The organism is Pseudogemmobacter sp. W21_MBD1_M6, from assembly GCF_052119585.1.
Lineage (GTDB): Bacteria > Pseudomonadota > Alphaproteobacteria > Rhodobacterales > Rhodobacteraceae > JBGQOJ01.
On record NZ_JBGQOJ010000009.1, the window covers coordinates 57672 to 114613 of the forward strand.

At 58.4% G+C, this 56942-nt stretch carries 53 protein-coding genes (2 of these 53 cut by a window edge); 23 read left to right on the top strand and 30 right to left on the bottom strand.

The features are described from left to right. The 5 genes in view from ACEN2R_RS11095 to ACEN2R_RS11115 are tightly spaced (at most 9 nt apart) and all read right to left on the bottom strand, a layout consistent with a single transcriptional unit that may run on beyond the window. Positions 1-658, bottom strand: partial view of a type IV secretion system protein B4 gene (locus ACEN2R_RS11095; RefSeq protein ID WP_442042174.1) — the beginning only. It extends 1739 nt beyond the left edge of the window; only the first 658 of its 2397 coding nucleotides appear in the window; it begins with the start codon at positions 656-658; its stop codon lies beyond the left edge, outside the window. Then, on the bottom strand, positions 648-926 hold the full coding sequence (locus tag ACEN2R_RS11100) for a type IV secretion system protein VirB3 (RefSeq protein WP_442042176.1): 279 nt from the start codon (positions 924-926) through the stop codon (positions 648-650). Before ACEN2R_RS11100 ends, ACEN2R_RS11095 begins: the two co-directional genes overlap by 11 nt. A 9-nt stretch (positions 927-935) precedes the next feature. Beyond that, entirely contained in the window at positions 936-1250 is a 315-nt protein-coding gene (locus tag ACEN2R_RS11105) for a TrbC/VirB2 family protein (RefSeq protein ID WP_114293694.1), read from the bottom strand. After that, a complete protein-coding gene (locus ACEN2R_RS11110) occupies positions 1247-1930 on the bottom strand; it encodes a lytic transglycosylase domain-containing protein (RefSeq protein WP_442042281.1) in 684 nt (227 codons plus the stop codon). Before ACEN2R_RS11110 ends, ACEN2R_RS11105 begins: the two co-directional genes overlap by 4 nt. Beyond that, complete coding sequence (locus tag ACEN2R_RS11115) at positions 1923-2282, bottom strand: hypothetical protein (protein ID WP_090271406.1); 360 nt, start codon at positions 2280-2282, stop codon at positions 1923-1925. Before ACEN2R_RS11115 ends, ACEN2R_RS11110 begins: the two co-directional genes overlap by 8 nt. Positions 2283-2476: 194 nt before the next feature. Between ACEN2R_RS11115 and ACEN2R_RS11120 the strand changes: the two genes are divergently transcribed. Further along, positions 2477-2752: a hypothetical protein gene (locus ACEN2R_RS11120; RefSeq protein ID WP_442042178.1), complete on the top strand. Its 276-nt coding sequence runs from the start codon at positions 2477-2479 to the stop codon at positions 2750-2752. Between the two features lie 197 nt (positions 2753-2949). Here ACEN2R_RS11120 and ACEN2R_RS11125 read toward each other — a convergent pair whose 3' ends face one another. The 6 genes from ACEN2R_RS11125 to ACEN2R_RS11150 form a co-directional block, all read right to left on the bottom strand. Further along, on the bottom strand, positions 2950-5571 hold the full coding sequence (locus ACEN2R_RS11125) for a DEAD/DEAH box helicase (RefSeq protein WP_442042180.1): 2622 nt from the start codon (positions 5569-5571) through the stop codon (positions 2950-2952). Continuing rightward, entirely contained in the window at positions 5558-12970 is a 7413-nt protein-coding gene (locus ACEN2R_RS11130; protein WP_442042182.1) for a sacsin N-terminal ATP-binding-like domain-containing protein, read from the bottom strand. The genes ACEN2R_RS11125 and ACEN2R_RS11130 overlap by 14 nt, the downstream gene beginning before the upstream one ends. A gap of 516 nt (positions 12971-13486) precedes the next feature. After that, on the bottom strand, positions 13487-14794 hold the full coding sequence (locus ACEN2R_RS11135) for an McrC family protein (protein ID WP_442042184.1): 1308 nt from the start codon (positions 14792-14794) through the stop codon (positions 13487-13489). Further along, positions 14794-18045 (bottom strand): AAA family ATPase, encoded by a 3252-nt coding sequence (locus ACEN2R_RS11140; protein ID WP_442042186.1) that lies wholly within the window; start codon positions 18043-18045, stop codon positions 14794-14796. The genes ACEN2R_RS11135 and ACEN2R_RS11140 overlap by 1 nt, the downstream gene beginning before the upstream one ends. Continuing rightward, complete coding sequence (locus tag ACEN2R_RS11145) at positions 18042-21326, bottom strand: TM0106 family RecB-like putative nuclease (protein WP_442042188.1); 3285 nt, start codon at positions 21324-21326, stop codon at positions 18042-18044. Before ACEN2R_RS11145 ends, ACEN2R_RS11140 begins: the two co-directional genes overlap by 4 nt. Before the next feature lie 156 nt (positions 21327-21482). Next, positions 21483-21761 carry a hypothetical protein gene (locus tag ACEN2R_RS11150; RefSeq protein ID WP_442042190.1) on the bottom strand — a complete coding sequence of 93 codons (279 nt, stop codon included), beginning with the start codon at positions 21759-21761 and terminating at the stop codon, positions 21483-21485. A gap of 142 nt (positions 21762-21903) precedes the next feature. Between ACEN2R_RS11150 and ACEN2R_RS11155 the strand changes: the two genes are divergently transcribed. The 5 genes from ACEN2R_RS11155 (at position 21904) to ACEN2R_RS11175 (ending at position 26448) form a co-directional block, all read left to right on the top strand. Then, a complete protein-coding gene (locus ACEN2R_RS11155; protein WP_442042192.1) occupies positions 21904-22878 on the top strand; it encodes a helix-turn-helix transcriptional regulator in 975 nt (324 codons plus the stop codon). A 24-nt stretch (positions 22879-22902) separates the two neighbouring features. Further along, positions 22903-23568 carry a hypothetical protein gene (locus ACEN2R_RS11160; RefSeq protein WP_442042194.1) on the top strand — a complete coding sequence of 222 codons (666 nt, stop codon included), beginning with the start codon at positions 22903-22905 and terminating at the stop codon, positions 23566-23568. Between the two features lie 177 nt (positions 23569-23745). Next, entirely contained in the window at positions 23746-24402 is a 657-nt protein-coding gene (locus ACEN2R_RS11165) for a hypothetical protein (RefSeq protein ID WP_442042196.1), read from the top strand. A gap of 237 nt (positions 24403-24639) precedes the next feature. Beyond that, positions 24640-25482 carry a hypothetical protein gene (locus ACEN2R_RS11170; RefSeq protein ID WP_442042198.1) on the top strand — a complete coding sequence of 281 codons (843 nt, stop codon included), beginning with the start codon at positions 24640-24642 and terminating at the stop codon, positions 25480-25482. A gap of 300 nt (positions 25483-25782) precedes the next feature. After that, positions 25783-26448 (top strand): L,D-transpeptidase, encoded by a 666-nt coding sequence (locus tag ACEN2R_RS11175; RefSeq protein ID WP_442042200.1) that lies wholly within the window; start codon positions 25783-25785, stop codon positions 26446-26448. Between the two features lie 370 nt (positions 26449-26818). Here the strand turns inward: ACEN2R_RS11175 and ACEN2R_RS11180 are convergent, their stop codons facing one another. The 7 genes from ACEN2R_RS11180 to ACEN2R_RS11210 all read right to left on the bottom strand — a co-directional run bounded on the left by ACEN2R_RS11180 (position 26819) and on the right by ACEN2R_RS11210 (position 31305). Continuing rightward, positions 26819-27409 carry a L,D-transpeptidase gene (locus ACEN2R_RS11180; RefSeq protein WP_067293148.1) on the bottom strand — a complete coding sequence of 197 codons (591 nt, stop codon included), beginning with the start codon at positions 27407-27409 and terminating at the stop codon, positions 26819-26821. 108 nt (positions 27410-27517) lie between these two features. After that, the gene (locus tag ACEN2R_RS11185; RefSeq protein ID WP_024099351.1) at positions 27518-28075 is read right to left on the bottom strand and encodes a methyltransferase family protein; all 558 of its coding nucleotides are present in this window, start codon (positions 28073-28075) and stop codon (positions 27518-27520) included. Further along, on the bottom strand, positions 28068-28976 hold the full coding sequence (locus ACEN2R_RS11190; RefSeq protein WP_007121394.1) for a cation diffusion facilitator family transporter: 909 nt from the start codon (positions 28974-28976) through the stop codon (positions 28068-28070). Before ACEN2R_RS11190 ends, ACEN2R_RS11185 begins: the two co-directional genes overlap by 8 nt. Continuing rightward, positions 28966-29736: a transglutaminase-like domain-containing protein gene (locus ACEN2R_RS11195; protein ID WP_442042203.1), complete on the bottom strand. Its 771-nt coding sequence runs from the start codon at positions 29734-29736 to the stop codon at positions 28966-28968. The genes ACEN2R_RS11190 and ACEN2R_RS11195 overlap by 11 nt, the downstream gene beginning before the upstream one ends. Positions 29737-29822: 86 nt before the next feature. Continuing rightward, the gene (locus ACEN2R_RS11200; RefSeq protein WP_442042205.1) at positions 29823-30440 is read right to left on the bottom strand and encodes a cation transporter; all 618 of its coding nucleotides are present in this window, start codon (positions 30438-30440) and stop codon (positions 29823-29825) included. Positions 30441-30553: 113 nt separating this feature from the next. Beyond that, the gene (locus ACEN2R_RS11205; RefSeq protein ID WP_442042207.1) at positions 30554-30910 is read right to left on the bottom strand and encodes a YnfA family protein; all 357 of its coding nucleotides are present in this window, start codon (positions 30908-30910) and stop codon (positions 30554-30556) included. Further along, the gene (locus ACEN2R_RS11210) at positions 30877-31305 is read right to left on the bottom strand and encodes a MerR family transcriptional regulator (protein WP_442042209.1); all 429 of its coding nucleotides are present in this window, start codon (positions 31303-31305) and stop codon (positions 30877-30879) included. The genes ACEN2R_RS11205 and ACEN2R_RS11210 overlap by 34 nt, the downstream gene beginning before the upstream one ends. Before the next feature lie 178 nt (positions 31306-31483). Between ACEN2R_RS11210 and ACEN2R_RS11215 the strand changes: the two genes are divergently transcribed. The 11 genes from ACEN2R_RS11215 to ACEN2R_RS11265 all read left to right on the top strand — a co-directional run bounded on the left by ACEN2R_RS11215 (position 31484) and on the right by ACEN2R_RS11265 (position 39120). After that, the gene (locus ACEN2R_RS11215) at positions 31484-32092 is read left to right on the top strand and encodes an SCO family protein (protein WP_442042211.1); all 609 of its coding nucleotides are present in this window, start codon (positions 31484-31486) and stop codon (positions 32090-32092) included. After that, entirely contained in the window at positions 32089-32532 is a 444-nt protein-coding gene (locus ACEN2R_RS11220) for a disulfide bond formation protein B (protein WP_442042213.1), read from the top strand. Before ACEN2R_RS11215 ends, ACEN2R_RS11220 begins: the two co-directional genes overlap by 4 nt. Then, positions 32529-33191 (top strand): DsbA family protein, encoded by a 663-nt coding sequence (locus tag ACEN2R_RS11225; protein ID WP_442042215.1) that lies wholly within the window; start codon positions 32529-32531, stop codon positions 33189-33191. The genes ACEN2R_RS11220 and ACEN2R_RS11225 overlap by 4 nt, the downstream gene beginning before the upstream one ends. A 70-nt stretch (positions 33192-33261) precedes the next feature. Then, positions 33262-33693, top strand: a complete 432-nt coding sequence (locus ACEN2R_RS11230) for a copper chaperone PCu(A)C (RefSeq protein ID WP_442042283.1) — start codon at positions 33262-33264, stop codon at positions 33691-33693. Between the two features lie 8 nt (positions 33694-33701). Next, the gene (locus tag ACEN2R_RS11235) at positions 33702-34325 is read left to right on the top strand and encodes an SCO family protein (protein WP_442042217.1); all 624 of its coding nucleotides are present in this window, start codon (positions 33702-33704) and stop codon (positions 34323-34325) included. Next, the gene (locus ACEN2R_RS11240; RefSeq protein ID WP_442042219.1) at positions 34322-35671 is read left to right on the top strand and encodes a M23 family metallopeptidase; all 1350 of its coding nucleotides are present in this window, start codon (positions 34322-34324) and stop codon (positions 35669-35671) included. The genes ACEN2R_RS11235 and ACEN2R_RS11240 overlap by 4 nt, the downstream gene beginning before the upstream one ends. Before the next feature lie 20 nt (positions 35672-35691). Beyond that, positions 35692-36144 carry a DUF411 domain-containing protein gene (locus ACEN2R_RS11245; protein WP_442042221.1) on the top strand — a complete coding sequence of 151 codons (453 nt, stop codon included), beginning with the start codon at positions 35692-35694 and terminating at the stop codon, positions 36142-36144. Positions 36145-36154: 10 nt separating this feature from the next. Beyond that, positions 36155-36937 carry a ZIP family metal transporter gene (locus tag ACEN2R_RS11250; RefSeq protein WP_237280046.1) on the top strand — a complete coding sequence of 261 codons (783 nt, stop codon included), beginning with the start codon at positions 36155-36157 and terminating at the stop codon, positions 36935-36937. A 3-nt stretch (positions 36938-36940) separates the two neighbouring features. After that, positions 36941-37417 carry a signal peptidase II gene (lspA, locus tag ACEN2R_RS11255; RefSeq protein ID WP_442042223.1) on the top strand — a complete coding sequence of 159 codons (477 nt, stop codon included), beginning with the start codon at positions 36941-36943 and terminating at the stop codon, positions 37415-37417. A 45-nt stretch (positions 37418-37462) separates the two neighbouring features. Then, entirely contained in the window at positions 37463-38956 is a 1494-nt protein-coding gene (gene lnt, locus ACEN2R_RS11260; protein WP_442042225.1) for an apolipoprotein N-acyltransferase, read from the top strand. After that, positions 38956-39120: a hypothetical protein gene (locus tag ACEN2R_RS11265; protein WP_163026031.1), complete on the top strand. Its 165-nt coding sequence runs from the start codon at positions 38956-38958 to the stop codon at positions 39118-39120. Before lnt ends, ACEN2R_RS11265 begins: the two co-directional genes overlap by 1 nt. Before the next feature lie 25 nt (positions 39121-39145). Here ACEN2R_RS11265 and ACEN2R_RS11270 read toward each other — a convergent pair whose 3' ends face one another. After that, positions 39146-39646: a L,D-transpeptidase family protein gene (locus tag ACEN2R_RS11270; RefSeq protein WP_047998128.1), complete on the bottom strand. Its 501-nt coding sequence runs from the start codon at positions 39644-39646 to the stop codon at positions 39146-39148. 61 nt (positions 39647-39707) lie between these two features. After that, positions 39708-42059 (bottom strand): heavy metal translocating P-type ATPase, encoded by a 2352-nt coding sequence (locus ACEN2R_RS11275; RefSeq protein WP_442042227.1) that lies wholly within the window; start codon positions 42057-42059, stop codon positions 39708-39710. Between the two features lie 221 nt (positions 42060-42280). Here ACEN2R_RS11275 and ACEN2R_RS11280 point away from each other — a divergent pair, with 221 nt between their 5' ends. After that, entirely contained in the window at positions 42281-42895 is a 615-nt protein-coding gene (locus tag ACEN2R_RS11280) for an efflux RND transporter permease subunit (RefSeq protein WP_442042229.1), read from the top strand. Between the two features lie 50 nt (positions 42896-42945). On the opposite strand, the gene ACEN2R_RS11285 is transcribed toward ACEN2R_RS11280, so the two are convergent. From ACEN2R_RS11285 to ACEN2R_RS11330, 10 genes are all read right to left on the bottom strand, one after another. Continuing rightward, a complete protein-coding gene (locus tag ACEN2R_RS11285; protein ID WP_442042231.1) occupies positions 42946-44187 on the bottom strand; it encodes a sialidase family protein in 1242 nt (413 codons plus the stop codon). A 96-nt stretch (positions 44188-44283) separates the two neighbouring features. Then, positions 44284-44742, bottom strand: a complete 459-nt coding sequence (locus ACEN2R_RS11290; RefSeq protein WP_008282869.1) for a c-type cytochrome — start codon at positions 44740-44742, stop codon at positions 44284-44286. Beyond that, complete coding sequence (locus ACEN2R_RS11295) at positions 44739-46043, bottom strand: ABC transporter transmembrane domain-containing protein (protein WP_442042234.1); 1305 nt, start codon at positions 46041-46043, stop codon at positions 44739-44741. Before ACEN2R_RS11295 ends, ACEN2R_RS11290 begins: the two co-directional genes overlap by 4 nt. Positions 46044-46051: 8 nt before the next feature. Beyond that, positions 46052-46585, bottom strand: a complete 534-nt coding sequence (locus ACEN2R_RS11300; RefSeq protein ID WP_442042236.1) for a cupredoxin domain-containing protein — start codon at positions 46583-46585, stop codon at positions 46052-46054. A 107-nt stretch (positions 46586-46692) separates the two neighbouring features. After that, the gene (locus tag ACEN2R_RS11305) at positions 46693-47409 is read right to left on the bottom strand and encodes a copper-binding protein (protein WP_045685165.1); all 717 of its coding nucleotides are present in this window, start codon (positions 47407-47409) and stop codon (positions 46693-46695) included. 46 nt (positions 47410-47455) lie between these two features. Then, a complete protein-coding gene (locus tag ACEN2R_RS11310; protein ID WP_111550018.1) occupies positions 47456-48814 on the bottom strand; it encodes a multicopper oxidase family protein in 1359 nt (452 codons plus the stop codon). 11 nt (positions 48815-48825) lie between these two features. Continuing rightward, positions 48826-50289 carry a TolC family protein gene (locus ACEN2R_RS11315; RefSeq protein ID WP_045685159.1) on the bottom strand — a complete coding sequence of 488 codons (1464 nt, stop codon included), beginning with the start codon at positions 50287-50289 and terminating at the stop codon, positions 48826-48828. Beyond that, on the bottom strand, positions 50289-50510 hold the full coding sequence (locus tag ACEN2R_RS11320; protein WP_226892491.1) for a hypothetical protein: 222 nt from the start codon (positions 50508-50510) through the stop codon (positions 50289-50291). Before ACEN2R_RS11320 ends, ACEN2R_RS11315 begins: the two co-directional genes overlap by 1 nt. A gap of 73 nt (positions 50511-50583) precedes the next feature. Next, a complete protein-coding gene (locus ACEN2R_RS11325; RefSeq protein ID WP_350134633.1) occupies positions 50584-51006 on the bottom strand; it encodes a hypothetical protein in 423 nt (140 codons plus the stop codon). A 172-nt stretch (positions 51007-51178) separates the two neighbouring features. After that, complete coding sequence (locus tag ACEN2R_RS11330) at positions 51179-51388, bottom strand: heavy-metal-associated domain-containing protein (RefSeq protein WP_093734254.1); 210 nt, start codon at positions 51386-51388, stop codon at positions 51179-51181. Positions 51389-51526: 138 nt separating this feature from the next. Between ACEN2R_RS11330 and ACEN2R_RS11335 the strand changes: the two genes are divergently transcribed. The 5 genes from ACEN2R_RS11335 to ACEN2R_RS11355 all read left to right on the top strand — a co-directional run. Next, on the top strand, positions 51527-54034 hold the full coding sequence (locus tag ACEN2R_RS11335; RefSeq protein WP_442042240.1) for a heavy metal translocating P-type ATPase: 2508 nt from the start codon (positions 51527-51529) through the stop codon (positions 54032-54034). Between the two features lie 19 nt (positions 54035-54053). Next, positions 54054-54473, top strand: a complete 420-nt coding sequence (gene cueR / locus ACEN2R_RS11340) for a Cu(I)-responsive transcriptional regulator (RefSeq protein ID WP_007120891.1) — start codon at positions 54054-54056, stop codon at positions 54471-54473. A 107-nt stretch (positions 54474-54580) separates the two neighbouring features. Beyond that, positions 54581-55450 carry a DUF305 domain-containing protein gene (locus tag ACEN2R_RS11345; RefSeq protein ID WP_442042242.1) on the top strand — a complete coding sequence of 290 codons (870 nt, stop codon included), beginning with the start codon at positions 54581-54583 and terminating at the stop codon, positions 55448-55450. 22 nt (positions 55451-55472) lie between these two features. Next, positions 55473-56237: a MauE/DoxX family redox-associated membrane protein gene (locus ACEN2R_RS11350; RefSeq protein WP_442042244.1), complete on the top strand. Its 765-nt coding sequence runs from the start codon at positions 55473-55475 to the stop codon at positions 56235-56237. Positions 56238-56324: 87 nt separating this feature from the next. After that, positions 56325-56942, top strand: the 5' portion of a protein-coding gene (locus ACEN2R_RS11355; RefSeq protein WP_007121398.1) for a permease. Its footprint extends 492 nt past the window's final position; only the first 618 of its 1110 coding nucleotides appear in the window; it begins with the start codon at positions 56325-56327; its stop codon lies beyond the right edge, outside the window.

Here is a 56942-nt window from a genome sequence, read left to right on the forward strand (position 1 = left end):
TCACGCCAAGGGCCGAGCGCGGGAAGAGCGGATGCTCTTCGCCAGTGTTGAGTGATCCGAGAAAGCCTAGAAGCTCGCCGGTGCTCGCGGCCAGCAATCGGGGCTTAAGTTCGTCGAAGGACGACAGCAGAAACCCCACAACCTCGTCGAGCTTCCGGAGCCGGCGGGTCGTGTCGGCCGCGAGGCGCGCGCGCGACGCTCCCAGACCGAACGGCAGACGGCTGCCGGTATCGGGGCGCTTCAGGACCGTCAGGGTCAGGGTCTTGTCGCGTAAGCCTGAGCGGCCAAGATGCGCGCGCCAGCGTTGGTCGATGACGGTGGCGAACCCCTCGCCCGGGATGGGCGGCAAGGTCACATCGACCGCTTTCGAGACCTTGTGCAGGTAGAAGGAAAACGCCGTCCCGACCTGTGCGACGATCCCGGCCAGAAGCCCGCCGATCCGGTCAAGATAGGCGTCCTCGCTCGTTGTGCTGTTCACGCCCTCGAGCCGGATGCATTGCATCAACTCGTTGCCGCGCGTGCGGATCGTGCGGTCGGTGACGAGGCTGACGTAGGGCAGCATCGTCGAGAGCCGCTTCTCGCCCTTGACCCATGCGGGCAGCGCCGTCAGCGGATCAAGTGCGTCTGCATCCTGGCCTGCAATTCCATCACGGGGCATAGCTGTCGCCTCCGTGGAGCTTGCGGTTCTTTGTCGGCGGAGTTTCCTGCAACGTGGTCATCAAAACATCGAGGAAGTTCGGATCCCAGTCCGCGGCCTTCCAGAGCGCCGGCCAGGCCAGCCCCGCGAAGACGGCCACCACCCAGCTCTGCACCCAGAGGAACAGAAGCGTTGAGCCGAAGAGCCAGACCATGGCGTACATGATCGGCAGGCCCATCAGCTTGGGTGGCCTGAGAAGGCCGATGAATACGCGGGACTGGTCAGACATGGGATGAACTCAGGTCGTCCAGATCGCGGCTACGATGGTTGGGGCTGCGGCGATGCCCGCGATGGCCACAACCACCCAGAGCGCTTGGCGGAAATCGAGGATGCCAAAGAGCCAGGAGAGGAACACTCCGATGAGCGCCAGTGTGCCGATCACGATGCCCAAGGGACCGGTGATCGCATCGACGATGCCCTGCAGCAGCGTCTGCACAGGCGAGAGGTCGATGCTTTGGGCAAGTGCGGGGCCAGCCAGCACGATGAGGGCCATCGCGCCGAGCGCGACAAGGGCCCGCGTGCGGAGCACGCTTTGAAGGTTCTTGGACGTCATGAAAGATCTCCTCTGAGCCGATGAAACACGGCCGTCACACGGGCAACATGCCCTTGGGTTTCGCGAAAAGGGGGGATGCCGCCATGGCGCGTGACCGCCTCGGGGCCTGCGTTATATGCGGCAAGGGCTAATGATCCGTCGCCGAACTGGTCGAGCATCATCAAAAGGTAGCGCGCCGAGCCGTCGAGATTCTGCGCGATATCGTGGGGATCGACGCCAAGGTCGCTTGCTGTGCCCGGCATGAGCTGTCCGAGGCCGATGGCTCCAACAGGGCTTCGCGCTGCAGGGTTGTAGGCACTCTCGACTTCAATATTTGCGCGGTAGAAGAGCGCCCAGTCGGTGACTGACAGCCCCGCGCGACGCAGAGCGCCATGGCCTGCATATCGCAGGGCGGTGACCTCAATGGCTTGCAGGACATCAGGGGAAGCGCGAACGGCGCGCGGCGCCGGGATCGCCACCTCAGTGACTGCTTCGGGGCCACGTGGTTCTGCGAAGAGAAAAAGGCGATCTGTCGCCTCTTGGGTCTCGGAGAACGAGCGCAGGGTACTCGCGTCATCAGAGACGGAATTCAGTCGGCCATCCGGACCAACCGAGAAGATGAAACCGTCGGCCAGGGCCGGGGGTGCGGAACAAACACCTGTACCCAAAGCAACGACGAGCGCAAATGCGCGGTCAGCTATCCTTGACCGGGGCCGCTCCGTTTTGCGGCCCGGATGTATGACCGGGAGCGGCGTGACGCATCCGACCACCCTCTTCGAGCGGAATGCTGGCGGTTGTGCAGCCCATGTCAGCCAGGAAGCTGACAAGGCCAACAATGGTTTTGAAATCACGCAACTTGAGGACGCTTCGGCTGGTGACGAGCATTTTGTCATCACGTCCATCAGCCGAGACAGCGCGGATGACCCACGAGCCGTACCAGCTGTTATGGCGCTTCTCTGCTCCCTCTTTGCAGACCACCTCGATGAGGTAGCCTTCGGCGAGCAAGCCGCGCATTCCGTCTTCCGTAACCACATTCGGGGCTTCTTCTATCATGGCCTTCCCTTGGGTCCTTGTTCTGCTTGGATGCAGTATCAGGCCCACGGGGTCGCAACACCGTGAGCGATACAAAACAACATAAATGATAGCAAGACAATAATAACGACTTGACGAAGATCGCCTTGCTCCAATAACAGTGATAGCCGACAACATGGTGATCTTAAAGGCGGCAAAGGAGTTTTGCCCTGCACATGACTTGTGCGCGCAACATTCCCTTTCTGCTGTTGATCACTGCTTTCGTAGTGGCTGGTCAGGCGCATGCCTGCGTCCCGCCCGAGCGACCGTTCCTACCCCAGTCCCAAGACGACATGCGGACCTACGCTGATCTGATCCGGGAGGATTTCGAAACCTACATCGCTGATGTTCAAGACTATTTCCGTTGCGTCGATGAACAGCGCGCACGGACGTTCGTTGAGGCGAGGGAGGTGAGCGAGGAATACGGGCGCTTCCTCAATGCCTTACATTAGGTGTCGCCCTTAGCGTGACGTGCAACCAGTGGGCCTGTGGCTTGCCATCTGGCTCGATGTTGATCACACGGACTTGGTGGCCAGCGCCGATGGCTCGGGATTTCTTGACGTAGAGGAAATCAACAGTCGGGCCTTCTCCCGTCTGCATAAGAGCCTCGCGCGGTACTCCGCGTATTCATGCGTCGAGCGGACGAATATCAACGGAGAGCCTCCTCAGGAAAGAAAGCGATGATGCGTCGAAGCTTGGGACGCCTGAATGGGAGATCTGAAATCACGACGTCAGCCGCAAGTTTCGCACACAGTACATTAAGAGCCAAAAGTTCAGCAGGAGTGGGCGAGATGCTGACATTGTCGCCCGGCTCCATACTGTTTAGCCGCACAAGCAGTTCCCAATCGCGAAGTGCCACCGCTGTGTTGTCGGTACCCTCGATTCCGACAACAATCCTGTGCACCGTTGCCCCGGTTCCGGTGATTTCGTCCTCCACCTGAGCGACGAGAAGGGGGGCCGAAATACCGCGAGCGCGTGACAAAAACACCTGTTGGTCCATGCTGTGCGAGATTGCGCGGTCGAGCAAGGGATGACCGACGCCGACAAGTCTAGCCAGGGAATGATCCAAGCGCATGAAACGATCAAAGCTGAGCGCGTCATATCTATCGCGAAGTTCAATACTCCCTCGCCAGGCCTCAGGTGTGGCGACCGAAAGCCCCTCTTCGCCTTTCGTCACGCGGCGGCCTGCCAGCGTCATGGCGTTGCGGAAGAAGGCTTCCAATGCTGGCAGGTCGAGCTTGGGGATTTCCGCCCCTGCCGACTGAAAATCGTACCGGGCGACATTCCCGAGCATCGCGCGCACTGTTTCAACAGCATCGCGTCCGCCAAATTGCTGCGTACTCTGGTCAAACCAACCTGCAAGGCCGCTACCGCTTCGTATGGAGCCTTGTGAATAGAGGTCATCAAAGAACTGGCTGCCAGCCATCCCGATGACAAGATGCGAAATATCCTCTGGATCATCCATTGAAGCGGTGAGGGTTTCCTGAATCCGTGCAAGTTTCTCCTGCAGGAGGGACCAGATCCGCGCCTCCACCGTCTGCGGATTACGCAGTAGGAAGACGCGGACGGCACGCTTCTGGCCATAACGGTTGAGGCGGCCTACCCGTTGATGCAGTCGCATCGGATTCCATGGCATGTCGATATGGACGAGCACGGCACAGCGTTCCTGCAGGTCAATGCCTTCGCCACCAGCCTCGGTAGAAATCAGAAAGCGCGTCCGACCGGCATTGAAATCGTCAGCAGCGATATCGCGTGAAAGCGGGAGAGCCATTTCCGTACCGTCGGTGGAGGTGACAACAAGGCGCTCGTCACCATTGATGAAACCAGCGCAGCCCTTACCGAAACGCGCCTCAACAGCCTCGTGAACAAGTGCTTGGGTGGCCTTGTACTCAGTGAACAGGAGCACGGGCTCCCCTTCAGGAAGATCGCGTTCGATCAAATCAAACAGTCTCGCGATCTTTGTTTCGCCGTCAATTTCGGCCGACAAAGCCAAGATTTCGTCAAGGCGGGCAATCTCATCCTTCATCAACAAAACCGCAGTCTCGCTTGGACGGGCTTCTTCGGCTTCCGCGACTTCATCTAAAGTGTCGGGCTCGGTCGTGTCGGAAGGCGTTGCATCCAGAACTGAGTTTGCCAGCATGGCTCTTCTGCGCCGCAAAGCCCGCGTGATGGCGGCAATCGAGCTGGCTGCAAGTTTCTGCAGAGCAATCAGCAAAAGCATACGAGCGGTCTGCTGGCGGCCTGAAAGACTTGCCGCATAGGCCCGCCCATCCAGAATGAACTCGCTCATCGTGTGATAGAAGGCGGCCTCCGCCTCAGAATATCCATAGTCAATCGCGCGGGTTTCCACCGGGCGGAACAGCTTGTTCCCGTCGAGATCAGTCACCAGTGCCTTGTTGTTGCGGATCATGGCATTCGGCAGTGCCAAAAGCTGTTCTGCCATTTCCTTTTCTGGATCGAAAAGATCGTCTCGCAAGAGATGCATAAGAGCCAAGAAGCCGTAGTCCTTGCCCCTGTGGGGCGTGCCCGTGAACAAGATTAGGGACTCGATTCGGCCAGCTTCCTTCAGTTCGCGCAGCAAACCGTAGGTCAAGGTCGCTGCCCGCTCTTGTGCCTGGAAGTGGTGAGCCTCGTCCACGATGACCAAATCCCATGGCTCCGCTTGCAGCAGGCGCTCTCTTGGCTTGTCCATGCGAAGCGTGTGGAAGGAAGCGACAACCTGATGTGCTGTTTCCCAGAAACTGATGCGGCCTCGATCGCTGTCCGGAGTATATTCCTGCAGGCGGATATCGAACATCGTCTTCATTCTGGCCCGCCACTGCGGGACCAGCCGCGCTGGGGCAAGAACCAGCACACGCTTCACCCTGCCAGAAGCAATCAATGGCTCGAGGATCAGCCCGGCTTCGATCGTCTTGCCAAGTCCGACATCGTCAGCGACCAGCCAGCGAATGGGCCACGCGCGCGTTACTTGTCGGCATACCCAAAGCTGGTGCGGCAGCAATTGAATTCGGGAGCGCGAAAACACCCCCCATTGATCATTTACCGAAGTGATAGCCAGTGCCTGCGCCCTACAAAGAACAGCACGGCTGTCGTCCATCTGTCCGGCATTCAATGCCGTTTCGAGGGATCGCTGCAGGCTGATGCTCTCGCGCTCCACCTGATGAATGGAAGTGCCAAACCGGGCCAGAACCGTAGGGCCAAGGTCGGCGACTACAAATCCCTCGCCATGGGTTTGATGGCGAACAAGCTGATCAGGCTCAAGCTTCGTCATAATCCACCTCCATCAGATTGTCGTCCACACCGTCGTAATCACCTTCAACAAATTCGTGCCGTGCCGAGAGCATCAGCAATTGTCCCTCATGCGCGGCATCACTGATGATCTGCATTGGCAAATCAAGGTCGCCAAGGAAATCTGCCTCAGGGCCAAGGTGCGTTTTGACAGTGTCGTAGAGTTCTCGTGAGTGATCCATATTGCCGGTTTCTCCCAGATCGAGATTGATCTGGTCTCGACACAGTTTGCGAACACGCTGAGAGGCTGCCCACCCGTAGGGAGCGAGCCGACGTTTTTCGTCTTCTCCCCAAAGACCGGCGCGCAGGCCTTCCCGGATCAGCCAGTTGGCCCCAAGCCCGAGGCTCTGTGTCAGCGGGGCACCCTCAAGGCCCCGTCGTTGCCAGACCGGCGAGGCGCTTAACCGCCAGATGTCGTTCAGGGAAGCCGCGTCCTCGTTCCGTAAGACCTTTGGTAGATTTAGATATGCATCGACGTAATCGGGAAGCCAGCGCGCCAGAACGTAAAGGTCTGCCAAAGCCCTGCGCCACTGAGGATAGTCAATTCGCCATGCATCCGGGCGGGCGAAGTCTTCAAGATTACGCAACCACGGACCCGGATCGGCGGGCAGTTTTGCCGTGGCCATCTCCTGCCACCAGCCGGCTTGCTTCGCTTTTGCAACAAAATTGCGATGTGCCCCGTCCTGGGTCCGCCCCAGGGTGCGAAAGATCGCCAATGCAAAAAACGTGAACCAGTCCTCGCGCTGCGTTTCAACATCCTGCACAGCAAGCTCGCGCGGGTGGAAGCCATGAGGATAAATGCGTGCCTCGTACGTCTTTCGCTCCGTCTCGTGGTTCTCTCGCCACCAGTCGTGCAACCCTCGAAGAAATGCTTGGGGATCGGTAGGCTGATACTCATCCTCATCCACCTCGAGTTGCATCACACCGGACCACAGCAAGCGCTGTTCGGCGGGGTAGAGTATGCCAAGCAACCGCGGCAAATCTTCGGGTGCAACTGATTTTCCGGATGAGCAGGCCCGGAATCCTTCAGATGAATCTGGCAGCCAACCGGGGCGATTTTTTGCGATCAGCATGCCGAGGTCGCTGCCCTGCCTGCCTTCAAGGACGTAGGATAGAACAGCCTGTTGCTGGGCGTCCCCACTAGCCTGGTCGGCCCATTGCGCCAAGGCCGTTGCTGCTCGCTGGAAGCCGCTCTGCCGCATTGCAAGCCGGTAGAAGGTCAATGCCGCGCCAGCATAGCCGCGATCTGCAAGATACTTTGGAGGGGCAAAACCCAGAATGCGTCGTTCTTCCTCGTCACCGTCCTTTGCATTGTGCGGGGGTAAGGCTGCTGTGTGCCAGTCCCCATCACTCATTTGGAATATCAAGGACGACAGAAACTCCAGCAGCTCGCTTTCTTCCTGCTTGTCGAGCGATTTTGCGAAACCATCGTCAACAAGCCTCCCGATGCGCTGAGCGAGATCAGGCGCAACGCGCTTTGCGTCTCCGATCTCGTGGCGCAACAAGTCAACTACTTTGAAAGGTCTTGGACGATCAAAACCAAGGCCATCAATCCGATCTGCAACTTTGTCTGAGATGGCGGCGCTTCCGATCAGTCGCATAGCCTGCCAGTCATGCAGCGAGGCGAGCAACCTGGTATCGGCAATCGCTCCTCTCATCACGAAGCGCGCCTCATCCGCCCGCATGAAAGGGCTAAAAGGTGCGGGCAGGCCGGTCGCAAGCGCGGCGCGCTCGGCAATCAACCGGCCAAAACCGCGATCCTTTCCATGCAAATGTCTCGCGAGCGGGTCGGCCCTATCTGTTGCGAACATTCCGTCAAGAGACAGCAGGAAGCTTTGGGTGCCACTATCCTCTGACCTGTCCGACAATCCGGCGCGTTCGGCTAGAACGGCCCAGTTCCTTGTTACCAGATCATAAAGCTCCACGAGCCGCAGGCCGAGGGTTCGTCCAAACTCGGCAAACATCTCTTCGCGTTCGGTTTCGCTGCCCGCTAGGCGGCCCCGGCCCGGGTCGACCCGAAAGCGTCTCCCGTTAATCAACCAGCCAGTGGAAAGCGTTTCCGCAAGTGGCGCCAGGAGCCACAGTCGCGGCAAGCCCTTTGGAGCGGCCACTGGCCCTTGCATGTCAAGCGGCAGGAACAGAGTTGTCTCTTCGCCGAGGTCGAGCGCGAGCGCATGGCCTGAGCCGCGTCCGCCGAATGATACCAGTCTGATCATGTGAGTATTCAAGTCGCAGAACTTGGCGGACCATTCGCCGTCGCCATGGATCTCGATGTGCCGAACCGATCGGCTCATCGCCGGCAACCACGCTGCCGCTTGAGCAAAAGCAGACAACGCCAGCGCCACATCCTCGCGCCGTTCTGGATCTATCTCTACGTTGATCACCGTTGCCGGGCGGCCATCCGTGCCCTGCCGTACCGACAGTTCACGCCCCTCAGCCCAGGCTTCAGGCAGCATACCGCCCTTGATCCGGCAGGACACGAAATGGCTCGCGATCGAAACCCGCTTCGAGAGCAGGTGAACGCTTTTGAAGCCCAAACCGAAACGCCCTGTCACGTCCTCGCGCTTTTCGGACAGGTTCATAAGTAGCATGTTGAAAAGATCGCTGCGCCAGCCTTTCTTGATCCCTTCATCAACATCTGGTCCTGGGTGGTTGATCAATCGGCCCCAATGGCTGATCGTCAAACGATCATCGCCATATTCCAGCCGAAACCGCCCCTCGGTCGATGCTGGATGCTGACGGGTTGCATCGTCGGCATTCTGGAAGAGTTCGAACAGGACCCGGGAGGGGTCGTAACCGTAGTCTTCGATCCTTTGCCGGATCGCGGCAAGAAGTTCGTCAGCGTTCTTGGGTGACGCAACTTTTTCCCATAGTTCATGTTTTGCAACCGGTCGGGCTTCTTCTTGCCTCTTTCCGACCGGGAAGGCGTCAATTCTGTCCCTGTAGTCTTTGCGCGCCTCCCAAAGCCCCGACCCATGCTGTGGCTTCAATTCGTCCAGAACCTGCGGCAATCGATCTTCCAATTCGGCCCTAGCGGCATCTACTGTGGCCTGATCCAATCGGTCACATTCGTCGGCAAGCCGGTCGAGCGCATCCAGGCAAGTCGCCTGATCTTTGCGATGCCCAATGAATATTTCGGCTAAGGTCAAGCACAGGGCCTTGACATCGGCCGATGTAACCGGCGTCCCGGCAAAAGTCGCGATTTGGAGCGTTAGCGCGCCGAAAAGCTGCCTGTTATGCCAGAAATTTCTCCAGCCGATATGGATATTCCCGAAAACGCCTAAAGGCTTGACCTCGCCCGTTGGCAGGTTCGCCATGGTCCCGGCGAGGGTCTCGGTAGTGATTTCAGATGGGGCCACCGCGAGTGGCCTAAATTGCACGATACGCGAAAGACGCTTGTCCTCAAACTTCTGTCCGAACGTCTCTGGTCGAAAGTGCCTCGCGACATCGTTGTCGATCCTTCCCCATATGCGGGCAATATCCTGTCCGGTTACTGACAGGCATTGCCGCGCGACGGCGCTGAATGAGTCCGTGCGCCCGACCAGCCCGACCAGCAGAAGAAGCAAATCCGATGGCACATGCGGCCGCGCGAATTCAAGGATTGGCTTGAGGCTGGCTGCCGATGTGGCCAACAGTTTCTCAGGGGTCTGCCCGTCATACTCAGTGCCCTTTTCCATGGGCCGTGGGTTGCTCGCTTCGGTCTGGGGCGACGGTAGCGGCAGAAATTCCCTAAGGTCGCGATGCAACAGATGCATGGGAACGATCCCACCGCCAGTATGTGCGACTGCGGTGCCGTCTTCCCAGGTGTCTGCTGCGGTGCGCGCTCGGATACAGTTGAAGACCGCATTCCGGTCAGCTGCGTCCCATTGCCCCAATTCCTTGAAGGCGGCCCGATAGACCGGCCAAGCGGCGGCTCGCACCTTCAGGTCATCAATCGGCTTTTCCAGGGCCGTCAGGAATTGCGCTGCTCTCTCGCGGTCGCCGTGATTCACCGTGCCAAAGGACCGTAGAAGCTCCTCGGAGGGCGAGTCCGACAGCCGCAGAAGCGCCGCAAGGAGCGGCCAGCCCGGCAGGGTGATAACTACGCCATGGTTGGCGACCGCCTTCAAATCAGGGGCAACCTGAGCACATTCCCCCATCACCGCAATAGGTCGCGCGTCCTCTATGAGTAGCGTCAGCCGCTCAAGAGAGCCGCTTTTATCCGGAAAGACCCGATGCTTACGGAGCAATTCAGAGACGTCCGATCTGAAAAGCTCAGGTGCCAGCTCATCAATGGGCAGAAAGGCAAGACTGCCTTCTCTCGCCAAGGTCTGGCGGGCTGCGTTCAGAATGCCCGGTTCAAGATCCAGAACATCATCCGGCGCCCAGGCATTTCCGCGTTGGTCCGTCAGCCACTTCGTGCTTTGGATCTTAGGCGGCAAGAAAATGCCGTCGTGCGCAAGCGCACTGAGAATTTCCTTCGCAAAAGATTGTGGCTGCGGCTGATGAAGCGCAATTTCGATCAGCGCCGTGGGTGTCCAGGGCGAAACAAGCCGCTCCATGCGGGCGTCACTTTCGGCGTGATTGATCCGCCGTAGAATGGGCACATGTCTGGCCAGAGACGGTGGAACGGAATAGTCTCGCTCTACTCTCCAGATGTCTGCGGCGGCCAGCTTGTGCCCATCTCTGGACGGAAAGATCGGTAGATCGCGCAAATATTCGTCCGGAACGTCAGATTGCAGCAAGGCGAGCACTATTTCGTCATGCAGTATTCGCATCCGCAGCCTGTCGAGATTTCGGCGCAGAAGCGCACCAAGCTCGGGACCCCTGATCTCAGCAATTTCGATGTGCCGCGATTGTTGCCGATTCAGGCCGCTCAGAATGTCCGGATCCACAAGCAAGCTGTCGCTTTCTCCAGCGACCAATTCCGCCGCTAGGTCGGCAACCGGCCCCATGCCATCAGCAAGCGCACAAAGCCGAAGCCGGTCATTACAGATTTGCCCCGCCACCATACTGCGCATGGCTTGGCGCGCTTGCGGTGCTTCAGTGAAGTGGTTCTGCAGGTAGCGAGCGCGCGCCTCGAGGGGCCCAAAGGCCTCAGCCCCGACGATCAACTGGGCCACATTCTCACGTGTGGTTTCAGAAAAGCCGAAGGGTTGGCCAATGTCTTCAAGCAGGTCGGCCTCGGCCTTGCGGATGATAAGCGCTCCGCGATCCGGTGCCGCATCGTAAAGCGCCTTGACCAACTGCTGAGCCTGGGGGCTATCGCGAAATAGGCGCCGCTCCCGTGATGCTGATACGAGATCGCGCAAGCTGACGAGAGCGGCCATTCCACTGCCGTTCGTGGCGCGCAGGATATGCATCCGTCGGCAGACCGGATCATCCAGGAACGCGGCCAGCTGCCGCCCGAGGAGCCTTACTATGCAAATGGCTGCCGCACCGGCTGCCTCATGGTCGCCTCCGTGCTCGAGAAGCGGTGCAACCCCATTTAAGAGCGCCATCGCTTCCGCAGGACTGACGGTCTGCCGCTTCGCCCCATCAGGCAATAAATCCTCCGACAGACAAAGCGGGCCCTGGCGGGCCTCTGCAAGGCTGCGCAGTACGCGGCGCGAACGCCCCGTCGATTTAGGCAACCCGATGACTTGATCCGGCGGTAGAAACCCGAGAATGGCGCGAAGGTGTTCCTCATTGGCGAGGCTTGCGTTTTCCAGCAATGCTCCGCGAAGCAGTTCCAGCAGGCGCGGCGCGGCGGCCTGCCTCAGGCTGTCATCCTGCCCAACGACGACCTCCAGCAACTCTGCCAGGGCCGCCGCGTTCCCGCCCTGCAGAAACACCCGGTGCGACAGTTGCCCTAGCAAATCCTCGATCTCGTCAGGATGCCAGACAAGGTCACCCCCATTGAGTGCAGCAGGGCGCACCGCCAGCGAAAGCCCGCGCCCGTGTGCCCATTCCGTGACTCCCGGAAGAATGTCTGCGATGTTGAACACGCCGCGCGCATTGGCGGCTGGCATCCACCGTAGCTTGGTGCCTGCACGAAGTAGATGCCAAGTTGCCGTGACTTTACCCTCGGTTTTCTCCAGCGTTCGCGCAAGCACGTCTTGCGCTGTGATGGCGGCGCGGTGTGTTCGGCCAAACATGCTGTGCTGGACCGCGCGTAGCAATCCAGCAAGATCGTCATCCGAAAGCATCCCTGCCTGAAGAGCATCAAAGATCGCCGCAGGCACCAAAGGCAAAAGAACCTCGTCCCGAAGCAGGGTATTCCATTCACTCTGCACTGAGCCGAGGGCGTCGCTCGAGGCATCGAAGCCTTCGATGAGTCGACGGCCAGAATCGACGAAGAAATAGCCGTGCAGCATCAACCTCACGCGAGCCCGATCAGACGGAAGCCTAGCGGCGTTTCCTACTGGCAGGAAAACCGCCCAATCGACCAACGTTTCAGCGCCGCTGGCCTGGTCAGTCAGGATTACTGCAGCATGCACCTCGGCCTTTTCTGGCAGTATCTCCTCGCCAATCTCGGTGAAGACTGGAGATTGTGGCCAACGCTCTGAACTCCGCAGCGTATCGAGCCTTCCCTGCGCACCAGAAACCTCGCGTCCCACATAGGTTGATGACTTAGAACCTTGCTCAGTGATCGTTCCCTTGAAGCTGAGTGACCGCAGTTCGCCGGCAGGAACGAAGCCCCGCATTCGCGGCGCGTCCGGGTCGCGGCACAGCCCAGCGATCTGTGTAGCATCCCGCCAGAGCTCGATCCGGTTGAGATGTCGCAGCCCGGCCAGCGTCAAATGCAGTTCAGCCCGGTTCTCAAGAAATCCCGAAATGAGATCCTCAAGCTGGGGCCGGTTGTCGATGAAGGTGAGTTTCGGTGCGGGCAAAATCTCGTTATGGCGCAAAGGAAGCCAGAGCAGTAGGCCCCGTTCGATCCCTAGGCAAGCAGCATGCAGCTTGGCCAGATCTTCTCGGCCAATCATTTCCCATGTAGCGGCCTTGGTGTTCTCGATCACCCCAAGACATGGGTTCACAACTTCAGAAAACTTCGTCGAATGGCCAAAGGCATGCACGATGAAGGCGTCGCAGAGATGAAAAACCGCTTTCTGACCAAAACCGAAACGGCCGATGGTGCCGGAATCATCGCCCTTCGCGCTGTCGGCAAAGGACAGGATGCCGCGACCATCCCTCTCGGCAAACAGGCCATCGTTGGACACCAGCAAGCCGGGCACCCGCAAAAGCGGGTTATCCGCCTCCGGCCAGCCCTCATGTGCAACAAATCGGATCATACCAGCCTTCGCATCCTCGGCGTTCTGGATAAGTTCCTTGAGCACCGGAAAGCCGGAGGAATACCGGTCTTTAAGGTTTGCCTGGATTTGCCGGAATATGGCACGCGGCGGGGTAGTCAGATTGGACATGGCTTCCTTGAGTTCGGGGCTACTACCCAGATTTGCGGAGGGATTATCGAGCGAATTGGAGCCGAGTGAGTTTGCGAGAAAAGGTTAGTATTATCAGGATTTTTACTTTCATACATTGATTGAAGGGGAAGCAGTTCGGCGGTCATTGGCAGTCAAAGGGGAGAACGAGCAGGTCGATATCCTGCTTGCGACAGCATAAAGGACAAGGGTGACAGTCTTAGGCATGCTGGCACTGTCTTCGCGCCGCAGCAAGACGATTAGCCGTCGATAACCGAACCAGCGTCGGACCTTGGCTATTTTCTTGCCGTTCCTACAGCACAGGAAAATTGGACTTGCTGTAAGCCCTAACATTTTACCGCCGGAAGCTGGAGTTTCCTGGCCCTGATCACGACGGCGGGGTGGTGACGCTGTCGGGAAAGTGCGGCTCGCTTGGGGCGTTATAACCGATCGCCCTGTGCGGTCTGTCCTCTTTATACTGGCTACGCCAATCCTTTGGCTACTTGCTAGTCGCAACACCTAAACCAACGCATCTTCTGTCGCTAACGTAATGATATTTCTCAAGCGGGCGATCATGTTGTCGCCTTTGGCGACATCCACGCTTGCGGTCTCAATGATCGTCTCCTGGCCCGAAATCCGAAATTGAGCCTGAACGCCCTCCTCAGCTGAAAGATCCCCGTGATGCGGATAAAGCAGCGTCAGTCGAGGTGCTTTGTACAGATGAGCGTAGGCCATCATCTGGTAGACGTCGCCTTGGGAAACTCCTTGCTTGCGATCATCAATGCGCGAGGAAATCCGCTTCCACTTGGTATCGATCACATGAACAACCTGTCCCGCATATCGGATCAGGATATCTGGCTTGGTCTGGAACACCGCGCGCTCATCGTCGACCGATGTCAGGCAAAACAGCCTGCCGCCCTGAAGAGCGACCCGATAATCTGTGCCTGCCAATGCGCGTGTGATCAACCGACCGACATACTCTTCGAAAAGCGCATTCATCTCGAACAGGAGCGCCGTCCCGCGGCCCGAACCGGCGCTCGTCGTTTGATAGCGATTGCGGAGAAACAATTGTGCCATCCCGAAAAGCTCGCGCCACGCGCGGTTGGTCCGATCAATGACGACCTCGTCCCACTTCAGCGCAGGAACAGAAACTTCGGTAATATCAGCATAGACGAAGGCCAATTCTCGCAAGCGCTGTTGGTTGCTGGCGTTTCGTGACATTCTGAACAGATGCGCTACGGTCGCTTTCATGATGCGGTTCAGAGCGATATCATCCGACAACTCATCAAATTTGCACGCCAGCCGCGAGGGGTTTGCCGCATGGCGCGTGAACTGACGAGGCAGATCAAGCGCCCCGCGCAAGGCCGCGAGGTCATCCTCTTGCGCGATGTACCGTCGCGGCATGCCGCGACGAACGGCATCGGTCAGCTTGTTGCAGAAGATCCGGATAAGAATTTCCAGAAGGGTTTCACGCTGCCAGTCGAGCTCGGTAACCTGGCCCGTTTCGATCTTGAGATCGAGCGCAACCGCAAGCATGTGTACAAGGCGTTTGCGAATGGCCGCGTTCTGCAGCACCTCGCAACCCTGTTGATCGACGTCGATCTTGGGAAGGATTTCAAGACTGCAGCCTTCTGTCGCCAGCACACCGACGACGCCTCGTGCACGCAGTTCATGACGGCGCTCCTCGAGAACACCGCCACCACCCTTGCCTGCAAAAGCCGATACCTTCGCCAGTGCCGCAAGACGTTCGGCAAAGTGCTCGGGAATACAGCCGTCCTCTTCACCATGGGGCAGCGTTTCCCATTCGCGTAGGGTGTACGCAGGCATCAGGCAGCAAACTCCGAGAAGTCGAACTTGTCTTTGACGGTCCACCTCAGCTTATCGCCGGAGAAGTCGTCTTCGGTCATTCCCGCAGGGGCAGCAATTTGTTTCGCATCAAGGAACCGAGACGGGCCTTGTCCGGAGTCGCCGAGAACAGCCGCGACCTTGGACCAGTCTTCGTAGAAATACTCCGCCAGCAAAGGGATCACCTTGTCGCGCATAGCGCTCTCGATATCCACACGCGTCTCGCATCCGGTGAGGTACGCATGACCGATCTGATGCTCCCGATCGAAGAGATACTCGATGCGCTCGTTGATCGTGGCCAGTAGCTTCTGAAGGTCGACGCCTTCCACATTGTTCGAAAGGACGGACGGGTTAGGCATCAGTTCGCGGAAAGCAAACCTGCGGCGTAGCGCCGTGTCCAAGAGCGCAATTGAACGGTCTGCCGTGTTCATCGTACCGATGACGTGCAGGTTCTGAGGCACCCCAAATGATTTCTTCGAGTAAGGAAGTGTAAGCCGGATTTCGTTGTCCATCCCGAGCCGCTTGTCAGGCTCAAGGAGCGTGATCAGTTCGCCGAATACCTTCGAGATATTCGCCCGGTTAATTTCATCGATGATGAGGACATGCGGCTCGGGTGACACGGGTTTATTGATGGATTGAGAGTTCATGTACCGTTCGACAAGCGCGATGTTCAGCTCTTTCTTGCGCAGAGGATAGATAGTGCGCTGAGAGATGGCCATGTCATAGAATTCGTTAGCAGGCATTCCGGCTTCGTCCACCCAAAGCCAGCGCATCGCCCGGCGGTGCGGGTAAGTTTCGGAGCCTTCCCGCGGGTGGAATTCGTAGTCGCCTTCGACCATCCCGATGGCGCGGATCAGCAGGTTTCCCTTGCTGACTAAGACGACGTCTCCCTGTTTCAAGTTATTGCGGAAAATATCCGTCATTTGCACGGCTGAGGTGAGAGAAAACCCCAGCTCCTCGTCGGTGTAGTCTTGCTCAACTCGAGCTTTGATTGCGTTTCGTTCGGTGAATTCGGCGCCTGAGAAGTCGGAGCGGAAGAAGCCGAAGATGGCGCAGTTTTCAGTGATTGCCTCGTCGAAAATTCCGGCATCCTCTGGAATCGCCACAGCGCCGATCGACATTTTGAAAACATTGCGCCCCTCAAGCGAAAGCCGCTCACCCGTCGAATTCTGACCGCGGCTAGCATCAGCGCGGCGGGCTATCCTTTTGAAAACCCCGTCTTCGACCCGCAGACGGAAGCCACCCGTCGCGCTTGGATCAGTCGTAGAGTCGGAGGTTTCATCCCTTACCGTTTCCGGTCGCAGCCCTTCGACGAACTCTTCATAGGACATCGACTGGTGAAAGGTTACGAATTCGACACGCCCCTCGCTCACAAGCTTGCGATAAGTACTCATCAAGGCAGCTCGCTGAGCGCTGCCTTTCAACCCGGATGCGATCTGTTCGCCCAAACAGAGCCGAACTGCTTCCCATGCGGTTCGATACGTCTTGCCCGTGCCTGGTGGGCCATAGAATATCAAGTTCACTGCAGAAGGCGCTGGTGCTTTGGTTGTGTCGGTCACGGCGTCCGCCTCCGGTTGAGAATTGAGCGTATAGGTAAAAACGGTAGAGCTACTTGGGTTTGGTTCTGTGCTCGTGGGCGGCGGTACTTGTGCAAGTTTTTGGAATTTTTCCTTGCCGAGAGCGTCGCAAATGCTTGGGAAAACGTTTTTCAATCCCATCGCGGCCGCGAGATCGCCGGCGCGGATAGAGACCTCCCTTGCTGCTTTTTCCCGGGCGGGTTCGATGAAATAGTTCAGAGCACAAAGCCTGATCCGGTCAGCGCCTTCCATTAGGTGCTCATAGCGTTCAGGGCGCTCGATGGGCTGATCGTCCTGATCCACGATGATGAAGCCAGCGTTGTGAAGACGTGCGGCAGCATCCGCCTTCTGTCCCCAGCCACCGTTGAGTTCCGTCTTGCTGAGGATGAAGCCAATAAGCGGTTTAGTTGGGTAGACGCGATTTTCGCGTTCACGCGATGAGCGCACCCAATAATCTCGCGGCTCGCCAAAAGCGTTGAAGATTTCGCTATGCAACCCGCTCTTGCGGTAGCTGTCGTGGGCATCCATTGCTGCTTCGATCTGAGCTCGATCAAGCGCTTGGCTCTTGTCGGGCTCCTCGATCGCATAGTTATGGACGACCCACAACGCACTCTGAATGTCGATCATATCGCGGGGGGCAAGGCCGCGCACTTCGAAGGCCTGACGAACCGCATGCATGAACCGCATCTCGTCGGTGTAGGACTGAGCAAGGGTCTCGTGCTTGGGAAATGGCGTTCCAACGGCTTCGCGCCAAAGATCTTGTCGGACCGTGTGGCGTATGTAGACCGCATTCTCCGGCCACAGATGGAAAAAGAGGAACTCACCGATCTGTCTTGCCGCGTCTTCGGTACCTTTTGGCACGGCTTCTCTCCAGACCCGTGCGAATGTGTCTAGTACCTCAGCGTGTCCCTCGGGTGAAGCAAGAGCAGCACGCACCAATGAGGCAACCGCGGGATCAAGAAGCGCGTGGTCGGCAGTGCTTTTTGCGCTAAGCGGCTCGCTGGTGCGCCAATCCAGAAGGTTATTGGAGTCGGTCGCGGCGGCGAAGACCGCTTGTGCTATTGAGCTGTCATCGCGTGCGCTTTCCAAAGTAGGACGCAATCGACTGATCGTTGCAAGCTTGTACTCGCGTTCCGCCTCATCAAAAGCTGGATCCGGACGATCGAAGCGATCGAGATTGGGGAAGAAGTGGCGCAGGCGGTCAATCCAGCGAGTTACGGCGTTTGGGTCGAGTTGCAGGTCTCCGATTAGTCCCAAAACGACTAAAGCAGCTCGAGTCCTATCTGGATCGAGATCACCCAGCTTCCATGCATCGATGTCCTGAAAGCCTTTCGACTTGAGACCGCTATGGCGACCCTCGCTGTCGTCTCCTGACGGAGGTTTCCTGCTGGGATCGAGGCCCGCATTGCGCAGAGCGGGCACATGGCTCTCATGAAACCATAAGTTGGGACGATCATTTGTATATTCGAGGCATAGCGGGCGGCCCTGCGGATCGATCAACGGGCCAAGATAGAGGCTTGCATCGTAATCCGGATTTGGCTGCAATTTCGAATCTCGAATAACTTCAAACACCGCGCGACGATTAGCTGATGGCTTTCTCTTTATTTCAAGTTCTGAAATACGGTTTGTGAAACTACTCCAGTCCATTTTCATCATCTCTTTGGTTCCGGTTGAAAGCATTGCAATGCGCAAAGCGTATTGACCAGCTGCATTTGTTCAACTGTGTCGCATTTCGCATCGCGCAGACGCGGAGCGCCGAAGACCAACGCTAAGCCCTTGGCACGTGACACGGCTACATTGATACGGTTGAGCGAGAACAGAAACTCCATGCCGCGCGACGTCTCTTCAGCGGTGGATGCCGTCATAGAGACGAGGCAAACCGGCGCTTCCTGGCCCTGAAACTTGTCAACCGTGCCGACACGAATGCCGACCGGCAACGCATCTCGAAGCGCGTTCACCTGCGCATTGTAGGGAGCAACGACGATGATGTCGGCCTGGCACATCGGTCGCTCTGTAGCGTCCTTGTCAGTCCATTTGCCCAACAACAGCTCGGCGATCGTGGCCTGAATGGCCGCGACCTCTTCGAGTGCCACCTGCGCATTGCCCTCATGCTGGACGGGCACCCAAAAGGCTCCGGCGGGTGGATAGGAAGTTCCCGAAACACTTTGACGCGCTGCGTCGGGGTGGCTGGTCAATCGCCCTTCGTAGACTTGATCCGAGATGAATCGGCAGACATCGGGATGCATCCGGCGCGAGACGGGTAGGAAAATGCCCCTTTCGGGCGGTACGGTTGCGTGATCCCCCAGCATCCAGTCAAGGCAGGATAGGTTTGCGGGCTCGGGGTGCGCCCCTTGAATGACCTGCGGCAACTGACGTGGGTCGCCAACCAACACGATGTTGCGCGCAGCGCGTCCCATAGCGGCCAAGTTGGCCAGACCGACCTGCCCCGCCTCATCGACGAACAGCCAGTCGAACGCCTGCACATTCTCGTCCCGGGCAAAGAAGAACGCGGTCCCGCCCACGACATGCCCACCGCTTGCGGCTTCGCCATTATCCGTGGTGCGCTGTATGGGGCAATCGTCCGAATAACCGTCATCGGAGCCCGAGACCTTGTGTACCAGATCAAGCGTGATCGGAAGATTTTCGTCTTCAAGCGCGCTCAGGCAGCCCATCAGCACGTTGCGAATGGCCTCATGACTGTTTGACGCAACGCCCACGCGGGCACCTTTTCGCACAAGTGAAAGTATCGCACGCGCAGTGACGAACGTCTTGCCCGTGCCTGGTGGGCCTTGGATCGGCAGAACGGTTTGATCCATGGCACCTACTGCTTCAATCGTACCTGCGACAGGATCGATGACCGGTTGAATGAGTCCGGTGGTCAGACGCGGCGCTGCACGGGATAGAAGGTCATCAACGGCCCGGTAGGCGCGTGGGCCACACTGATCAACGATAACGTCACGTAGGGCGGCTCCAATCACTTTGGTATCCAACGGCCAGTCCGGATGTAGCGAGAGACGCCCCTCCAATAAGTGGTCTTTACCCGGTCCCGCTTTGATCGTGACCTCGCGCGCGCTCCGATCCAAATCCTCAATGCTGACCGACGCTGGTGGACCGTCGAACACTGGAACTGTGGCTTTCTTCCCGGCCCGCAATTTCGTCTCTTGCGCAGGGAAACGGTAGCGCCGTGCGAAAGAACGCTTGACCGGTTCGATAGGGCCAATCGCCTCCAGTCCAGCCATAGCGTCCAGATCGTCGATGAGATCGTCTTCATCCTTGGCAGCGCTATCGAACACAGCCCACTGGGCAGGCTTGACCTCACGCCTGTGGAAGAGACCCAAGTTGAAAAGCATCTCCTGACGATCTTCCGGCAATCCAGATGCGGAGATGCGCGCGCGCAGAGCCTGTGTTTCGGCATCCTCTTCGACTTCTTTGGATGCTGCATTCTGACCCATCTGCGGCCATGGCCCTTGGGGGCGGATATCTACCAGCCAGTTCCGCAACTCCTCGGTCGAGATGCAGTCAATCCTGTTGTAGTCTTCGATCTCGTCCAAAATGTGCTGCTCGCCCGTCTCGCGCCATTTCTCATAGGCCACGACCGAACCGCCTGCTGTCTTGACCTCTCCGTCGCGCTTGCGTCCGTAAAAGGCTTCCATCGACTTGATCGAATAATTCGCTTCGGATCCGATCAGCCCCCCACGAACGACAGCGAACAGATCAACGAAACGACGTTCTCGCAGCAGTCGGTCAAGGAAGGCTTCACCAATACCGTATTTTGTGGTCAGGCGCTTGAGCGCGGTGATTTCATATGGGGCATAGTGATAAATGCGCGCTTGAGGATATTCCTCCAGCCGCTTGCGAAAAAACGCCAGCAATTCCGCAAGAGCCCGCGCTTCGGCAGCATGATCATGCCCCCAAAAGGCTAGAAACTGCCCGTCAAACCAAAGCCCATGTAGGTATTCCAGACCGCCCTCGTAATGTGGATCGCCTTCGATGTCATAGAAGAGATCGCCCGGCTGTGGCTCTGGAAGCAGATCAAAACCCTTGCTCGGCTCAGGCGCGCGCAACTCAAATTCTGGTCCTCCCGTCTTGCGGGCGTGTTGGAGGCGCGCCTGAGTGACCAAGCGAACACGCGTATTCTCGGTCATGCCTCGGACAGGCTGATCCAGATCCGCCAGATCCGCCATAGTAGTAATCCCCTCAGCCTCAAGCTTCTTGACTTGCCCTTTCGTGATATTTGCCACGTTGAAAAGGCTGTCCTCAAGTTTCCAAACACTTGTGCAATGATCTGCCCAACGACAGAAACTGCAGTCAGCACAGGGCACAGGCCGGGTGACCGTTGGGGTAGCCACGAAGGCCTCGAGGCGCGCTCTGGCAGCCCGCGCATAGTGGGCGTAGTCCGCCAACCGCAGTGTGGCGCGCTCACCCGTTCCTAACTCGACATGTGCGAACTCAGGAACGGCGCCCTGAATTTCGGTTAAGAGATCGGAGTAGAGAACCAGTTGCAGCACGTGCTTTGGATGCGGTCGGCGTTTGAGTTTGGTATCCGCAACTTCGTAGCTGAACTGGCCGAGAGCCGACGGTCGCTCAACTCTCATGAGGAAATCGGACCAACCGCCCCAGCTCCCAGACAGGAATGCGCCTTGAAAAACCACCTCGGGCCCGCCTGCCAAAGCAACACGTGTCGCCTCAGAATCCTGCGCCAGACTTCCTCGTTCGATCTCGACGACGCATTTGCCTTCCGTCTTCAGTCGCTCAAGATGAGCAGCTTCATGGGCATCGCCTTGCTTCTGCAATAGCGCCGCATCCTCAGTATCTTCGCCTGGTGTTGGTCCCTCCCCTCTCAAGCGCATCAGGTCGAACGCGGTCGCATGGGCGCACCCCATGAACCGCATGAGATCGGTTGCCGAAAAAAGAAGTTTATTGTCAAATTCCCGCATGGGCTCCAGCAATCATCAATGAGCGCAACCGCTCGGAGCGGAAACGTCTCGTGTGTTTACAGCCTCTTCAATAACATCAGTGGGTGTCAATAACTGTCGCGCTTGCCAAGCGCTTGATTTCTAAAGCTATGCATCTTTAGCGCGTTTACGCCCACATCAAGCGGAAATACCGTCTTCGCTGCGCACGATCCGCAGGCTTCCAGGCGCAATAAGCGAAGCGCGTTTGCCTTTTGCGCTCATCCAGAGCGAGAAGCCCTTATTGATCAGTACAACCACCTCATCCAGCGACTTGGCATAAACTGCAAGTTCGGCGTGGTGCTTGTTCTTGCCATGTGCCGCGTCCGCCAATTGATATCCCTTACTGGTAATTGCCGGTTCTTCGATCACGCCAGCCCTCGAAGAAATCCGTTCGATTCTGATCACACGTCCATGCATTTGGTTCCCTTTCTCTGTTTCAGTGCGCCTGACGAACCTCTGGACTCCTAACCTGATGACCATTGACGGAATCGGCTCGACAGGACGCAATGACATTACTAGCCTACAAGGGTGACAAAAGCTGACAGGCTAAGAGGCGCACATGTCCTTTTCGAAGGCTCAAGATCTTATTCGTCTTGCCCAAATGGCGGCTGCCCGACGCGGCGGTATCAGCCTTGAAGAGATTTGTGCGGAGTTTGGCGTCTCTCATCGAACGGCCCAGCGTATGACTGATGCGTTGGAAGAAACGTTCGGAAATGTCGAAGCCGAAGATGGGGAGGATCGAAAGCGGCGCTGGCGTCTTGTCGATACTGGACTCGCCCGGCTGCAACTGAGGCATGAAACAAGTGCCGAAGCACTGGAGATTGCCGCCCGTTCCGCAGAGGCGGAAGGCAGGCTGCGCCATGCCAAAGCGCTGACGGAACTGCGAGACGGGATGTTGGCGCGAGTTCCGACACGCGCTCGCGTCGAAGCGGATGCCGAAGCAGTTCTTATGGCTATGGGCCAGGTCACGCGCCCAGGGCCTAAGGTCAGCGTTGCGCCTGATATCCTTGATGCAATCATCGAAGCTTTGCGTGGGCCATTCCGCCTTTGTGTGCGCTACAATCGGGATGCATCAACGCGCATCTTGGAACCACATGGTGTTTTGCTGGGGCACCGGACGTACCTAGCTGCCCGCGACCCAGCAAAGGCAAATGAGGTTCGAAACTTCCGTATTGATCTGATCCATGAAGCCGAAACGCTGAATGAGAGCTTTGCGTTACAAGACGGCTTCACGATCGCAGACTATGCCGCGCAAGCCTTCGGCGTCTGGCAAGACCCGGCACAATTTGGCGAAGTGATCTGGCGCTTCACGTCGGACGCAGCCGATCGTGCAGCCGGCTTTCAGTTTCACCCAAGACAGTCTTTAGAATACCAGGGTGACGGAAGCCTCATAGTGCGCTTTCAGGCTGCAGGCTGGTTGGAGATGGTCTGGCACCTTTATCAGTGGGGCGACAAAGTTGAAGTGATCGCCCCGGAAGAATTACGGGCCATGGTCGAAGAATATAGGCGGTCCGATTTCGCCGCGATGCCATGACCAGATTTAACGAGGAGAAATTAGATGCCCGACAATTTGACGTTCGATGCACTGAAGGAAAAACAACGCGCCATACGCGCAGGTTTTCCCGAGACGATGGGTCTTCGTGTACATCGTGCTATCAGTTGGATCGGTCGAGCCGAGGCTAGCGGGGGGGATGATGACGCACGCTTCATCTTTCTTTGGATTGCTTTTAACGCGGCCTATGCTGACGAGCGCGATTTCCAATCCATTCCACAGGGCGAGCGCGCGAATTTCCTCGAATTTTTCGGTCACCTGACGGAGCTGGACGCTGATAGGCGCATTTACAAGGCGGTTTGGCAGCGCTTTTCAGGCCCCGTCCGGCTGCTTCTGGAAAACCACTATGTCTTCAGCCCGTTCTGGCAACATCATAATGGGATTGAAGGCTTTGAGGATTGGGAAGAGCGTTTCAACGCCTCCGCTCGCTCTTTTGCGCAAGCGTTTCAGGCTGGTGACACGGCGCGCGTTCTCAGCTTTGTTTTCGATCGCCTCTATGTTCTCCGCAATCAGTTGGTACATGGCGGCTCGACTTGGAACGGCGGCGTCAACCGAGCCCAGGTGCGTGATGGCGCGGCGATTCTTGCGTTCCTGATGCCCGTCTTCGTGGATCTGATGATGCACAACCCGAGGGAGGATTGGGGGCGACCATTCTATCCAGTGGTATCGTAAGCCAGAGTCGTCGGAGGTTTCCAAAGGCCGTCGTGTTGAGACATGCCCGTGAGCATACACGCTGAAGACCCAGAACGTGTGTGCGCGCGGTCCTTTTAGACGGTGCGTCAATCAAATCTCCTTGCTATCATTAATGTTGTTTCGTATCGCTGCACCATTATAGACGGAGTCGGCATCATGAAGCACATAGTCCATAGAGTGGCAGCCGCCGCGGCAATCAGCATATCCTCTCTTATGGGCTCGGCCGCCCCGGCCCAAGCCTATCAGGTCGACTGCGCGATCCTCTTGTGCCTTGCCGGGGGATGGCCTGCATCCACGCCCTGCGCACACGCGCGGGCAGTTTTCATTCGCCGGATCACCCCCTGGCCGATCGAGCCGCCGTTGCAGATATGGCGTTGCCCAATGGGAGCGTCATTCAACGAGCCCGCACCGCTGTCACCGATGGAGCGGCTCTATGACATAACGTTCCGCCATCCGCCCTTGATCCATTCGGAAGCTGCATCCGCGCCCCTGGTTCCTGTCCAGGCCGATGACCAAGCGGATATCGACATCTCGGACGACGCTTTCGACTTTGTGCGGAGCATCCGCGTCTACCATATCCAGTACCGTCAAAACGAAAACCGCGATGGCGACTGCAATCGGAGCGACTCTACGCGCTTGGGATCATACGGCCTTCAAGGTGACTATCGCTGGACAAGGTCCAACGTGGCTCAGGTGCCGACCGCGTCTCAGCTAACCATCCCGAACGGATGCAGAAGCTACTTCTACCGGTCTGTTTTCGTGGACTGGCGTGATCACGCAGGAAACTACGGCTCCGAAGAAGTCGGCTACTGACCAACCAAGCGCCAGGCTTCCTGAGCGCTCCTCGCAAACCCCTGCACTGGAAGCCGTGCAATCAACTCAGAAAAGGAAACGACGCCAGACCGTGAAGCCTGACGCCGCGCTAGAAAAATCCGTGAACAAGAATTTTCTAGCGCACTGTCCAAACACCCGCAACCAGCAAAGTTGTTTTGCTGGCAAGAATGTTGTTGTCTCACGACATGGCGTCGGTTCTCTCAGGAGGCCCCGACCATGGAACCCACAACCGGCTTGATACTACGACGTATTATGCAAACTGATCTTTCCGTATCCGCTCACAAGCTTGCCACTCTCATCCTCGACGGCATCGCCTGGAAGGAGGGCTACAACGGGTTGTCGCGCGGTACAGCCGCCTTCACCCTCTCAGTCTTGGCGAGCAAGATGGGCATCTCGCGCCAGTATCTGACGGTCCTTCTGAGCGAACTTGAAGCGTCGGACTTGGCGCTGGTGCGCCAGAAATCAAACGGCAAATTTGCCCCCTGGCTCTTCCGGTTTTCGGCCTTTCATGCAGAGGAGGATGCCCATGATCTCGTGTCAGGTGAGGGTGACACATCACTATCTAGAGATAATAATAACAAAACTATATTCTCAGGTCTGATTGAAATCACCGCGAACGCGAACGTTTTTCAGACCTGTTGGGCAAATTTGATAAAGGCAGCGAAGACCGCACTACCCTGCTGGAACGTCGACACGCAAGTCATCTGGGATCGCTTCCTCGCGTTCAACCGGGCGCGAGGCAATGGCAAGGTTCCTGCAGGTTTCTTGCTTGGTTTCATGCGTCGGTGGCGCACTGCACCGGGAACACCGCCTCGCTCGGAACCTACTCCGGCGCCGAAGCGGGTGGTTGATCCAAAAGAGCGTGAATTGCTCGATCAGATCCAAGCTGCGCCAAGTACAAACCGTCAGTTTCACGCATCGGACCTGTGTCGCTTGATCGGGCATGCTGGCTACGAGGCCAGGGTCATCGACGTGATCCGGCAGTTCGGATGCCAGAGGTTCTCTGCGATCTTGGCTGTGCATGGCAGGGCTGTGCTGGCGGGGGAGATTTCGCGATGAACGAGCTTTGAATGTGCCTGGCTTGGATATGTGTAAACGCATACGGTTTTAATATGTAAAAAATAACCTTTGGCTGAGTCCGGCAGAATTTCCGTTCGGTAGCATCCGACAATCCTTATCCCGTGGAGTTGAAAACCCGTGAAATGCAAAAAAAGATGTCAGTATCTTTGCGTCGATTTATGCTCAGAACCGAGATCAAGAAGAATTACCTCTTGAAGCTCCAGTTGCCAGAGGTCCTAGATTTCACAACATGCCGAACTAGGCTCAACCCTGGTTTTTGCAATCAGTTGGAGACGCGCAATGCTAACTAGACGACATTTCTTAATAACCACTACCACCCTTTTTTCAGCTCCAATGGCTGCGACAGTTTTTGCGGACACTTGGCCGACAGACGCACAAAAGGCGGCTTGGGACGCCCAGGTGACACCACCGAACTTTGATCTTGAGACATCGAACCCTTGGGGCTTGCACCCTCGTTTTCTGCCCCAGCGAGTTGTGGCGAAAGACGGGCTTGTGCCCGGCGACATACACGTGGATGCTGTCGCTCGTTATTTATATCATGTTGAGCAAGGCGGTACAGCGATGCGTTACGGCGTGGCGATCGCGCGAGGCACCCTGTACGAACCAGGTACATACACGATCAAGCGTAAAGTCAGATGGCCGCATTGGCAGCCGACGCAGAACATGATCGACCGCGACCCAGAACTCTACGCTGATATCGCCGACGGTATGGAGCCCGGACCTAAGAATGCGCTTGGGTCGCGAGCTCTCTATCTCTTTCTCGGCGACCGGGACACTTATCTCCGCATTCACGGTACGCCACAGCCGAGAAGCATTGGCGGTCGTGCAAGTTCCGGCTGCGTCAGAATGGTCATGGCGCACATAAACGAGCTTTATCCCAACGTCGATATTGGTTCGACGGCTTTCCTCTACTCGGCCGAGGACAGTGTCACTGCGGGAAGCTGAGGCCGTGTACCAAAGCACCATCGGTCAGGGAAAGTGACGGGAGTTTATCCTAGCCGGGGAGCACTTCGGATTACTGAACCCCGCTAGGCCGCCGGCGCGGTACAAATCGGATTTCCGCGAGGGGTTCGGAGCGGCACCAGGGTAACTTCCACGGGACCGTTGTGCAGATACCAGTAGCAGCCGTCTTCCGGCAAAAGGCGCGCGGACTGAAGATCCTGACCCGTTGCGGCCATAGCGACGACTGCCTCCGGCAGTGGTCTGTTTTGTGCAGTGTCGGGCCCGCCAGGAATAGAAGCGGAACACGCTCCCAACAAAAACGCTGCTGGGAGAAGTAAGCCAAGATGAATTCGCATATTTAGAATTTCCGCCCTTAGAACAACTTAACCTGAGTACCAACCTCGGCTAATCCAAACAACTCTTCGATATGTTCGTTGTAGAGGCCGATGCAGCCGTTCGACGATTGTCGACCGATCTTGCGCGTGTCACCTGTGCCGTGAACGCGGTAGTACTGCCATGACAGATAAAGGGCGTGTGTTCCAAGGGGATTGTCGGGGCCAGGGCCAACGAAATCCGGCCATTCGGGATTGCGCTCCTTCATCGACGGCGTAGGTCGCCAGCTCGGGCCATCCACCTTGCGAACGATTTCGGTGTAACCGCGCCGCGTCAACTCCTCCGTAAGAGGGACGCTGGAGGGGTAAAGCTTGTAGACGTTTTCGTCTTCCGACCAGAACTGCACCGCGCGGGAGTCAATGTCGCAGAGGATCGCGCCATTCCGCAGATTGTCAAAATGATCTTGCCAGGACGCAACCCTAAACCCGGATATATTGCTTCGCACCGCCGGTGTCGCCAGACCCTCGTTTGTCTGTGCCACTCCCCTACCGGTTCCGAGAACCAAGCCGCTTGCGGCGGCCCCCAGGAGCGCAGCCCTGCGCGTGACTGACATGTCGTTCGCTCGTTTCATCATGAAAACCTCAAATTTTATCTGTTTGGACTATTCTCGGACCTCCACCCACTAGAGCTTCAACAGGCTGCCACTCACAAAGCCGTGAGATCAGCTGTCCTTATGCTGTCAGAGAAACCTGCGGGTTTTTTGGAGGTAGGCTCGGTAAGCGTCCCCGTAGCGATCAATCAACCAGCGCTCTTCAGCGAAGGGCGCGAGTGCCAATGCAGTAACGCCGGTGATAATCACTGGCCACGCGAGGATCGAGGCGGAGAGCAGTCCGATCCCGATGAGGATCGCCATGTCAGCCACATACTGAGGATTGCGGGAGAACCGGTAAAGGCCACGGGTCCGCAGAACGCCTTCATCACCACTCGTCGCCGCCATCCCAAGTTGCATCACACCGGACCAGACAACGGCATTGCCCAGAACGATCAGACAAAGCCCTAGACCCCAACGTATGATCCATGGGAAGTCGAGCTCACCCCATTCTAGCAGAGCCAAAACGATGGCAGATCCGAAGCCGACGCACGTAAGTCCCCAGACGACAATCTTGTGGGCTCCTGTAGAGTGAATCGGCGGCCAGACACGTCGCTCCGGTTGGAACATGGACCAGAGTATTCCCGCGACCAGCAACAGATTGGCCGCACAACCCAGCACGAGAACCACGGTTTTGAGGTCACCCATGACCATACCTGTCTGCGTCCCGATGTTTGGTCGCTGAGCGTTCAAACTCCAGCGTTGAGTGGTCGATCCCGAATTCCTCGTCGAGGCGGGTCTTGATTGCCGTCTTGATGTTTTCGAGGTCATCCCAGCGGTCCTCGGCGATTACGACGTGGGTATCGAGCGCCGCACGATGCTCCTGCATCTGCCAGAAATGTGCGTGATGAACTTCCTCGACTCCGTCCACGTCCTCCACGGCCGCGATAACCTTGTCCGTGTCGATATCGGGCGGGCTTCCCAACATCAGGGTGCGGATCGGGCCACCGATCTCGCTGAAGGCGAGCCAGAGGATATAGGCGGCAATCCCGATGGTGATCGCCGGATCAACCCAGCGGACATCGTAGAGAAGGATGAGAACGCCACCGACGATCACGGCCACAGACGCCAGCGCATCGCTGAGGTTGTGGAGGAACAGCGCCCGGATGTTCACGCTGCCTTTCTGCATCGAATAGGTCAGCCACGCGGTGAGGGTATCGATGAACAGCGCCACACTGCCCAGGATGACCACGGTCCAACCCGCGACTTCGGGCGGATCAACAAACCGCATCGCGCCCTCATAGACCAGATAAAGGCCGATGATGATCAGCGAGGTATAATTGATAAGCGCGGCGACGATCTCGACCCTGCCATATCCGAAGGTCATTTTCGCATCGGCCGGGCGGCGCGCGATCTTGCGCGCGCCGAATGCGATGACGAGCGACGCCATGTCGGAGAAGTTGTGGATGGCATCCGCGATCAGCGCGAGGCTGCCGGATAGTATCCCGCCGACAATCTGCGCGACCGTCAGGAGGCCGTTTGCCCAGATGGCAATGGCAACCCGCCGGTCGCCTTCTTTAGGCTCCATATGGGCATGATCATGCGGCACGAGAAGCCTCCTCATGGCCGTGGTTTGGCCGGCTGAGCCCTGGAACGCTTGGCAAATGACCAGCGCGGATCGCCCTGACGCGGGCATTCATCCAATGGCGAATGAGGTGCCGATAGATCCAGTCGCGCAGGGGGCCTAACGCCTGACGATGGTGCTCATAAAACATGTCAGGATTATCGAATGTTCCAAAATCGCGGGCGATGCCGGTCTTTTGGATATATGTACTCTCCCCCGTCCATCCGACTGGCGGTGCGCTCAAGCAGTCGGTCCCGGCACCGTAGCCGCATAGGGACCGTGTCTCGGGAAACGACCGCTGCAGGGCCAACAGGAAGGGTGTGTCGAGGATGAAGCCCTCAAGATCGACCCATCCTGCCTCGGTCTCGACCTCGATCCATGAGTGGAGGATTTCTGCGGGTGCGATCGGATAGATCAGTTCAGGCACGACGCCCCGTTGCAACGCTTTGTGGATTGTGAAGCCGTGCAAGCGGCATCTTACGCCGACAGCGCGTAGAAGCGCCATCAGCAGCGTTCCCTTCGTGTTGCATTGTCCATACCTGTCGTCGAGTACTTCAGAGGCAGGAATGTCGTCGGCGCGGTTATAGCCAAAGTCGATCTCGTTTCGCACGAAGTCGTAGATTGCACCAATTCGATCATGCAACGGCAAGGTTCCCCACCCCCGGTCGGCGATCAGAGCGGCAAGTGAAGGATGCCTGACATCCAAGAGTGGCGTCGACGAAAGCAGCGGGTCAACAGGGGTCATGAGCGTTTCCTAGAATCAACTATACAGAGATGATAGTTTCTACAGTCACTGTAGCTTCAACCTTTATCTTGTCGCGACGCGAGAGACTATTCTGGTTGGTGATTGTGAACTGCCTTGTGATGCTCGTCATGCGCGTCCCGCAGGATGCCTATGCCGCCCCACGCCGCGATGCCAGCCACCGCGACCCCGACAACGAGGTCGGGCCAGTTGCTGCCCAACCACCAAACGAGACCGCCCGCGATCAGGATGCCGCCGTTCGATGCGAAATCGTTGAGGCTGAAGGTGTTGGCGGCCCGGATGTTCACGTCCGGTTCCTTCAGTCGCCCGAGCAGCCAGATGCAGGCGAGGTTGACGACCGCAGCGATCAGCGACATTGCGATCATCAGAGTTCCGAGCGGTTCGGAACCGCCGACATAGCGCCGCCAAGCGTCAATCAGAATGCCAACCGCAAAGATCAGAAGCAATCCGCCGGATACGTTCGCGGCACCCCGCTTCCACTTCGACGACCGGGACAAGGCCAGAAGGCTGATGCCATAGACGAGGCTGTCGGATGTGTTGTCGAGACCATTGGCGATCAGGGCGCTGGAATCGCCGATAGCTCCTGCGGCGAAGAACCCCGCAGCGATTGCGAGATTGAGACCGAGAACAATCCAGAGCGTCTGGCGCTCTTTTTCATTCTTCCCGCTGAATTCGCTTTCGACCATCGAACTGGCAAACCTTTCGATTTCTAAGAAAGGGGGCAGAAACGCCCTCTTCGGATGCAGCTGTCAATAAGATATATAGAACCTCTAGCGACTGTAGATCCAAAATAGCTTATTTACGTCCCTCTGGGCACCGAAAGAATAATCGCGGCACCGATCAAACAGATGGACGTCCCTATGAAGTCCCATCTGTCAGGTCGCTCGCCCTCGACGAACCACATCCAGAGCAGGGAGGCCCCGATGTAGATGCCGCCATAGGCTGCGAAAGCGCGGCCCGCTGCGCTGGTTTCGACCTGCGCCAGCAACCAGCCGAAAAGCGCGAGCGCGATTATGCCGGGTGCGAGCCAGAGCGGTGATGCCCCAAGACGCCACCACGCCCAGATGGCGAAACACCCGCTGATCTCCGCGACAGCAGCCAGCGGATAGGCAATTGCGGCGTTCAAGCCCCAATCTCGTCGTGCTCGGTGAGACATTCCGCATGGTCTCGAAGGACCTCCAGAACCTTGCACTCCGCAACGCTGTCACCGTTGCACTCGGCGACCATGCGTTTCAATTCCTTCTTAAGCGCTTGCAGACGCTTGATCCGCTGTTCGACTTGGTGGAGTTGCCGACGCGCGATCGAATCCGCCCCCGCGCAGGATTGGGACGGGTTGTCCGAGAGGTCCAGCAGCTCCCGGATGGAGTCGAGCGAAAATCCGAGCTGGCGTGAGTGCCGGATGAAAGCCAGCCGGTCGAGGTCCTTTTCAAAGTAACGGCGCTGGCCGCCTGCGGTCCTTCCGGCCTCGTTCATCAAACCGATTTCTTCGTAGTAGCGGATCGTCTGAACCTTGGTTCCGGTTCTCCGCGAGAGTGTTCCAATTGCCAGCATGTGCGATCCTTCAATCTACAAAGACTGTAGCTTACTGAAGAGACAACTCCATTGAAAAGACAAAGGTTTCACTTTGGCGTGACTTCGGACAACAAAAAGTAACTTTTCGCTTGAACCTCTATCTGCTGTAGCTTGTATCCCGCGCACAGACAAACTGAACAGGTGGGTAGCGCAAGCAATGAAGAAGGTCCGGATAGTTCTCTGGTCGGCAGTGGTTGTCGCTGCGGCGGTGTCAGCCACGCTTTGGATGACTGAACGCAATCAGGGACCGGTCGCCGCGCGTGTTGATCCTGAGGCCGAGAGTTTCACTGCGGATTTTGAGCTGACGGACCATACCGGTATGGTGCAGACCGACGAGGATTTCCGAGGGCGCTGGATGCTCGTCTTTTTCGGATTTGCGAACTGCCCCGACGTGTGTCCCATGGGGCTCGCAACCATCGCGGACGTCATGGACGAGCTCGGCACCCAAGGTTCCGCCGTCCAGCCCCTGTTCATCACGGTCGACCCTGAAAGGGATACGCCAAGCGCTCTGGCCAACTACGTTCCCCAGTTTGGTCAGGGAATCCTTGGGTTGAGCGGACCGCCGGACCAAATCGAACGCACTGCCGAGACCTTCAAGATCTACTACCAGAAGATCGAGGAAGCCTCGGCGCCCGACGGCTATACGATGGGGCATACGTCGTCCTTCCTTCTCTTCGATCCGGAAGGCGAATTTGTCCGCATCTACGAATACGACGAGGAACCCAGACTGATCGTTACTGATCTTCGCGAAAGGATCGGCGCGTGACAGCTGGCCCAGACGCAACGCCACGCGCCGCGAGCCCGGTAGCTTTCCTCTTCGCGGCATGGTTCGTCGCCTTGTCCGCGTCGCTTGCCGTGCTCTTCATCGGAGAGGTTCTGGGGCAGACCCCCTGCAATCTGTGCTGGTTCCAGCGTGCCTTCATGTTCCCGCTCGCGGTCATCCTCGGGGTGGCGGCTTGGCGCGCCGACCTCTCGATCTGGCGCTATGCCGCGCCGCTCGCGGTTCTGGGTGGTGCCGTCGCCCTTTACCATTCCCTGCTTTACGCAGGGATCGTGCCGGCGCCGATCGTCCCCTGCACGGCGTCCGGGCCATCCTGCACCGATGACGCGATGCTGATCCTTGGCCTGCCAATCCCTCTGCTCTCCCTGCTGACGTTCGGGGCGATCCTTGTCCTTCTCATTCAACTTCGACGGATTTCAACATGAACCGAAAGACTCTTCTGCTCGCGATACTCACTCTGGTACTGGCCGTTTTCGTGGCTGGTGCCTGGTTCGTATCGCGCCCCGATCCGACCCCGGTGGCGACAGCCGCTCCGCTGGAACAACAGGATCGTCTTGTTCGGTCCTATTCTCCCATACTCGGGCGCGAGGATGCGCCAGTGACCATCGTGGAGTTCTTCGACCCAGCCTGCGAGGCCTGCCGCGCCTTCCATCCCATCGTGAAGCAGATACTGGCGCAATACCCCGACGATGTGCGCGTCGTCATGCGCTACACGCCGTTCCACGGCGATGGGTCCGAGCTGGCAATCAAGGTGCTGGAAGCGGCTCGGTTGCAGGACGTTTTTGTTCCCGTGCTGGAAGCGCTGCTTGAAAATCAGCCCGCCTGGGCCTCTCACGGCGCTCCGGCAGCTGAGCGCATCATGGAGATCGCCGGAGCGGCGGGCTTGGACACAGACGCCGCCGCAAATCAGATCATGTCACCCAGCATCGTCGGCGTCCTCAATCAGGACCGGGCCGACGTCGAAGCTGTCGGAATTCAGGGCACACCGACGTTCTTCGTCAACGGTAAGCCTTTGCCAGAGTTCGGTGCGGAGCAGCTCTTGTCGCTCGTCCAAGCCGAAGTCGAGGCTGCGGCAACAAACTAGAACGAACAGGAGACCCAACGTGTTCAAAACCTTCGCAAAGGCAATCCAGAGCCTGTCTGTCGCTCTTCTGATGGGCTTGCCAATGGCATCCTCAGCGCAGCAGTTGTCAGAGAACGCATCGATTGTGGTCGAGAGACCCTGGGCGCGCGCGAGCCTTGGAATGTCGCGGCCCGGCGGGGCCTATCTGACCGTTCGGAACGAGGGCAGCGATCAGATCTCCCTTATCGGTCTTCGCGCGGAGATCTCCGGCATGGCTTCGATCCACGAAACCAGAACCAATTCTGACGGCGTCAGCAGCATGGCTCCGGCGGACGATATCGTGATCCCGCCCGGGGGTATGTTCGCCCTTGAACCCGGCGGATATCACGCCATGCTGATGCAACTGCAATCTCCGCTCGTCGAGGGGGAGACCTTTCCGCTGACCCTGCTCTTTTCCGATGGAACAGAGCTTGAAATCACCGTCCCGGTCCTTGGCATCGGCGCACGCGGCCCCGAAGGCTGATCCGGCTGATGATGAGGGTGGCCAAAATCGCAGCGATCGGAGCGGCGGCGGTCTTTGCCGCCCTGTTTGTCGGCTGGTGGCAGGTAGATGGGCCTGGCGCTGACTCCGCGCCGGGCAAGCGGTCTCTACCGCTGACTGCTATGGAATTCAGCCTGACGGATCAGGATGGTCGCGATGTCGGCCCGGAAACCCTCATCGGCGAGCCGAGTCTGGTCTTCTTCGGATTCACCTACTGCCCCGACGTTTGCCCGACGACCCTTTCGGACATTTCCGGATGGCTCGACGAGATTGGGCCGGACGCCGAAGACCTGAATACCGTTTTCATCACCGTAGATCCGGACCGCGACACGGTCGAGACCATGGCCGAGTATGTCTCGTATTTCCATCCGCAGATACAAGGATGGACGGGCTTGCCAGACCAGATCGCGGCCATCGCCGATGGTTTCCGTGCCACCTATGAGAAGGTTGAGGGCGAAAACGGCGAATATACGATGAACCACACGGCGGGTGTTTTCCTGTTCGATGCGACAGGTCGCTTCGTCACCACCATCGACTATCACGAACCACGCGAATTCGCCGTGCCGAAGATAAGGCGCGCGATGCAGAACAGAACCGAGGGGGCAGAATCTTGAAACTGAGACATATCGTTCTGGGAACGACAATGGCCGCGGCAGCGGTCAGCACGATAGCGAGCCGGGCTTTGATCCTGGAGGCGCCGCCCGAGTACATCTTTTCCGAGGCTCCGGTAGCCTTGGACAGTCCACCCGAACCTCTCGATGGACCAGGCGTCAACGCATCTGGCGAGACGATGCCGAATATGCTTCCGGCCGCTTTTCAGCCGCCTGAGTTTCCCGCACTCGAACGGGCCGAGCCAGATAATCTGATGGCGCTTGTTCAGGCCCTCGCCACGCCGCCTTGGGAGGCGACGGTCGAGGCGGGTGACACATTGGACGTGCTTCTCTCTCTCGCGGACATGGATGCGCAAACACGGACCGAAGTCGCACTGGCACTGACGGTTGAATACGACCTGCGCCGCCTTCGACCGGGCCATCGTCTCAGCGTCAACTTTCGCCCGGACGGCACGCCATCCGTTGTGACGTTGGCTGTCGATGACGGTGTGCGGATCGAAGTCACCCTGGACGACACCATTGCGAGTCGGACGGTAACGCCGAGCGCGTTGACAGTCGAGCGTGCGAGCCAGCTGCTGGTAAACGGGTCGATCTACGCTTCGCTGGATCGAGCAGGCGTCCCGGCCCGTTTTGCCGTCGATCTCGCACAAATCCTCGGGGAAACGGTCGACTTTCGCAGGGATCTTCAAGGCGGAGAGACCCTGAATATCCTTTGGGGTCAGACCGTCCTTCGCGATGGTTCAGAGGTCGGTCAACCGTCAATCTCCTATGCGGCCCTCGATCTGGCCGACGACCGCTTCGAAATCCTCTGGTCAGCCGAAGACAGCGGGCGGGCAACGGTCTATTTGAATGGTGAAATCCTGCGGACGGTCGCGCCGCCGGTGGAAGGCGCACGATTGTCGTCGGTCTTCGGGCAGCGCAAGCATCCGATCTACGGCAATATGCGGATGCACACAGGTGTCGATTATGCCGCCGCTGCGGGGACACCGATAGCAGCGACCGCACCCGGACGGGTGTCCTTCATCGGATGGCGGAGCGGGTATGGCCGAGTGGTCGAGATCGCGCACGGGTCAGACACAATGACCCGCTATGCGCACCTCAGCGCTGTGCCGGAGGGTCTGGCCGTCGGAAACCGCGTGGTCGCGGGCGAAACGATTGGCCAGGTCGGTGAGACAGGCACGGCGACAGCTCCGAACCTTCACTACGAAGTGCGCGTGGACGGCCGACCTATCGATCCGCTCGGGGAGGAATTGCTCGCCTCTGCGGAAAATTTCGACACTGCGGATGCCACTGAAATCCTTGAAGAGACGCGCACACGGTTCGCGACCTTTCTTCGCGAAGACACATGACTGATTTGAAAGGAATTCCGATGAAAAACAGGTTTCAAACCTTTGCCGCTGCGACCCTCATGATTGCTGCCGCGACGGCAGTAACCGCCCAGACCGCTATCCACGTCGGAAAGACGCGCGGCTGCGGTTGTTGCCTTGCCTGGATGGAAAAGCTGTCCGATGCCGGGTTCGCTCCTGAAGGTGAGAATATGGGCGGGGCGTTGATCCGTCTGAAAATGGATCGCGGTATTCCCGTCGATATGTTCTCCTGTCACACGGCGACCGTCGAAGGCTACACCATCGAGGGTCACGTTCCGCCAGCCGATATTACTCGACTGCTTGAAGAACGTCCCGATGCCATAGGCCTGGCCGTGCCCGGCATGCCCATCGGCTCGCCCGGCATGGATTTCGGCGACGATGCCGAAGCCTACGATGTCTTTCTGGTGAAATCCGACGGCTCCACTGAGATCTTTTCGTCCTATCCGGCGAGTTAAAGTGGAGCAAATCACAACACTCTCACCAGTCGCACTGGGCTTTCTAGGCAGCCTGGCCGCCGGTCTCATGACCGCCGTCGGGGCGGCGCCCGTGCTTCTCGGCAAGACCCCGTCACGCAAATGGCGCGATATTTCGCTCGGCTTTGCCGCCGGGGTCATGCTTGCCGCGTCTTTCTTTTCTCTCATCATACCGGCACTCGACGCAGCGGAGGGCCGATACGGGGATGGCGCGATACCGGCGCTGATCGTCTGTGCTGCGATCCTGATGGGCATGGGCGCGGTCGCCATGATGAACGAAATGATCCCGCATGAGCATTTCAGCAGCGGGCGCGAAGGCCCGGAGGCGGTCTCGCTGCGCCGTGTCTGGCTCTTCATCATCGCCATCACGATCCACAATGCGCCGGAGGGTTTGGCCGTCGGCGTTGCGTTCGGAGCTGATGGTTTTACAGGCGGATTTCCCGTCGCTCTCGGGATCGGATTGCAGAATGCGCCTGAAGGGCTGGCTGTTGCAGTCGCCCTACTGGGCGAGCGATACTCGGCGGGCCGTGCGTTCGGCATCGCAGCACTGACCGGACTGGTCGAACCCGTCACCGGTTTCCTGGGTGCTGCGGTAATTGTCGTGGCAGAACCTCTGCTGCCTTGGGGCTTGGCCTTCGCAGCGGGCGCGATGCTTTACGTCATCAGCCACGAGATCATCCCCGAAACCCATCGCAGCGGCCACCAGAAGCAGGCGACGACCGGGCTCGCGATCGGGCTCGTCGTCATGCTGTTCCTCGATGTCTGGTTGGGATGACGCATGGCAATTCGTTCCATTGGCATTTGCACGGCTGTCGCGGCGCTCGCCGCCGACCAAGCGTCAAAAGCGTTCGTACTTACGAACGCGGACACGCTCTCCACGGGCATCCCTGTCTTTCCCGGCTTCAACCTGATCTTCCACCGCAACTACGGCGTGACCTTCGGGTTCTTTCAGAATGTGCCGTGGTGGGGACTGGCTTTGGTCGCCACCGTCGTCGTCCTGTATCTGGTCGTGTCGCTGATCCGGGCAACGCGGGCAGCCGAGGCGGTTGCCTACGGCATGGTGATCGGCGGCGCTCTTGGGAATATTGTCGATCGTATTCGCTTTGGAGGGGTGACCGATTTTCTGGATTTCTATCTCGGAACGGCGCATTGGCCAGCGTTCAACCTTGCGGATGTCTTCGTGGTCTGCGGCGTCGGGATTTTGCTGATCTTCGCGGGGCGCGAAAAGGTCGCTGCGTCCGAAACCTCAAGATAGATCTCGGTGATTTCAATCGGCATCACTGTTCTCCGCATTTCCAGAATGTCAGGTATCATCCTCACATTCTGTGCATTCGGTCTCGGCGCTTTGGCGGTTCTCGCTCTGCCACCATTCTCGATGCCGGTGCTTTTGCCCGTCGCGTTTGGCGCGCTGTATCTCCTCACGGTCGGAGAGAGCCGCATGCGGGCCGGACTTGCCGGATGGGCGTTCGGCGTGGGCTTCTTCCTGTTCGGATTGTCCTGGATCGCGGAGAGCTTTTTCGTCGACGCGGAGCGGTTCGGCTGGATGGCCGTTCCTGCGGTGGCTGGACTGGCCGCCGGCCTTGCGCTGTTCCCGGCGGCGGCAATGGCAGCGTTCGCATGGAGCAGGACGAAAGGTGTCTCCGGCGCATTGATCTTCGCGGTCTGCTGGTCGGTTTCTGAATGGCTGCGCGGCACCATGCTGACAGGCTTCCCCTGGAACCTGATTGCCTATGCATGGGCCGACTACGATATTCCACGCCAAATGGCCGCATGGGTTGGCAGCTACGGACTTGGCCTCCTCACAGTTCTGCTGTCGGTCCTGCCCGTAACGCTCCTCATGCGGAATCGTCGGCAAAATGCGTTCGCCGCATTTGTTTTCATGTCGGTGGTGGGGGGTGCCGGAACCCTCGGTACGGTTCGCCTTATGGCCACCACACCGCCAACAGACACAACCGTCAGGATCGTTCAGGGAAACATTCCTCAGACGGAGAAATGGGACCCCGCGTTCCGCGACCGGAACATATCCCGCTATCTGGACCTGTCTGCGCAGTCTGGGAGCTTCGACGTCCTTCTCTGGCCTGAAAGTGCATTTCCCGGTTATCTTGATGAGAATCCTGAAATGTTGGATCAAATTGCCGAACGTCTGCCTGAGGGCCGTGTTCTTCTGACCGGTGCGCAGACGCGCGAGTCGGCCGGCACTGGCACACGCTACAGAAATTCGATCCTCGCGGTCGATCAGACCGGACGGATCGTCACGAGATACGCCAAGCATCATCTCGTGCCGTTCGGGGAATACGTACCCCTGCGGGGTTTTCTTCCGCTCCAGCGACTGACCGCAGGGCTTGGGGACTTCACTCCCGGTCCCGGCCCTCAGACCGTTGAGCTACCCGGTTTATCTCCGGTCGGCCTTTCGATCTGCTACGAGGCGATTTTTCCGGGACGTGTCGTAGACGCCGCTTCGCGTCCGGACTGGATATTCAACGCCACCAATGACGCTTGGTTCGGTGCGTCTCTCGGTCCCCGGCAACATCTGGCCTCTGCCAGGATGCGCGCGGTCGAAGAGGGGCTGCCGATGGTTCGCGCGGCCAACACGGGCATTTCAGCAGTTATCGATGGGTACGGCCGGATCGTCGCCCGCCTCGGGCTGGATGAGACCGGCGTGCTGGACGCCCGCTTGCCAGCTGCGCTCCCGGCCACGCCATTCGCGAAATGCGGGCAGATGATGTTCCTGCTCGTTTTGGCAGCGTGCATCGCGGGTGCCATTGGATTGACTGTCGGAAAGGAAAACGCGTAATGATCGTAGTCTTTGGAGCAGTGGCGGGAGCCGCATGGGGCGGATATCTCGCCAAGAAGCGTGGCGGCAACAGGCTGGACATCGCCCAGTACGCGGCAAGTTCCGCGATCGCATTCGGACTCCTGGCGTTGTTCGCCTCGATCGTTCTTGCACGGGTTCTATGAACCGCCGTCCAAGGCCGGATAGGCGCTAGGCGAATATGTCGATCGGCGTCCCGTCCCGCACCATCGCGTAGATATCCTCAATTTCGCGGTCCGACACCGCGATGCAACCCGCCGTCCAGTCTGGCTTGATCGCGTCGATCCCGGGTCGTGGCCCGCCATGGATGAAGATGTCGCCGCCTGGCTCACGTCCCTGTGCAGCGGCGAAGGCGATATCGGCCTCGTTCGGATAAGAGATTCCGATGGAGAGATGGAACAGACTGTCGGGATTGCGTCGGTCGACGGTGTAAGCCCCTTCGGGTGTTTTCCCGTCACCCTCGAACTGCTTGGGCCCCTCGGGCGCGAAACCGAGGTCTATCCTGTAGGCTTTCAGGACCGAGGTATTGTTGAACAGGAACAGGTTCCGGTCACCTTTGAACATCTGCAACCGGGTGACCTCGGGCCCATCGTAGGTTCGGAATTTGCTGGCGCACCCTGCAAGGCCAAGTGCAAGTCCGCCCAAGAGTGCCGTTCGTCGTGTCGTTTTCATCATGTCGTCCGCTCGATCTTTTTACCTGTCCACTCATATCGGTATCGGTATGTCTGATCAATCAATGGCCGTGCGCCAGGGCTCCCTGCGCCATCTTCTCGCCCACTTGCTCACCCCCGGACCCGTCCGGCCGATCCTTCTTGGCCCGGAGCAGCCTTAGTGCGTTGGCGACTACCAGTAGCGAAACGCCGACATCCGCAGCGATGGCACCCCACATTGTTGCCATGCCGAACGCTGTCAGCCCGACGAACAGCGCCTTCGTCGCAAGCGCAATTGCGATGTTCTGATGGATGACGTTCATGGTGCGGCGCGAATGCCCGATCAGCCACGGCACTTTGGCGATGTCGTCCGTCATCAGGGCGATATCGGCCGTTTCGATGGCTGCATCCGATCCGACCGCGCCCATGGCGATGGCGAAATGCGCCCGCGCCATGGCTGGGGCGTCATTCACACCATCTCCGATCATTGCCACGACATCGTAACTGGCAACCAGTTCTTCGATTGCCGCCACCTTGTCTTCTGGCAGGAGTTCTGCGCGAACCTCATCGATGCCGACTTCCGCCGCCACGGCGCGCGCCGTGCGTTCATTGTCGCCGGTCAGCATGATGATCTTTTTTACGCCCTGGGCATGCAGGCGTGCCACGACCGCCTTCGCATCCGGGCGGATGCGGTCGCGCAGTTCGATCAGGCCCAGCAGGCGATCCCCCGAGCCTACGGCCACGAGTGTGCTGCCAGCCCCTTCGATCCGTTCCAGCAGGTCGCGGGGGATCGCTTCGCCAAGCCCCTTATCGGTCGCAAATCGATCCGAACCGAGCCAGACGGGCTGACCCTCCCAGGTTCCCTCGACACCGCGGCCCGGCACCGTTTGGGTGTCGGTAGCCGCCGACTGCTTCAGCCCATCGCGTTCGCCGCGCGCCAGGATGGCCCGCGCAAGAGGATGCGAAGAGCGGGCTTCCAGCGCGACAGCGGCGCTCAGAAGGTCGCGCTCGGCCGTGCCGCCCAAGGGATGCAGACCCGCGACCTCCGGTTCTCCCATGGTGATCGTCCCGGTCTTGTCCATTGCCAGAGCTGTCAGGCGTGACGGCGCCTCCACATAGGCACCGCCCTTGATCAGCACGCCATTGCGTGCCGAGGCCGCGAGCGAAGCGACGATGGAGACCGGCGTAGAAATCACGAGCGCACAGGGGCAAGCGATTACCAGGAGAACCAGTGCATTGTAGAACCAATAATTCCATGCCCCCGCGAACAGCAGCGGTGGAACGACGGCGATTAGAACCGCCAGCACCATGACAATAGGCGTGTAGATGCGGGCGAACTTTGTGACCCACTGTTCAACCTCGGCGCGGCGCGAATGAGCGTCGCCTACCATACGGATGATTTTCGAGAGCACGGTATCGCCTGCGGCCTTGGTGGCCCTGACCGTCAGTGTGCCGTCGCCGTTGATCGTTCCGGCATACACTTCATCGCCAGTTTCCTTTGCCACAAGAGCACTTTCCCCGGTAATCGGAGCCTGATCAACATCGCCGCGACCCTCGGTCACCTCTCCGTCGAGCGGGATACGGTCTCCGCCGCGCACCACGAAGCGGTCACCGATCGCAACCTGAGCCGCAGGAATATCGGTCTCCGATCCGTCGTCACGAATGACGCGCGCCGTGGGTGGTGCCAGGTCCAACAGGGCCGAGACCGCGTTGCGCGCACGCCCCACGCTCCAGGATTCGAGAGCGAGGGACAGAGCAAAGAAGAATGCGACCGTCGCCGCCTCGAAAAACTCGCCCAGCCCGATCGCACCGGCTACGGCAACGATCATCAGGAGGTTCATGTCAGGCGACAATCTACGCGCGGCGGACCAAGCCTTGGGGGCGACCAGCCAGGCTCCGAACACCACCGCCAGCATGAACAGCCCCATCTCGACCAGAGGCATAGACGTCTCGCCATGACCGGAGAAGAGCCGTAGTGCGCCTTCGGCCCCGGTCTCGACGATATGGTAGAGGAACCCGGCGGCCCAGAAGCCACCGCTCAGGCCCGTGAAAAGACGCTGGCGCGCGAAATGCGCCGCTTGATCCGCTTCGGCGCTTTCGGCATTCCACATCTTCGCGCTCATGCCTGTCGAGCCGACGATCTTGATGATGTTGTCGTCACTGAGCGGTTTGGCGCTTTCGAGGATGGTCATCCTACCATTCAACACATCGAAGGCCAGATGCTCGCTGCCGCCGACTTCCGGTCCGACGACCTTGTTCAGGATCGCGACCTCTTCCGCACAATCCAGCCCGTTAACGCGAAAACTGCGTCCGGAGGATGGTGGAGGTGCTGCCACCTGCGCGGTGTCTTCGGCCGTCTGGCCGCAGCAAGCCTTTGTGTCTTTGCGATCATCCTGATGACCGTGCGGATGCGTGTCTGGACCGTCGTGGGACATGGGAAACCTCTGAGAATAAGCGTTGAGCCAAAGATAGGAGCTTCAGTTGCTAGAGGTTCAAGAAGTTTCTTGGGATGTTCTGTGCTTAAGGCCATCACAATCAGCACTGTACCTCCTCTGAACTGTTCGGGCGCGACAGCGAGGCGATTGGACTTGACCTTCCATCTACGGGAAGCACTATTTGCGGTCCCAGTGTAGTTTTTGAAAGGCTGGGCTATTCTTTGGGCTGGAGCGGTCAGTTCGAATACCATGAACGCGCGAAACAGCGGCTGGCCACTGTTGTGCCGCTGACGCTGGCGCTGATCTTTCTGCTGCTTTACCTAAACTTCCGCCGCCTGACGGAAACCTTGATCGTGATGCTGTCGCTGCCTTTCGCTCTGGTCGGTGGCATTTGGCTCATGTGGTTCATGGGCTTCAACATGTCGGTTGCGGTGGCCGTCGGGTTTATCGCGCTGGCCGGGGTGGCGGCTGAAACCGGAGTGATCATGTTGATCTATCTGGATCAGGCGTTGAATGAAGCGCGTGCCCGCGCGGGCGACAGGGACCTGACACGCGACGAGCTCTACGCCGCGATCATGGTGGGTGCAGTAGACCGCGTGCGCCCCAAGATGATGACAGTTGTCGCAATCATGGCCGGCCTGATGCCGATCCTTTGGGCGCATGGCACCGGGTCCGAGATCATGCAGCGCATCGCAGTGCCCATGATCGGGGGAATGGTGTCGTCAACCTTGCTGACCCTGATCGTCATTCCGGCGGTTTATGCCATCATCAAAGGGTGGAGCCTGAAGCAAGCCGGTACAGTGCCTGATTTGGCCCTCGGGCAGGCCGCAGAATAAGGGCAACGGCGTCAAGCAAGCAGTAGGATATTGAGATGTATGCTCGAAACCTATGGAGTTACCGCGACTTCGACCATGCGGATTGTAGTGTCCCCATCCGCGCCGCCGGTCGGCTGCGTCCATGCCACAAACGCACCGGCGTCTCCGCGCGCCATTCGGGGAAAACCGATCGATCCGCCGCCCCGATTGATATGGAGCGCCTGAGGCGCCGCGCATCCGGCACTTCGCGATATGTAACACATGACGATCGCTTCACCGCCTCCCACATATTCAATCCAGAGCGCCAATGCGCTTCCATCCGGCATTTGCAGAACATCCACCCGTCCAGCGGCTGTGCCGAGGTCAATGCGGAGCGGTTCGTCAAACTGCGCACCGCCATCGGACGAAAACGCGATATAAACCTCCGGTTTATTCTCAGCTGCAGTGAACCAGATGACGGACACCTTGTCGTCCATCGTATCAACGGCTGGGCCATTTACGGGGCATCCGGAGATCTCCCATCCGTCGTTATGGATCGTGGCGGGCTGCGTCCATTCCCCGTCGGCGTGCCGCACAACCGATATATCGCGGATTTCATCGGCGGTTCGGTCACGATAAACCGCAACCATGTCGCCCGAGCCGGTCCGTGCCGCGGACGTCTGACAACAAGTACAAGCGCGCGCGTCCAACAGGCTTTCTGGCTTCATCGTTCCGTCAGAGTTGATCTGTCGTGCGCGCAGCTGCATCGCATTCTCGAAGTTTTCGCCTTCTGTTTGACTGTCATACTCCCGGCCATCCAGCCACAGCGCCGTCAACCCGCCAAACTGATCGGGAACCAACGAAACAAAACCGTGCTCGCGTTGTGATCTGTCATCATGGGGAACAAGCGGTTCCGTCCAGCTTCTGCCTTCATCTTTAGAAAAAGCGATATTGACGTCATATTGGTAATCACCCTCCCCATTCAGTTTAAGCCATTGTGCCGCCAGGCCGCCATCAGCCAGCACCGCTACCGATGGAAAATCGGCCCAGTTGATGTAAATCTTTGACGATTTATGAATTGTGCGAGCGTCCGACCACTCGCTGCCATCAAGGATGGCCATGCGAACTTCCGCTTCGGCTCCGTTTTCTTCTGTCCAACTCAATACGACCCGGCCATCCGGCAAGGTTGCAAGTGATGGCTCACGGGCACCGATGCCGACCGGGGCTGCGCGGTCGGTCAATCTGAAGAGGTCGGTTTCCTCGGCATATGTTGCGGTGAAAGAACTGGAAAATGCAGCAAGGATCAGGATCGATGCAGCGAGACACTTACTCATCTAGAGAATTTTCCCCAACAGTTGTGGCCATGTCGCGGCGAGCCGAATGGTCGTTGACCGCGAACCAAATCCCACCCTTCTGTCCGTCGAAACGGCTCAATTGATCCCATTGGCACGCTGCAATGCTCGAATGTACGTCACGATAGCAAGGATCTCCGATCGCGTCACGCCTTCAACCGCTGGCATGTTTCCAAATTTCCAATGATGCGCCCGCACTCCATTTTGCGCCGCGAGGACAAACGCCATGTCGCTGTGATGGCTCGGTTCGTAAATCTTGTGAACAAGCGGTGGAGCAACGCCATCCCGGCCTTGCCCGTTCAGCCCGTGGCACACGGCACAGACCGCATCATAAGCGCCTGCGCCGATTTGCTCTTGCTCTGTAAAACTTGCTGGTAGCGTGACAGTTACAAGCGCGCCTGCGGGAAGCGCGACGCCCTCATCCGTCTGCGTACCTGTTTGAGAGTAATCCGGCTGCATGATGTACCAGCCTGCTGAAGCAACGGCGATCAAAGCAAAGAATATTGCTGCCCATTTCATCCCATCAAACTCCTTCATGATGTTGCTATGGCCCCCTGCCCTACCAAAGACAAAGCTGGGTATCTCTGCTTGGATCGCTCGAATTGGCCAGCCTCTTGTGGCACAGTGTTGTCTGGCTGAGCATGCCCCAATGGCTGAATCGATTTGCTTAAAAAAGCCATGATTTCCTGATACCGGATCCGCGTGTCTTCCAGCGTCTGATAGTAATTGAAGAGCTCTTTCAGCGGTGCCGAGAATTCCTTGTGTGCTGCCAGGACGGCCACCAGCGCGCCGAGTGTAATGCGACCTTCAATGACAAAATATCCACCCAAAGAGTAGAACAGGAATGGCGTCAGCGCGGTCAGAAAATTGTTGAGGGCCTTGATGAAGAACTTAAGACGGAAAATCTTCCTGCGCACGCGCTCAAGCTCTCTAAAACTTGTACTCACTGGCAGCAGCCCGGCCGGATTGACCTGTCGTTCGCGCAACTGATCGCTGAGCTGCCTGCCAAGTTGTCGGACTTCCCTGATCCTTGTGCGTGAAAGGGCGTTGACCCGGCGTTGTAGCTTGGGCAGCAGCACGAGCTGAATTGGCAGCACCGTCAGTGCGGCGGCACCCAACACAGGGTCCTGAACGAACATGAAAGACAGGATCGTCAGAAGCGTACCGCCTTGCAGGATTGGTAGCGCAAGGACATCTGCAGCAAAGCCACCTATGGGCTCAACTTCCTGTGCGAGAATAGGGATGATTTCGCTCTGGTTTCGAGCGTCTGGATCGCTGCGCCAGTGCCGATAGACCAGCAGGCGGAAGCGCCGCAGAAAACGCTCAGCGACATACCCTTTGAAGACATTAAGGCCATATTTGTTTAGCCCGTTCAGGATGATCGCCAGAAGGTAAAGACCGCAAAGCAGCATGAGGAAAACGACCTGATCGAGGTCTTGTCCTAAAATGGCAATCGGGAAACGGCCTGAATCCAGAGCGTTGTTTACGATCTGTTTTGGCAGTTCTAAAGTCAGATAGAGTATAGGCATTGCGATGAGGCTAACCAATATCATCAATGCCTGCTGACTTCTGGAGTAGCGCAAGACAGTCTTGAAAAGACTTTTTTCAAGCCCTCGTATGGGCTCTGTGTGTAACGCCGGCGTGCTACGGTACTTCCAAAGCTTCAGAATGCCGCGAATAGCAAGATATGAGCCAACGGTGATCAGCAGCGCGGGGGCCAAGACCAGTATGAGATGAATGAACGGATGCACCCAGTCTGGCGTGGCATCGTTGTAGTCGTACCCAAAGGCGGCAGCTACGTCGTGTACAAGCAGGTGATACCTGTCCAAGAGTGACATTGAAAAGTCTAGCCCTTGGATTTCGGCGCAAGGTGATCGTGCACGATGATGACGCCCCACATGCCCGCTTCCCGGTGGCCGGGGATCAAGCATACGAACTCCAGGTTGGTCATATCGGAGAACTCCCAGATCAACTCGGCATTTTGTCCACTAGGGATCGAAACTGAATTGGCGTTGTCATGTTGCATATCGGGATGTTCGCGCATCCACTGCTGGTGTTCTGCAACCTCGTTAAAGGAGCCGAGAAAAAACTCGTGATCCAGTCCGCCCAGATTGCTGATCAAAAAGCGGATAACTGAACCGCTCTCGATGTGGAGTGCGTCCGGCTCGAAAAGCATGTAGCCGCTTTCTGTCTCCCTGATGGACAATTCAATCGTCGTGTCGATTGAGGAGCCATCACCGGGTTTCCCGATCGGATCATGGCCAGGCACTTCGAAGGCTCGCGCGTGAGGCTGCTGGCCCTTGCCACTGGAAGCGCCCACTGAAAAAGCCGGAAGGACAAGCGCAAGGGCGATGGTGCAGGTTCTCAGGTAATTTTTCATGCTCGGCTACCTCCGTAGCGCTTGATTTTTTGGGATCTTCTTGCTTGCTCGGGCCAAGCCTCAAATCCATGGGGCCAAGGCGTTTGCCCTGGCCCCATGGATTTTCATCACTTGATCTGTGTGACAGTGAGTTTGCCCTTGACCCGGTCAGCGACGAATTCGATGTCCTGACCTTCCGACATGTTCGCGATCATCGTCTCGTCCGCGCGAAACACCATGGTCATGGCGGGCATGTCGAGTGTGACCAACGGCCCGTGGATGATTGTAACCTTGCCGGCCTTGGCGTCGATTTTCTTGATGGTGCCGCTCGTGTATTCCACGTCAGCCTGAGCCATCTGGTCACCTACTGCGACCTCACGGTGCATGCCGGATTCGTAGTGGCCGGCGATCAAGCATGCCGCTTCGAATGTGCCAGAATTTGCGAAAGTCCAGACAACCTCGCCCGAAGCGCCCGCATCGAGACGGATACGGTTCGGATCGTCATGTTCCATGTCCATCTTGGCCATTTCGATCTTATGCTCGGCATTACGCTCTACCGTGTCGAGGACAAATTCATGCTCCAGCTCACCCTTGTTGGTGATGTTGAAGCGGATGGTTTCGCCCTCCTTGATATCCATCGGCTCACTCTCGATCAGCATCTGGCCCTCATCGTTTTCGAGCAAAGTGACGTCGATTGTGCGGTCAACCTTGGCGGCGTCACCCGGCATGCCGACCATCATTGCGGCTGGCTTGGTCTCCCCATGTCCACCGTCGTGTGTACCTGCAGCAAAGGCCGGTGCTGATAGCGCGATCGCGAAGCTTGTCGTCAAAAGAAGATTTCTCATTTTATTGTCCTGTAGGTTGGTTCGGTTGGAGATGACGAAGGGCCGCTCAGCCCTTCGAGGTTGGTTTCGGTGTGAGAATGGTCTTGGGGCTGTTGTTGGAGGCAAAGTCGGGTAATTCGCCAGTCCATTCGTAGGCCATCTCGCCCGGAGGGTTCTCGTACCAGCCGGGATCGGAGTAATCGTCCGCGTCGATGCCGTCCCGCACCTTCACGACCGAAAACATGCCGCCCATCTCGATGGGTCCGTACGGGCCCCAACCCGTCATCATCGGGATGGTATTGTCGGGTAGCGGCATTTCCATTTTTGCCATGTCCCCCATGCCGGACATGCCCATCGGCATGTATTCCGGCTGGAATTGACGGATCTTCTGGGTCAGCGGCTTCTTGTTCACCCCGATGAACGTCGGCACGTCATGGCCCATGGCGTTCATCGTATGGTGCGATTTGTGGCAATGGATCGCCCAATCTCCCAGATGATCGGCGACGAATTCGTAGGCGCGCATCGCACCTACGGGAATGTCGATGCTGACCTCCGGCCACTGTGCTTCAGGCGGCACCCAGCCGCCATCCGTGCAAGTGACCTTGAAGTCATAGCCGTGCATATGGATCGGGTGGTTCGTCATCGTAAGGTTCCCAACCCGTACTCGCACCCGGTCGCCCTTGTTCACGACCAGCGGATCAATGTCGGGGAAGATCCGGCTGTTCCAGGTCCAAAGGTTGAAATCCGTCATCGTCATGATGCGGGGTACATAGGTACCCGGATCGATGTCGAAAGCATTCAGCATGATCAGGAAATCACGATCCACCGGCATGAATGTGGGATCCTTGGGGTGGACCACGAACATGCCCATCATCCCCATCGCCATCTGGGTCATTTCATCGCCGTGGGGGTGGTACATGAACGTTCCGGACTTCACCAAGTCGAATTCGTAGACGAAGGTTTTGCCCGGCGGGATGCTTGGATGGCTCAATCCGGAGACCCCATCCATGCCTGAAGGAAGAATGAGCCCGTGCCAGTGCACCGTTGTGCCTTCCGGCAGCTTATTGGTGACGTAGATGCGCACCCGGTCGCCTTCGACTGCTTCGATCGTCGGGCCGGTGGATTGGCCGTTGTAGCCCCACAAATGCGCGATCATGCCGTCGGCAAGCTCGCGTTCTACCGGTTCGGCCACGAGGTGAAATTCTTTCACCCCGTTGTTCATCCGGTGCGGCAGGGTCCACCCGTTCAATGTGACCACAGGTGTGTAGTCCGGCCCGGAATTGGGACGCGCCGTGATCGCCGTTGCTGCGCTATCCATTTGGGCAGCTTCGGGCAGGCCCATGTTCAGGGTTTGACCCCAAGCTTTCGAAGATACCAGCGTTGCACCTGCCGCGCCGGCTCCGAGTAATTGACGTCTATTTAGCATGTCAGTTCCTTTCAGTGTCCTGCGCCGCCACCGGCGGCAAGTGTCGCGCCTTCTCCACCAGCACCGCCACCGCCTTCGCCGCCGCCATAGATCGCAGCGGTCAGATCAGCCTGTGCCATGTAGAATTCGCGTTTTGCGTTTGCCGCTTCCAGTGATGCGCCCAGTTTCTCGCGCACGTCTGTCAGCAGCTCGAAAGTGTTGGTGATCATGCCGTTATAAGACAGCAGCCCCTCTTCTTCGACGGTCGTGCGTAGCGGCACCAGAACGTCGCGATAGTGGCGGGCGATCTTATACGCGGCGTGATAGGAGGCTTCAGCACCACGCGCTTCGGACCGCACGTTGACGGCTCTTTCTGCCAGCACGTTAGCTGCTTGCAGGTACGACAATTCCGCCTTGCGCATCCGTGCCTTCCCGGTGTCGTAAATCGGGATTGCGAACTCCACCTCCACCTGAGGGGTGGTCACGGTCTCCGTTTCTCCGTCCTCAATTTCCCGCTCCGCTTCGAACCCGGCAATGAATTCGAGATCGCTGATAATGCGAGTCTGATCAGTCAGACCAAACGCCTTGGCCTGTGCTTCCAGGCCAAGTTTGGCAACGCGCAGATCAACCCGATTTCGCAATGCTTTCGCTTCGATGTCAGTCACACGGCCGACGGAACGCGGCAGCGCAGGAAGGGCATCGGGCACATAATAGTCGACTTCGGTGCCCCACAGCCCCATGAGCCTGGTCAAAGCCTCCTTGGACCGGGTAGCACTCAATCGTGCCTGGGCAAGTTGTCCAGCGAGTTCGGCATTGAATGCCTGCTCGCGGGCCTGTCCAGCTTTGTTGAGTGCGCCGGTCTCACCCAGCCTCATAGCCAATTCCGATCCGGCGTCAGACGTCGCCTTCGCACGGCGGAGATAACTCACAGCCTCGAAGGCGGCTACGGCATCGACCCATGCCTTCCGCGTCTGATTGGCCAGTGCGAGTGTGTCGTTCACGGCGCTCAGTTGAGCCTGCCGGAAGTTTGCGTCTGCAATGGCCGTACGCTGCTTGCGAGTGGTGGCATCGAGCACGTTCGACCGGATCAGTCCCTCGATCGCCCTGTAGGCACCCAGTTCGGGCGCACCGATGCCCAGTATACCAATCGACACGATCGGGTTTTCCGGCGTCGATTGCTGCCAGGCCTCTGCGGCCGATAGGCCAACGTTCGCATAGGACGCCTGCAACCCTTTGTTGTTCAGAAGCGCGACCTGAACGGCGGTGTCCGCCGAAATGGTCTTGCGGTGCACCATTGCGTGCACCTGCTTCTTCAAGGCCTCGTTTTCGGCCTGGGTTTCGGCGAAGGCTGTCCGTTTGCCGATGGCTGGTGTGACCTGGCTGGAAATGTTGGCGAAGCCAGCTTTTGGTTCCGTGTAGATGCCCGGTACAGCTGCAGCACAGGCACCCAAGATTAGCGGAAAGCCGAAAACCAGCGGAAACTTCGATACCCGCATCAGTTGCCCTCCGTCTGTTCTTGATTGACGGAACGCCAGTCGCGGGGACCTGTAGGGCCGCGATAGGTGTAGCCCGCCAAGGGGTCCTGATAGCTGATCGGCGATGAAACTGCCGTGTTGACGACGGCCTGTTGGGTCGCGACGGACGGCAACGGGGTGGGCTCATAGGCGCATGCGCCAAGCCCGAGGGCCGAAGCCCCCATAAGTAGATGAATTTTCATGAAAGTAACCTGATTGGTGAACGTTGTCTCACGCAGACTCTGCGCAAGGCTCACACCCGATTTGGGCGCCGGTTCAGATCAGGAATCGAGGGGGCCGAAGAAACCCTGCTGTTTCTACCGAATACGTTCGACCGTCCAGAATGACATATTCACTTGTACCAACCGGCTCTGCTCTGATCCTGGTGTCTTCGATGAAGACGACAGAAATACAGATGCCGTTGCAACACTCTTGGGATTGTTGCTCTTTGCCATCCTTGTCGGACGCTGCGATGTCGATGTCGCTTGCGACCCCAAGCTTCTCATGCGCGTGATGCGCATCGCTTCCGGTGTCATGAGTCATGGCAGCACCAACGACACCAACAGACTTGGCTTGATGTCCGTCATGCATGCCGGACGCAGCGTGAGCGGCAGAAGGTGGTGAAAACACCAATGCCAGCGCAAACGCAATGCACGTAAACGCCCTTGACCAGCTTGATATGAAAACTCGAAAGCTCATGCCGCGAATATCGGAGAGCGATGCAGTACAGTCAATCCGTCCTGCGCAGGAAGGTTTGTCGCTTTTTTTGAAACAGGCGAGTTTTGGCCGCTGCTGTCAGAGAGTGTTGCATGTCAGCGACATAGAGAGAGCCACTATCTCCGTCCAGCGGAGCGTTGCTGACGCATCTTGGCTACTGAACCTCTGCCAGCTTCTCAGACCTGTAGCCCGCATCGCTGATCGCTGCGGCCAATGCAGTTTCATCCAGAGTGCTGTCGACGTCGACGATACGTGCAGTCAGATCGCACGAAACCGTTGCATCTGGGTCGGCCGCCATAATGGCCTTTTGGATGGAAGCGGTACAATGGCCGCAACTCATGTTCGGTACGCTGAATCTGAACATCGCAATCTCCTTTGACGACATGCATGTAAGGCGTTCCGGCGCGGGAAGGTCAATGGCCAGAATTTTATTCTACATGCCTGTTGACCTTCCAGTAACTGGAGGCCCTATCTGCAGGAGTATCAGAACAAGGAGATTCTCATGTCGGATCCGCGCACCCTTCGGCTTTCCCTGCAAAACATGTCCTGCGCTTCCTGCGTCGGCCGCGTGGAACGTGGCCTCACGCGTCTGCCGGGGGTCAGCGATATCCGTGTCAATCTCGCCAACGAGACCGCCCAGGCGCAGATCGACGCACCGGAGCGCATCGCCGAAATCGCCACGACCCTTCAGGAGATCGGCTATCCGGCCCGGAGCCGGAGCGTACGTCTGAACATTTCATCTATGTCCTGTGCCTCGTGCGTCGGTCGGGTGGACAAGGCACTGGCAGTGCTGCCGGGCGTGCTGGACGTGAACGTCAACCTTGCCTCGGAAACCGCTACAGTCAGCTATCTGGAGGGCGCGGTCGCGGTTGCCGACCTCATCAAGGCGGCCAGCGACGCGGGTTACCCCGCCACGCAGGCCGAAGACAGTTCATCGGAAGACGCAGGAGCCCGTAGGAACGAAGAGGCGCGGGTTCTGGCACGACGGACTGTCGTGGCAGCGACCCTCGCCCTGCCGGTGTTTCTACTTGAGATGGGCGCACATCTGATCCCCGGCATGCACGGTCTGATCGGTGACACCATCGGCCACTGGACCAGCTGGATGATCCAGTTCGTGTTGACCACGGCAGTCCTGCTCTGGCCAGGACGTACTTTTTACACACGCGGTTTCCCGGCACTGTTGAAAGGCGCGCCGGACATGAACAGCCTTGTCGCGGTTGGCACATCGGCGGCCTACATCTATTCACTTGTGGCGCTTTTCGCACCGACGCTGCTGCCCGCGGGATCGCGCGCGGTCTATTTCGAGGCGGCGGCGGTCATCGTGGTGTTGATCCTTCTGGGCCGCTGGCTGGAGGCCCGCGCCAAGGGCCGGACCGGGGCTGCGATCCAGAAGCTGATGGGCCTTCAGGCAAAGACGGCCCGTGTGCTGGTTGACGGGGAGCCGCAGGATGTGGCCATCGACCGCATCGTCGCTGGCGACATTCTGATCGTGCGCCCTGGCGAGCGGATCGCAGTGGATGGTGAACTGACCGAAGGCAGTGCCCGTGTGGATGAGAGTATGATCACCGGCGAACCGGTGCCGGTCGCCAAATCCGTGGGCGATCCCGTCACAGGCGGCACCGTCAACGGCAGCGGTGCCTTCCACTTCCGCGCGACGCGTGTGGGCGCCGACACGACGCTGGCCCAGATCATCCGGATGGTCGAAGAGGCGCAGGGCGCCAAGCTACCGATTCAAGGGCTGGTGGACCGGATCACCCTCTGGTTCGTGCCCGCTGTCATGGCATTGGCGCTTTTGACGGTGATTGTCTGGCTGTTGGTCGGTCCTTCGCCCGCGCTGTCCTTTGCTTTGGTGGCCGGTGTATCTGTGCTGATCATCGCCTGCCCCTGCGCGATGGGGCTCGCCACGCCGACGTCGATCATGGTCGGCACGGGACGTGCCGCCGAGATGGGCGTGCTCTTCCGCAAGGGCGACGCGTTGCAACAGCTATCCAGCGTGGATGTGGTGGCGCTGGACAAGACCGGAACGGTTACCCAGGGCCGCCCGGAACTGACCGATCTCGTGCTTGCGGACAGCTTTGACCGCACCGAGGTGCTGGCGCTTGTCGCCGCTGTCGAGGCGCAATCGGAACACCCGATCGCCGAGGCAATCGTGCGCGCGGCAAAGGTCGAGGGCGTCGCGCGGCATGACGCCAAGGATTTTGAATCCATCACCGGCCACGGCGTGCGGGCAAAAGTGGCGGGCCGCGAGGTGCTTGTCGGGGCCGACCGCCTGATGACCCGCGAGGGGCTGGAGATTGGCGATCTGGCCGATGAGGAGCGCCGTCTGGCCGAACAGGGCCGCACCGCACTTTTCGCGGCGATCGACGGTCGTGTCGCCGCCGTCATCGCGGTGTCCGATCCGGTGAAGCCGTCCAGCGCCGCTGCAATCCGCGCCTTGCACGCACAGGGACTGAAGGTCGCCATGATCACCGGTGACAAGCGCGAAACGGCAGAGGCTATCGCCCGCGAAATCGGCATCGACCATGTGATCGCCGGCGTTCTGCCCGACGGTAAGGTGGCGGCGCTCGACGATCTGCGCGGCGCGGGCCAACGCATCGCGTTCGTTGGCGACGGGATCAACGACGCACCCGCGCTTGCCCATTCGGACGTTGGGATCGCCATCGGCACCGGCACCGACGTGGCCATCGAATCCGCCGACGTGGTGCTGATGTCCGGCGATCTGCGTGGCGTCGTGAACGCCCTCGAAGTGTCGCGAAGCACCATGCGCAACATCCGCCAGAACCTGTTCTGGGCTTTCGGATATAACGTCGCCCTGATCCCGGTTGCGGCGGGCGTGCTTTATCCGGTGTCGGGGCTTTTGCTTTCACCGGTTCTGGCTGCCGGTGCGATGGCGCTCAGCTCTGTCTTCGTGCTGACGAATGCGCTGCGGCTGCGCCGCGTGCGCCCGGCGATGGACGAAACGGCGCGCCCCGCCTCTGAAGCCTCGGCATCCCCAATTCCAGCTGAATGAACTCAAGGAGGAAACGATTATGAACATCGGAGATGTGGCCGACCTTTCCGGCCTTCCCGCCAAAACGATCCGCTACTACGAAGACATCGGTCTTGTCGAACCGCTGCGCAGTTCAAATGGCTATCGCAGCTTTCGGCAAAGCGACGTGCACAAGCTGGCCTTTCTCGGCCGGGCACGGGCCCTTGGATTCACCATCGAGGATTGCCGGAGCCTGCTGAAGCTTTATGCCGATACTGACCGCGCCAGTGCCGAGGTGAAGCAGATTGCCGAAGAGCATCTTGATCGGATTGACAGCAAGATCGCTGAACTAACCGAAATGCGCGCGACGCTGTCGCATCTTGTGGATGCATGCGCGGGTGATCACCGCCCCGATTGCCCCATCTTGGCCGATCTGGCGATGGAACAAAAGGCGGGCAGTATCAGCAAGGCGTCCGGGTAGCTCTGACGTCTGCAAAAGCCGAACTTTCCCGAAAACTACGGAACATTCCAGCGCAGCAATGTTGTTCCTTCTATAGGACATCAATTTTTCGAGACTGGAGGTTTCCAATGACATACATACGCTTTTTCGCGATGATCGCCACATCCACGGTGGTGATGTTCATCCTGATGTATCTCAACACCTATCTGCTGAGCCATATCTTCTGGTCCGAAACACGCGCCTATATGGCCGTGCTGATGGGGGCCATAATGGCGATCATCATGCTGGGGTTCATGCTGTCGATGTACTCCAGCAAGGCGATCAACGCTGCCATCTTTATTGGCGGCGCCGTGGTGTTTGCCGGATCCCTCTGGCTGGTCCGGAGCCAGTTGACCGTGGGCGATACCAGCTACATGAAGGCAATGATCCCGCACCATTCGATCGCGATCATGACATCGAGCCGCGCCAACATTTCTGACCCTCGGGTGCGCAAACTGGCTGACGAGATCATCTTTGCCCAAGACAAAGAAATCGCCGAAATGCGGTATCTGGTGAATGACATCGACACGAATGGTGACGCGGCTGATGAGGGTCTGGATGGTTCAGCCCGCATCGTCGATCTGAACGAGGCACTCTCATCCGCCGAAATCGCCATCCTTGATCTGGAATTCCTGACCGGCGATGAGATCGCGCAGCTTTTCCCGGATGGGGCCATCTGCACCTTCAAGTATACCACGACCAGCAAACCTGTGCTTGCCGCAGGACAGATCGAAGGTGCCCCGGCGGCGCTGGCAAAGATCAGCGGCGACCTGGTGCGTCTTGGTTCAACCGACGCAACCGGCACCTTGAGCACCGAAGGAATGTCCGTACGCCTCAGTGCGCCGGACGGGGCTGCGGCCCTGGAAAACAGTGGTGAAGTGCAGGACGCCAACCTCGTGCTCGAGCTCGATGCCGGCCTGCGGGCAGGCTATCGCGGCTATTATGGCTGCGACGCCTGAACCCTGAAACGGAGGATATGACATGCCAAGAGACACAACCCAGACAGCCAAGCTTTACCGGATGGTGATGCCCGACCACCTCTGTCCCTATGGGCTCAAATCCAAGGACCTGCTGGAGCGCAAGGGTTTTGAAGTCGAGGATCACCCTTTGACCACGCGTGAGGACACCGACGCGTTCATGGAAGAGCACGGCGTCGAAACCACCCCGCAAACCTGGATCGGGGACGAGCGGATCGGCGGATATGACGACCTTCGGGTCCATTTCGGCATCGATGCGCCGGAAGACGAACGCTCGGACACGTCCTACCAGCCGGTGATCACGATCTTTGCCGTCGCGTTCCTGATGGCGCTCGGTTTGTCGTGGTACAGCTTCGAGAACATTTTCACCCTGCGCGGGCTGGAATGGTTCATTTCGATCTCGATGTGCTTTCTGGCGGTACAAAAACTTCAGGATGTCGAGAGCTTCTCGACCATGTTCCTGAACTACGACCTGCTGGCGCGTCGGTGGGTGCGTTATGGCAAGATCTATCCGTTTGGAGAGGCTTTCGCAGGTATCCTCATGGTCGCCGGGGCGCTGACCTGGCTTTCGGCACCGGTGGCCTTGTTCATCGGCACTGTTGGCGCAGTATCGGTTTTCAAGGCGGTCTATATCGACAAGCGTGAATTGAAGTGCGCCTGCGTCGGCGGCGACAGCAACGTACCGCTCGGCTTTGTCTCGCTCACAGAGAACCTGATGATGATGGTCATGGGGATCTGGATGCCGATCAGGGTCTATCTGATCGGCTGAAAGGCGGGTGCCGTTTTCATATCCCTCGGACTCGTTCTCCCGATAGATGCGCAAGTCGGACAGCACTGCGAAAAAGGGTGAAGCTGAATGGACCAGATAATCGAAGCATTCACGACCGGGGCGGGCATGCTCTGGAAGGCGCTCTGGGCGCTCATCTTCGGGTATATCATCTCCGCAGGCATCCAGATTTTCGTGACACGGGATCAGATGGCGCGTGTTCTTGGCGACCGTGGTGCCAGGAAGGCAGGCATTGCCGGCTTCTTTGGGTTTGTGTCATCGTCCTGTTCCTTCGCGGCTCTTGCCGCGTCGCGTTCGATCCTCGTGAAGGGTGCGCATCCGGTCAATTCGATCGCCTTCCTGATTTCATCGACAAATCTGGTGATCGAGCTTGGAATCGTCCTTCTGGTCCTGCTGGGCTGGAAATTCATGGTGGCAAATTTCATGCTTGGCATCCTGATGACGATCTACGCCTATGCCCTCACCCTGATATGGCTTCCAAGGTCGTTTGTCGAAAGCGCAAAAGAGCATGCGGAGAAGGCCCAATCCGACGAAGGTATGGACAGGGACCAGACCATGAAGGGTTCGTTCCGCGACAAACTGCTGTCCCGCGAAGGATGGGACCGGATCGCCCGCGCTTTCTTCATGGAATGGAAGATGGTCTGGAAGGAGATCCTCTTCGGCTTCACGGTCGCGGGTTTCATTTCC

What these genes read in the sequence shown, in the direction of transcription:
- ACEN2R_RS11350 (WP_442042244.1), top strand. Translation starts at nt 55,473, where the DNA reads ATGCCAAGAGACACAACCCAGACAGCCAAGCTTTACCGGATGGTGATG.
- ACEN2R_RS11130 (WP_442042182.1), bottom strand. Translation starts at nt 12,970, where the DNA reads ATGTCCAATCTGACTACCCCGCCGCGTGCCATATTCCGGCAAATCCAG.
- ACEN2R_RS11300 (WP_442042236.1), bottom strand. Translation starts at nt 46,585, where the DNA reads ATGAAAAATTACCTGAGAACCTGCACCATCGCCCTTGCGCTTGTCCTT.
- ACEN2R_RS11325 (WP_350134633.1), bottom strand. Translation starts at nt 51,006, where the DNA reads ATGAGCTTTCGAGTTTTCATATCAAGCTGGTCAAGGGCGTTTACGTGC.
- ACEN2R_RS11205 (WP_442042207.1), bottom strand. Translation starts at nt 30,910, where the DNA reads ATGTCTCACCGAGCACGACGAGATTGGGGCTTGAACGCCGCAATTGCC.
- ACEN2R_RS11210 (WP_442042209.1), bottom strand. Translation starts at nt 31,305, where the DNA reads ATGCTGGCAATTGGAACACTCTCGCGGAGAACCGGAACCAAGGTTCAG.
- ACEN2R_RS11330 (WP_093734254.1), bottom strand. Translation starts at nt 51,388, where the DNA reads ATGTTCAGATTCAGCGTACCGAACATGAGTTGCGGCCATTGTACCGCT.
- ACEN2R_RS11165 (WP_442042196.1), top strand. Translation starts at nt 23,746, where the DNA reads ATGAAGCACATAGTCCATAGAGTGGCAGCCGCCGCGGCAATCAGCATA.
- ACEN2R_RS11105 (WP_114293694.1), bottom strand. Translation starts at nt 1,250, where the DNA reads ATGACGTCCAAGAACCTTCAAAGCGTGCTCCGCACGCGGGCCCTTGTC.
- ACEN2R_RS11345 (WP_442042242.1), top strand. Translation starts at nt 54,581, where the DNA reads ATGACATACATACGCTTTTTCGCGATGATCGCCACATCCACGGTGGTG.
- ACEN2R_RS11200 (WP_442042205.1), bottom strand. Translation starts at nt 30,440, where the DNA reads ATGGTCGAAAGCGAATTCAGCGGGAAGAATGAAAAAGAGCGCCAGACG.
- ACEN2R_RS11115 (WP_090271406.1), bottom strand. Translation starts at nt 2,282, where the DNA reads ATGATAGAAGAAGCCCCGAATGTGGTTACGGAAGACGGAATGCGCGGC.
- cueR (WP_007120891.1), top strand. Translation starts at nt 54,054, where the DNA reads ATGAACATCGGAGATGTGGCCGACCTTTCCGGCCTTCCCGCCAAAACG.
- ACEN2R_RS11335 (WP_442042240.1), top strand. Translation starts at nt 51,527, where the DNA reads ATGTCGGATCCGCGCACCCTTCGGCTTTCCCTGCAAAACATGTCCTGC.
- ACEN2R_RS11175 (WP_442042200.1), top strand. Translation starts at nt 25,783, where the DNA reads ATGCTAACTAGACGACATTTCTTAATAACCACTACCACCCTTTTTTCA.
- ACEN2R_RS11215 (WP_442042211.1), top strand. Translation starts at nt 31,484, where the DNA reads ATGAAGAAGGTCCGGATAGTTCTCTGGTCGGCAGTGGTTGTCGCTGCG.
- ACEN2R_RS11195 (WP_442042203.1), bottom strand. Translation starts at nt 29,736, where the DNA reads ATGACCCCTGTTGACCCGCTGCTTTCGTCGACGCCACTCTTGGATGTC.
- ACEN2R_RS11100 (WP_442042176.1), bottom strand. Translation starts at nt 926, where the DNA reads ATGTCTGACCAGTCCCGCGTATTCATCGGCCTTCTCAGGCCACCCAAG.
- ACEN2R_RS11155 (WP_442042192.1), top strand. Translation starts at nt 21,904, where the DNA reads ATGTCCTTTTCGAAGGCTCAAGATCTTATTCGTCTTGCCCAAATGGCG.
- ACEN2R_RS11180 (WP_067293148.1), bottom strand. Translation starts at nt 27,409, where the DNA reads ATGAAACGAGCGAACGACATGTCAGTCACGCGCAGGGCTGCGCTCCTG.
- ACEN2R_RS11125 (WP_442042180.1), bottom strand. Translation starts at nt 5,571, where the DNA reads ATGACGAAGCTTGAGCCTGATCAGCTTGTTCGCCATCAAACCCATGGC.
- ACEN2R_RS11285 (WP_442042231.1), bottom strand. Translation starts at nt 44,187, where the DNA reads ATGAGTAAGTGTCTCGCTGCATCGATCCTGATCCTTGCTGCATTTTCC.
- ACEN2R_RS11185 (WP_024099351.1), bottom strand. Translation starts at nt 28,075, where the DNA reads ATGGGTGACCTCAAAACCGTGGTTCTCGTGCTGGGTTGTGCGGCCAAT.
- ACEN2R_RS11225 (WP_442042215.1), top strand. Translation starts at nt 32,529, where the DNA reads ATGAACCGAAAGACTCTTCTGCTCGCGATACTCACTCTGGTACTGGCC.
- lspA (WP_442042223.1), top strand. Translation starts at nt 36,941, where the DNA reads ATGGCAATTCGTTCCATTGGCATTTGCACGGCTGTCGCGGCGCTCGCC.
- lnt (WP_442042225.1), top strand. Translation starts at nt 37,463, where the DNA reads ATGTCAGGTATCATCCTCACATTCTGTGCATTCGGTCTCGGCGCTTTG.
- ACEN2R_RS11135 (WP_442042184.1), bottom strand. Translation starts at nt 14,794, where the DNA reads ATGCCTGCGTACACCCTACGCGAATGGGAAACGCTGCCCCATGGTGAA.
- ACEN2R_RS11120 (WP_442042178.1), top strand. Translation starts at nt 2,477, where the DNA reads ATGACTTGTGCGCGCAACATTCCCTTTCTGCTGTTGATCACTGCTTTC.
- ACEN2R_RS11145 (WP_442042188.1), bottom strand. Translation starts at nt 21,326, where the DNA reads ATGCGGGAATTTGACAATAAACTTCTTTTTTCGGCAACCGATCTCATG.
- ACEN2R_RS11270 (WP_047998128.1), bottom strand. Translation starts at nt 39,646, where the DNA reads ATGAAAACGACACGACGAACGGCACTCTTGGGCGGACTTGCACTTGGC.
- ACEN2R_RS11160 (WP_442042194.1), top strand. Translation starts at nt 22,903, where the DNA reads ATGCCCGACAATTTGACGTTCGATGCACTGAAGGAAAAACAACGCGCC.
- ACEN2R_RS11230 (WP_442042283.1), top strand. Translation starts at nt 33,262, where the DNA reads ATGGGCTTGCCAATGGCATCCTCAGCGCAGCAGTTGTCAGAGAACGCA.
- ACEN2R_RS11295 (WP_442042234.1), bottom strand. Translation starts at nt 46,043, where the DNA reads ATGTCACTCTTGGACAGGTATCACCTGCTTGTACACGACGTAGCTGCC.
- ACEN2R_RS11275 (WP_442042227.1), bottom strand. Translation starts at nt 42,059, where the DNA reads ATGTCCCACGACGGTCCAGACACGCATCCGCACGGTCATCAGGATGAT.
- ACEN2R_RS11140 (WP_442042186.1), bottom strand. Translation starts at nt 18,045, where the DNA reads ATGATGAAAATGGACTGGAGTAGTTTCACAAACCGTATTTCAGAACTT.
- ACEN2R_RS11170 (WP_442042198.1), top strand. Translation starts at nt 24,640, where the DNA reads ATGGAACCCACAACCGGCTTGATACTACGACGTATTATGCAAACTGAT.
- ACEN2R_RS11290 (WP_008282869.1), bottom strand. Translation starts at nt 44,742, where the DNA reads ATGAAGGAGTTTGATGGGATGAAATGGGCAGCAATATTCTTTGCTTTG.
- ACEN2R_RS11150 (WP_442042190.1), bottom strand. Translation starts at nt 21,761, where the DNA reads ATGCATGGACGTGTGATCAGAATCGAACGGATTTCTTCGAGGGCTGGC.
- ACEN2R_RS11315 (WP_045685159.1), bottom strand. Translation starts at nt 50,289, where the DNA reads ATGCGGGTATCGAAGTTTCCGCTGGTTTTCGGCTTTCCGCTAATCTTG.
- ACEN2R_RS11245 (WP_442042221.1), top strand. Translation starts at nt 35,692, where the DNA reads ATGAAAAACAGGTTTCAAACCTTTGCCGCTGCGACCCTCATGATTGCT.
- ACEN2R_RS11320 (WP_226892491.1), bottom strand. Translation starts at nt 50,510, where the DNA reads ATGAAAATTCATCTACTTATGGGGGCTTCGGCCCTCGGGCTTGGCGCA.
- ACEN2R_RS11305 (WP_045685165.1), bottom strand. Translation starts at nt 47,409, where the DNA reads ATGAGAAATCTTCTTTTGACGACAAGCTTCGCGATCGCGCTATCAGCA.
- ACEN2R_RS11235 (WP_442042217.1), top strand. Translation starts at nt 33,702, where the DNA reads ATGATGAGGGTGGCCAAAATCGCAGCGATCGGAGCGGCGGCGGTCTTT.
- ACEN2R_RS11265 (WP_163026031.1), top strand. Translation starts at nt 38,956, where the DNA reads ATGATCGTAGTCTTTGGAGCAGTGGCGGGAGCCGCATGGGGCGGATAT.
- ACEN2R_RS11310 (WP_111550018.1), bottom strand. Translation starts at nt 48,814, where the DNA reads ATGCTAAATAGACGTCAATTACTCGGAGCCGGCGCGGCAGGTGCAACG.